We start from the raw sequence: 57,671 nt of genomic DNA, 5'->3' as shown, positions 1-57,671 counted from the left end.
TCGGAAGCGCAGTGAAGTATTGCCAAATTTCACGGTCAAGGCCAGCCTTGGCAATTTCATCGCGGAGAATCGCATCCGACTCGCGTACGATCGTCAGCTTCTCTTCGGTTACTTCGCCAAGCACGCGAATCGCAAGACCTGGACCTGGGAATGGCTGACGCCATACGATGGCATCTGGCAAGCCGCACTCGGAACCGACTTTACGAACCTCATCCTTGAATAGCGCTTTAAGCGGCTCTACAAGCTTGAACTTAATGTCGTCCGGCAGGCCGCCGACATTGTGGTGGGACTTGATTGTTTGGGCTGTAGCTGTACCGCTCTCAACGATATCCGTATACAGCGTGCCTTGCGCCAAAAATTCAAAGTCATCGAATTTATCCGACTCTTCTTGGAAAACGTAAATGAATTCGTTGCCGATAATTTTACGTTTTTGCTCCGGATCGTCAACGCCCGCAAGCTTGCTCATGAAACGCTCTTGTGCATCGATTTTGACCACTTTCATATCGAATTTGCCCACGAACGTTTCCATAACGCCTTCTGCTTCGCCCTTGCGGAGCAAGCCATGGTCAATAAACATACAAGTAAGCTGATCGCCGATCGCCTTGTGCAGCAAAATCGCAACAACAGAGGAATCTACACCGCCGGAAAGGGCGCATAGCACCTTCTTGTCGCCAACCTGGTCGCGAATATCGCGGATTGTATCCTCAATAAATGTCTCCATCGACCAATTGCCGTCACAATCGCAAATGTTATAGAGGAAGTTGCGAATCATTTCATTGCCGAATACAGAGTGACGAACTTCCGGATGGAATTGCACCGCATAGAAGTGCTTGTCCGGGTTGCTCATTGCCGCAATTGGAGCATGCTCCGTGCTTGCGTCAACATTGAAGCCTGCTGGCGGCTCTACTACGAGGTCGCTGTGGCTCATCCATACGGTCTGGCGAGCGTCGAGGCCTTGCGTCAAACGGCTGTCCGGCGTAAAATCAACCTCTGCTTTACCGTATTCCCGTTTGCCTGCGCGCTCTACTTTGCCTTGCAATTGATGCGACATCAGCTGCATGCCGTAACAAATGCCAAAGATCGGAACTCCCAGATCGTAGATTGCCGGGTCAACAAGCGGCGAGTTCGTTTCGTATACGCTAGCTGGACCTCCTGAGAATACAATCCCTTTCGGCTGAATTTCACGAATGCGCTCAACCGATGTATTAAATGGCAGCAACTCGCTGTATACGCCCAAATCACGAATGCGGCGTGCGATTAGCTGGTTGTATTGTCCTCCGAAGTCCAGAACAATGATGATTTCATTTGGCTTGTTCATTACCGAGCCTCCCTCAATTAATGTAGTAATTATATATAAGGCGCTTTGAGCGAGTCAAGGCTGAGTGACGATAATCCACTTTTTTTAAAGGAGATACGCCTCATATGGATAAAATAGGAATTTAAATGCCATTAAAAAGGACCTTCCATACCGGAAGGCCACCCTTTAAACATTTTGCGTTGCTTTAAGATTTAACGAGCGCCTTGAGCACATCGTCCAGCTTCATGCTATCAGCTGTTGGACCATTCAGCATCCAATGTCTCGCTGATACTTTGTGCACATTCCCTTTTTTAACCGCAGGAATTTCCTGCCACACTTTCATTTTCTCGATTTCATCCAATTCAGCCAGAGCCATCTGGGCTTCCTCCTCCGAATCAAACGATCCGCCAACCGTCACAAATAAATGGTCAGCCGTTAATTCGGGCAGCTTCTCCAGCGACTCGCCTACTCCCCAAATGCCCTCTTCTTCCTTCTGCTCCAATTCCGCGACAGATGCATCCATAGCCAAACCAACATCCTTGTAGACAAGGCTAGTATAGACGAACGCTGGGAAAAAGACTTGCACATCGCTTTGGGACGGGCGAATAAACGCGACGGAATGGTTGGCGCCTACAGCCTTCGCAACGGCTTCTTTCGTTTGCTCCAGCTTCTCATTGTACGCATCAATGACCGCCTGGGCTTGCTCCTCCCGATCAATGGCTTTGCCGATAGCTGCTATGGATGTTTTCCAGTCACCGCGGTCGTAAACGATCGTTGGAGCAATTTTGCTCAATTTTTCATAGCTTTCTTTATCGGTCGGCAGCAAATGCGCCATAATTAAATCTGGCTTCGCATCCAAAATAGCTTCGTAGTTCAAGCTGTCTGGCGTGTAGATGGCCGGAATATTTCTCTCTTGCAGCGTTTCATATAAATATTGGCCCTTCATCGCCTGGGCCTGCACAATAGGTGCATCCAAAGCCAACAAAATATCCTCTAGGCCGCTTACCGCAATTCGCTGCGGCTTAACCGGAATTTCCGTCTCGCCCAACATATGCTGCACAACCTTGGTTTGCGATGCCTGCTGCACCGCGCTGTTTTCCCCCGTTGCCGCCGCTTCTGCCGTTATGGAGCGATCATTTACCGCTGCGGAGCCTGCACAGCCGCTGAACAATAGAGCCATGCAGAGCAGCATAACAGCAGCCACCGACAACTTTAATTCCTTATACATCGTTAAATCTCCCTCTCCAACTAGTTGATAACTATTATCACTGTAATTGTAGCTTTGCGTTGGATGGGGGACAATGGCTTGCCCTGAACGATGGAATGGATTATTCTGAACTGATTTGCCGCTTGCGGCTCGGGAGCGGAAGCGAAGCGGCGGCAGTCCGGTATGCTTTTTGAACACTCGGCTAAAATAATACACATCCGGATACCCGATGCTCGCGGCAATTTCCTGCAGCGTTGCTTGCGTATCCGAAAGCAGGTGACGAGCATGATCCATGCGGACTTTAATCAAATAGTCGTTCGGCGTCGTTGCCAACTGTTTTTTGAATAAACGCGACAAATAGCTGGCGCTGCATCCTAGCAGTCCGGCCAAACCTTCAACCGATATCGGCTCCGGGTAGTTGTTTTCAATATAGCGCATGGCTTGCCGCACCAGATCCGGCGTAATTGGAGCAATTTCCTGATCTGAAAGCTGGCCCATCAGCTCATGCACAAACTGATAAAGCTGACCCTTAGCACCCAGCCTGTCCAGCATGCTTAGCTTGCCCCAGCTTTCTTCCATTTTCCGCACAATCGTATGTATCGCAAGCGGGTTTTGAGGAGCAAAGCCATATTGGATTTGAAACGGGTTGCTATGCTCCATGAGCTGCTGAAGCTTCCGATTGCCTTGTCCCGCCAAATTCCCTTTATAAAAGATCATATCGTATTCAAGTACATCCGCCGAAGGAAAAATGTTTAGGCACATCCCCTTGCCGCCATGCAGCAGATGAAAGCGTTGGGCGGCATAATTCGTTCCATCCAGCGTCACCTGCGCTTGTCCGCGCGTTACCCATATGAAACCGCTGGATGGCAGTAGATAGCCGCGCAGCTCTTCATTTTTCCCCAGAGCTATATGCCGGATATCAAGCACTTTAACCGTCGCTTCATGCCACAGCAGCAGTTGGTCATTCCAATTCATACGACTCATTCGATTCACATCCCGTTACAGATAAACGTTATCTGTCCTATCAAACACCATTTTATTATATTTGAAAATGGTTCTCATCACTAGCTTTTTTGTCTGTGCGTCGTTTGAGCTTAAGGAGCGCGCGGGATGCATGGGATTGGTGGGGACTGGCAGGATTGGATAGGAAAAAAAGAAGCAAGCAGCCGCATGGTTAGTGGACTGCTTGCTTCTTTGGGATGCGGAGCAAGCTGGTGAAGCTTAGCTTGCCCCTGGATGATTATGTGCGCCGCGCGGAGTGCCTGCGGACACATAATAGGGCGGCCGCTGCCGACAGCTCCTCCGGCAGCGGCGCTTGCCAGGCACGCCGCTGCTCATAGCGGGCGGCGTCATCCCATGTGACGAAGCGCTGCAAGGCTTCGGCCTGGGAGGCTGGCAGCAGAGCGGCTTGCGCTGCTGCGTATTGCCTTGCTGTTTGCTGCGGCTGCCTTTTGGCTACGCAGCGGTCCAGCTGTGGCCAGATTGCCGCCGATACTGCGGCAAACTGCTTTTGGACGCCGCCGCTGCCCCGGGCCGGCGTCCCGCCGCGGGAGGCGGCGCTGTAGCGGCGCAGCGCCAGCCACAGGCGCAGCCGCCTGTGCTGCGCCGCAGCGCAGAGCACGGCTGCCAGCGCCAGCGCAGCCGCGCCTGCGGCGCCTTTAGCGGCGGGCGTCGCCCCCGCCGCTGCCTCGGCGGCGCCAAGCGCCGCACGCGCAAGGGCATCCGCCCCTTGCGCGAGAGCTGTGGCGGCCTGCTCAGCCGCCGCCACAGCCAGCGCTTGCGCGCGCTGCCCCATCGGGCGCGCAGCGGCGCTGGCAAACGCACCGGCGGCCCCTTCGCCGCCTGCCGCCGCACTGCCGGCTGTGCCGGCCAAGCCCGCGAGCGCTGCTCCCGCGGCTGTCCCTTCGCCGCCATACCCCGGCGTCGGATCAAAGGGCACCCACCCAGCGCCTGGGAAGTACACCTCCACCCAGGCATGGGCGTCCTTGCCCTTTACTTCATAAGCGGTCAGCTTCACGCCTGCATGTGCCGCATCATTTCGTGCATCCGGCTGCTCCGCGGACACGGCTCCGGGCGCAAAGCCTTTCACCCATCTAGCCGGAATGCCTTGTGTACGAAGCATAATGACCATTGCACTGGAGAAATGCACGCAATACCCTTCATGCTGCTTAAACAAAAAATCGTCCACGAAATCTGCTCCTGCCTCAGGAACCGCACTATTTTCAGCAGAATAAGTGTAGCTGCTTCGCAAATAAGCTTCAACCGCCTTCACCTGCTCATAGCGGCTTGTTACTCCGCCTCCCGATACCTCTGCTGCCAGTGCAGCAACACGGCTCGGCAGCGATTCCGGCAGCTGCAAATATTCGGCCAGCGCTTCCTTCTCTCCCGCTTGAATACCGCCACTGCGCAAGGCAGCTTCATCCATCACGGGAAGCAGCGTCTGGACAGTGTACTGGTCTATAAGTACCTTATCCGAAGGAGCGTACAGCGTGCCCGTCGCTTCATTTTTCAAATAAGTGTTCAGCTTGCTTCTTGGCTGCGAAGAGGTTAAATCCAGCAAAGTACCGGAGGTTCCGCCCATAAAAAGAGGGAAGCCGCGCTCCGCCTGTTCAAGCAGCACCGTCTGAACGACGATTCGATCCGGGCTGACGGTTGTCTCCGCACCTGTCCCTTGACTTTTTATTTCCCTCTCTTTGCCAGTCTCTTGGCCAGTCTCTGTATCTGTATTTGTTTCTTTCTCTGTCTCTTTCACTATCTCTGTACCTGTCTCCGATTCTACCTCTGCAAGAGCTTCTACCGCCTCTACCTCCACACTTCCCTCTCCACTAGCGGACGCAATCCGTTCCCCGCCATTTGTAATGGGCAGCAGCGTCGTACGCTGCTCCGTTTCCTGCCAGCCTTTACCGGTATAAAAAGCTTTCGTCTCCCCGCGCCAATACGTGCGAACAGGAGACAGACCCGTAAAAACAAGCCGTTCATCCTGCTTTAGGGGAGCGCCTAATGTGCTGTCATCAAATCCATAGCCTGTGGAAGCGTAGCTTCCGCTCGCGCCAGCCGAGGCCAGCGCAGCCTTCGGATTGCCGTGCTCCAAACCAAGCACATACTGCTCCAGACTTGCAGTTAGCGGCTTTGTCCAAGCTGCGGGGCTATTTGCGGCGGATTTTCCTCCAGAGAATAGAAGTCCGGCGCCCAGGCACAGCCCCACAACGATGAAAGTAGAAGCCGACCAGCGATAAGAAGCCGTCTGCGCTTCCTCCTTGCTTTCTTCTCCCTGCAGCGTTCTCATGCGTGCAAACATGACAATCGCCCCAAGCAGCAGGCCTTCCGCCGTCACACGCAGCAGCGCATTCAGCACATCCATGCCAAGCCATGCATGCAGTAAAATCAAATACCCTGCCGTTATGCCGGCCAAAGCCAGCCCCAGCTGGCGCAGCCAAATTAAAGCCTGCAGCGCAGGCACAAGCAGCGCAAAGCCGGTAAACAGAAGCAGCGCCTGCAGCTCTGTTGACATCCCCCACGCTACTGCTCCTATGCTGAACAGCCCGCCAGCTTCCTCGGCAAAGCGGCTGGCAAAACCAGCTGCCCATTCCAGCGGTCCCACATCTGGGCCTCTGTAAAGACGCATCAAGCCTGTAATGCCGATGGCGGAATAAACGACAAGCATGATATACCAAGGTGCTCGCAGTAAGCCCGCTATAGCAATACAGCCTACAAATACAATTAGAGGCTGAGCCACATCAATATAATAACGGCTGCCAGCCTCCGACCATGGAAGCATCCACTCGGCAAGCAAGCCAAGCAGCAGCAAGCTCGTCCATAGGCGGTAGCCGAATGCCGGCTCCCCTTGCGCATTAAATATCGCCATAACGAATCCTTCCCTTCGTTAATTGCGGCTGTTCATTCATCCGCTCCGGATACGTCAGCCAATATGTGCGGACACCGAAGCTCTCCAGCCATTTCTGCTGCTCGCGCATCGCAAAAGAAGGCGTGCTTTGCTTGATCAGCATATACAGCAGCACTTGGCAGCCCTGCTCCGCCGCCCGCGAGGCCAGCTGCCCCCAGCTTGCGCTATTGCGCCAATCGGCGGTAAAACAGCGCAATATGCCTCCTCTAGGCATCTGGTCAAGCTCGCCAATTACCCTTGCAACAAATCGGCCATGCTGTACCAGCTTCAGCCGTGCGAGCTGTTCCAGCAGCTCTTGCATACTTGCGGCTGCGCTGTTGTCCTCGTATGCACCCGGTTCCATCCATACATTTCCCTCCGTGTTAGCCGAGCTTCCCGCTTCGCTAGACTGCTGCTCATTCGCTTCCGCTCCCAAAAGCTTTCCTGAGCCGCCAGCTTGCTGTGCTGACAACGAAGGCTGTATGGATTCCGTCTTCACACACGCATCGGTGGCACCATCGTCTAGAACCGCCTGGCCAGCAATGAGCTGCACCCGATTTCCCGCTAAATAATCCTGTTCCAGCACGCCGGCAGCCCACCCGGCGCAGGCATCAAAAAACCTTTCGTCACCATCATAAGCGCTCACCGTGTTATCAATGGCCAAAAGCACCAATGGGCGATGAAGCGCTGTGCCATGCTCCTTCGTGTGCAGCCCCCGCCCGCGCGCGGCGGCCTTCCAATTGACATGGCGCAGCGAATCCCCATCCCGGTACGGCCGCATCTCAGGACCAATTCCTCCCTGTCTGCCGGAATGCTGGCCTTCAGACGGCTCACGCCCTGATCCCGCCTCCTGAGCATCCATCTTGCCCGGATGCAGCCTAATGATAGTCGCTAAGCCGCTTCCCCGAAACGCCGCCGCACCCGGAGCTGCTACAGCCTCCGGCAATGCGGGAACCGCAAGCAGCCCGCTGCGGCAAGCAAAGGTTCGGCTAACAGCCGTTAATCCTAAATAATCGCTTACCGTAACGGTAACCGCCTCAAAGCTATGTTCCCCGCGCCGAATAAGCTGCGCCCGATAGCTAAGCGCGAGTCTCGTTGCGAAATGAAGCTGTGCCGCATAGCGATAAGAAACTCGCTCCTGCTTTGCCGTACTCCCATTGACCATCGTATCTTCAAGCGCCAGCCAAATGAACGGAATAGGGAAAGCGCGGCCCAGCATCAGCTGCACCTCAACCTCTCCCCCATCGCGAATTGTGCCTTCGTCAAGCTGGCGGCGCACCTCCATGCCTCGCATAGCAAGCCAAGGCAATCCGGCACTTAGCAGCATGATGCAGCCAAGCACTGCGAACATAAACCACTCCACCGCCATTCCCCGCTGAATGACAGCAGCAAGAGCAGCGCACCATCCCGATAGCAGGAGCAGCCAGACCCCCCACCTTATCCGGCTTAGCCTCTGCTGTCCCAACTCATGTTCCGTATCTGCCTCACGCTCAGTACCCGCCGCTTTCGCTTGCCCTTCTCCAGCATCCGCTTGCCCTAGTTTCACTGCCTCGTTATCCGCACTGGAAACCTCCATTAGCGCCGCCCTCCCGCCGCTTGCGGCAGCACGGCTGCAGGAAGCGGTGTAGTGCGCAGCAGCTGCTCTACGAGCTGTGCTGCTGTCATCCGAAGAGGTGCCCCCGGATATACCTCCAGCCGATGTGCAAGCACGGCTTCGCCTGTCGCCAGCAAATCATCCGGCAGCACATAACCTCTGCCTTCCAAATATGCAAAGGCCTGTGCCGCTCGCAGCCAATCCCTGCCGGCACGCGGGCTCATCGCCAGCGACAGCTCCGGCATTTTCCGCGAAGCGTCTGCCACTTGAACCATATATTCAATCAGGCCAGGATGCACATGAGCCAGCCGTACTTCCCGCTGCATCCGCAGCCATTCCTCCGGCATGACCACTGGCCTGATTTTATGAGGCTCCTGCCGCTGCCCATCGGCATACTGCTCCAGCAACTGCTTCTCAAACTGCGGCTCGGGATATCCAATGGACAGCCGCATCATAAAACGGTCCAGCTGCGCTTCCGGCAGCCTGCTCGTCCCTTCAAAACGCAGCGGATTTTGCGTAGCAATCAGCATAAACGGCGACGGGAGCGGCCTCGTCTCCCCATCCACCGTAATACGCCGCTCCTCCATCGCTTCAAGCAATGCGGACTGGGTGCGGGCGGAGGCGCGGTTGATTTCATCCGCCAGCACGACATTGCCCATAATCGGGCCTGTTACATACTTTAGCTCGCCTCGAGCCGCATCCCACACCGCTCCGCCCAGCACATCCGACGGCAGCATGTCCGACGTAAACTGAATGCGCTTGAACTCCCCGCCAATGACGCGGGCGCACGCTTCTGCAAGCACGGTTTTGCCGACTCCCGGCTTATCCTCCAGCAGCACATGCCCACCCGCCAGCAGCGCGGTGAACGTTTGCTTTACCAGCTCCCGCTTGCCTAGCAGAACGCCTTCCACACGCTGGAGCATGCGATGAATAAGCATCTGCGGCAGCTCCTGCCATACATCCGTCTCCTCTTGCCGAGCGGTAGATTGGTATTTTGAATGAATCATCATTAGACAACCTGCCTTCCTCTCAAGCGTAAACGGCTGATGCCCTCCTCTGGCGGCTAAGCTACCGTTTCGCGGGTGAAATATAAGCCATTTATAAGTGTGTAACTTATAAATGCTTTTATTTTTAAAACTAAAATCTTCTCTAGCATTTATTCTCGCCATGCTTCTCTCGGTTTAGACCTGTTTCAAGGCAGATAGATTGACTTTCCCGCTGACCATCCCTTGCACGGCAGCGATTCTAGCATTATCAGCTGCCATTTGGACGACACAAAACCTATTAAATTTTCCCATAAATGCAAAAGGAAATATCCCGTTTATAGAGAAATAGTAAAGCAGGCTCTAAACGGCTGAACAAGGTAACAAGACGGCAGTGAATGGGCGGCGGTTTAGGAAGTGTAAGCGTTTCACGTACGGATATTGATTGAAATATAGGAAAGTATGTGATTTGTTCATACTTTCTCTATATTTCTACGCGAAACGGAAGCTTTGCCGCCAAAGGGTGGCGACAGCCGTTTACGCTCGAATGGAAAATAGTCCAGCACAGGAGGGATTAGAATGAACGTTTTGAAGGAGGTAGTCCTTACAGAGCGGGAAGCTTTTCACGTCGTAGGACTACAATGGGAAGGCACCTTTGCCGAAGCAGCAGCAGGCGGAATTAAGGAAATTCAGAAGCAATTCCAGCAGCGTGTGACGGAAATCAACCATGTGCGGGAGCGCAATAAGCTGCTCGGGCTTTCTTTTCACACGACAAGCACAGGCTTTACTCATTATGCGGCGGTTCAGGCAGAAGCAGTAGGCTGTGTGCCCGAAGGCATGTACAGTCTCTCTATTCCCAGTCTGACCTATGCCACATACGATCATCAGGCGAACGAAAACATAGAGGCTTCCTACGAATACGTATATAACTGGATCAGACAAAACGGACATAGGCCACTTTCGGATGGCTTGACGCATTTGGAATTTTATCCAATGAGCCGTGACCCTTATGCACCGAACCCGGAATTCACCATCCTCATCCCGCTTGCAGAATAAGCTATCATTCATCCATATTCCTAGAAAAAAAGAGAAGGAACCGACCTGCGCAGCGCCACAGTGTCCGGTTCCTTCTCTTTGCATGCTGGAAGTGGCTCCAGCTCGCATGCTGATATCCTCCCTAAAGCAAGGAGGCTTGTTACTTCTGTTCAGCAAGCTGAACATATTGATAAAGACGGGAGCTATGAAGGAGCAATTGCTGCTCCTCGCCGCCTCCCAGCACCATTTTGCGCCCTTCGCTGGCCACTTGCTTCAGCAGCGTAGTCAGAAAGTCCATCTGCAATCGGGCAGCTTCCTCCGCCTCCCGCTCCAGCCATTCGATATCCTTCAAGGCAAGCTGCGCGGTCCCACGAAGCAGCAGCTCCTCAAACCAGCTGCGCAGCCGCTGCAATCCATCGTAAACCTGCTCCAAAGCCATTCCACTGCTCCTTTTTCCACCTGCTTATTGGCCCTACATATCCAGCTTTAAGCTAATCAACTTCGTATTGTGCAAAAAGCTGATCGGATAAGCCTGGCCGCCCTCTATTCGCACAAATGCATAAAACTGTTCAAGCGACGCAGCGCCGTATCCGGCTTCCAGACGTTTGACGGTCTTTTCCCAGTCCGCTTGATAAGGAAGGATCAGTTCCAACTGTTCGCCTGTTTCATCCTCTACTTCGAGTAAGAGGCTCTGCGAGCTTTTATCGAACCGATTCCCTATGATCCGCGCCAGCTTAATTAAAACAAGCCGTTCCTTTGCGTCTGAAAATAATGCTGGTTCCCCCGCTCCAACACGCCGTAAAGCGGGCAAATCCGAGGCGAGCCGCCCCACATTAAGCTCGTTAATGGATCGACGGGCAACGAGAGTAAGGTTAGCCCCTTCGCCTGAGGATAATCTGCGCTCCTCGTTCACTTTAATGTGCTCGAACACCAGCTCTTCTCCTGCAAACTGGCGCATCGTCAAGCTCGCAAGCCAAGGCGAATAGCTGGCATAATGCTTGGCAAATGAAAAATCATTGCCTTCATAATACACAGCGCGCGCGTCACTATAGGTGTACATCTGCCCATCATCGAGCCCGTACATATAATAAGTGATGCCCCTAAAGCCTGAACGTGTCTCCCACGGCTCGGCGCCAAGACCGTATAGGCGCAGCTTCGGCAGCTCATAATATTTGCTGCGAAAAGTCCCGATAAGCTGCTCCTTCTGAGCAGCAGGAAGCGTCTCCCGTTCGAGCAGCTCCAGAGCAAGATACAGCTTGGTGACGCGATCCAGCAGCTCTATCATCGAAAATCGGACATGCCGGTTGAAAAACAGCTCGAGCTCGCCCTGAATGCCGCGCAAGCCGCGCTCCACGTCCGGCAGTTGGCCACTGCGTGCTGTGACAGCGAGCGTTTCCAGTTGTGCCATATACGACTGGGGTAGACGGGCAAGTCCCGTCCGCAGCATCGCAGTAAGCAGCTCTTTGCATTCCCTTACGGTATCGGGCGAAAAAGCGACCTTATACACTTTGCCGCGCAGCGCTTCCAGATCATCCAGTCCCTTTGAAGCTCGGTAACGCATGAGGGCTTCCAGCTTTAACAGCTCTCCGGCCCTCTCCTTTATTTTGCAAAGCGCCTTAGCCGGGTTTGCTTCCTCAGTGAACGAAACCTCAGCACCTTGGAGCTTGAGACAGACCGTAAGAAGCGCATTTTGTGTCACTTCCAGCTCTTCCGGGTAGCGCAGCCGAAACAGCACTTCTTCCACAAGGGATACATTAAACGGCTTGATCAGCGGTGAAAGCTCGGCAGCCAGCAGCCAATTAAAGCGTTCCTCAGTGCCGTCTGGCTGTTGCTTGCTGCCTTCTAACTCTCCTTCCTCGTGTGCAGAAGAAGACGAAGAAGATGATGATGGCAGCTGCTGTGCGTAAAACAAAATGGCAATTAGCACATGCTTGCATAAGCTTTCTGATGGACACGTACATTTCCAATTTGTCAGCGTATTTTCCAATATGCAGATCGTTCCATCATTCAACTCACAGCTGACGGATGATGCTCCCCAAGCATATTTGACATCAGTGCCTTTGCCGATATCCTTTAACGCCCGATTATATAAGCCCTTATTCGAATGCCGAACCAAATAATCCTCGGTGCATAGCTTGGCAAACTGCCCAAAGCTCGTCTCAAATGCGGCAGCTGACATGCTAGCGCCCTGATGCCCGCAAAATATCATAGATCGTCTCACTGAATACACGACCTGGAATTTTGCCCAAAGCTAGAGCTGGAATATCACTGTAATAGCTGTATTGGCCTTTTTCATTCGCATGGAATTGCAGCAGCTCCAGCGTAATGTCCTCCAAGCCTTCGTAATAGGTGATGCTAGTCCCGCTAAAGCGCAGCTCGGCAAGCCAATCACCATAGTCCTTATACAGCTCGCTATACCAGCCGCCATCCTGGGCTGACCCTTTGTACCAGCCATATTTCTCAAGCGCCTTAGGGAACGCTGTAGGCGAAAGCTCTGATCTCGGCAAATCCTCATATACTGTGCTTTGCAGACTTTCTTCTTCCACGAGATGGATTTGTCGATTCAACTGCTCAAATGGCTGCTTGATTTCATAATCGTCCAGCTGTGATTTCCAGCCCTCAAGCGCTTCCTGATCCAGCTCAAGCGGATGAACCAAGCCGACCTTGGCTCCATCAGCAAGCTCGTATTCATCTTCATCTACCGTATTAAAGGTGCCATCCTCCATATAACGGAACGTGTCTGTAAGACTGCCTTGTTCATACACGCCCCAGATGAGGCCCACAGCAAACTTCTGCATGACGATATTGCCCACGAACAGCGCCGTCCATTCTTCGGCGGACCATAGCCGCTGTTTAGACAACGATTCTTCCAGTCGCTGCGCTTGGATACCGACCATCGTTTTCAAATCTTTTTTGAGCAAATTGAAATCAGCCTTCGCTTTCGCAGCCAGCTCCGCATCATCCTTTTGCCCCGGCGCAGGCAAGCTTTTGAGCGGTTTGCCTGTTTCTTCATTGATGACGATAACCTCCAGACTCCGGTTCACCTTCACCTGGAAGGTGCGCTCGCCATAGCTGAATTGCTGAGCACCCTTATCATCAAAGCCAAGCGACGTGACCAGGCGGTCTTCGAGCTGCTCTGGCGTAAGTCCTTGATTTTCCGCTGCCAGCTGCAGCGCCTCCTCAGCCGCGCCCTTTACCTGGCGGTTTTTGACGGTTCGCTTGATTTTGTCAATGGCCATTAATGCGGCAGGCTCGCTTAAATAAGATAAAGCCTTGACCGCTTCCGCCGCCATTGCGCCGCGGCTATTTTCCGTCCATTCCTTAATTTGCGGAGCTAAAATTTGTATCAGCCTGCGATCACCGAACAATGCGCCTACATACAGCACCCATTTTTCCTTCGCAGGCGCTTCGCTTTGAATCCACAGCTGAATGAGCTCCGCTGCGAAATTTGAAAGCGAATCGCTGTTTACATAAGAACGCAGCTCGTTCAAGCGCTCATTCGGAGCCGTCGTATGATCCATCGATTGAAGCATCAAATACGACTTGATTCGGTCATCTATTTGCTGCCCCTCCAAATCCAGCAAGGCTGGCAAATCATTTACGGACAGCCAGCTGAGGCGGGCCGTTTTTTTGGCATCCGCTTGATCTGCAAGCGCTGCGTGCGCATGAACTGGGCTTAAATCAGCCGTATCCAGCAAAATTTGAATAAGCGTGCGCCAGTCCTCCGATTTTTCCGTTTCCAGCAATTGCTGGTATGCCGCCTTGCTGCCTGTTACGCTGCGCAGGGAGTTTAGTACCAGCTCTTTAATCGCTGCTTTTTTCTCGGTGCGATAAAGGGTTAAATATAATGTTTCGTCAGGCACTCGGCTGAATTCAGCCAGCGCAGCTCCGCTTGCCTTTTTCGATGAATCCAGCAGCCCCGCACGGATTGCTTCCGTCAGCTGTTCAAGGGTCAAAGCATCGCGATCCTCAAAGGCAATTTCAAGCACCGTCAGCCGAGAATCCGTAGGTAAATTCTTATATTGCTTCAATGAATCCGTTAAATTATTTCTAATAATGGATCGATATTCGCTTTGCGGCATCGAACGGTAGTAATAATCTCTCATGCCATTAAGCATCAGCAAGCCCGAAAGCAGACGCTCACGGCTCACCTCAGGATCTTCACCATAAAGCTCCAGCAGCTTTTGTCCGCTAAACGAATAGGAATGGTACATTTCCGACACGAGAGTCAGTGCATCGCATTCCGGTCGTGTAATCAAAATGGCCAGCCGCCTTATATAAGGCGAATCGGGAGGCAAGAAGCTTACAGCTACAAGCAGGCTTTTGCGTTTGCTGTCCCGGTTCCTTGGGTCAAACAACGAGCGATTCGTTTCATCCTTCCAGTAATCCTCGAAGGAAGTTTCCCCTTCCAAATAACGGGCGAGAAACAGACCATGACGTCCTCCCTCCGATTGTCCCCTTAATACAGCGAATACCGCTTGCGTAAGCGTGCCGGCTTCATCTGACAATGCAATCCCGGCATCTGTGAGCACCTTATGCAAATAAGCTTTGTAATACGCCGAACGTAAAATTTCATAAGCACGCAAAGCTTGATCCGGCACACTAAGCACATAGCTTTGCAGCGCGCTCCACGGCACCATATAGCTATTCAGCTCTCCGCTTAGCCGTTCAATTAACTCATAAGGCTCCTGGAAAGGAACGATGCCCTCCAGCAGCTCGTCCGGCTTTTTGGCGCGTCTGTCGAGGGCAAGCAAATGCTGGCGGACCTCAAGCGGATATACTTCATGCAGCGTTCTGACTGCATCAAGCAGCGCTAAGCCTACATCCCCCGGCTCGTCCAGAAACAGCTGCTTGCCGCCTTTAACGTTAATGACATATAACAAAGCGCTATGAATCTGGGTCAATGTCCGATTAAATTCGATGCGGGAAACTTCTCCGGTCTCCTGTGCTTGGAGATCAGGATAATGTGCCGCAATCGTTTTTTCGCGTTGGCTCGTTATAAAATCCGCGTTCAGCTCCCTAACAGAATAATTTTCCTTTGCTTTGAACGGGTACGCGATGATCGGCTTCACCGCAGCATTCAGCAGCTCGCGAAGCTGCTCCGTATTTTCGGCCAATACCGCTTGCAATATTTCCGGAAACTCGCTCGCGAGTCTTTGGCTGTTAAATTGATGGGTCGAGGTATGATCAAGCAGGGAATACAACTTTAGAAGCAGCAGCGTATTAATAATAACGCCTGTATCTCCAGCATCCTTTTTGCCAAAATTGCATTTGCTAACCCTGCTTTTCAGCTCATCCATAATCGCCTTATCTCCGGCAAATTTATGTATTTTCTCCATTCGTGGCAGCAGTGATTGCAAGCGCTGGCTTCCCGCTTTGCTTTTTCCTGCCAGCCCTAAAGCATAATGCCCGTCGCCCAAGCAGATCGCGAGGCTGTATCCCTGCCAATAATAGCTTCGGCTAGCATTGAGTCCCATTCGCAGCATGAGTGCACCCGCACGAAAAAACACATCGCTGTCATCCTTCTTCGCAAGCTTCTCAAATAGATCCATCGAACGGTAGGCATATTGCATGGAATCAGGCAGCAAATCCGGGAATTGCTCTGTTCTGCCCATTACATAATCGATAATGATTGCGCTGCGGTCCGTATTCTTCGAATACTCCTGAGAGAGTGCTTCTCCAAACTTTTCAACCAAGGCTTCAACTTCACGGTTTTCCGTTATCATTTTCCGAGTCCTCCCAAAAATTAAGTTATAATATCGCCGATCCAGTCGGCTAGCTCATTTGGTGTAATCGCCGCAACATGAGCCCCCATATTGGTGAGCGTCTGCGCCGCATGTTTGTTATAAACAGAGTCCCCGTTAAAATCGAGTGCGGTCAGCACCAGCAGCTTGCAGCCTGCGTCCAAAATATCTTTGCAAGCCTTATACATATGTTGAATCGGGTAGCCTTCCTCCAGATCGCTGACCAAAATGTAAATCGTTTTGCCAGGGTTTTCAATCAGCGTCTCGCCATAGCGCAGAGCTTTGGCAATATGCGTACCGCCGCCTAGCTGAACGTTCATGAGCAGATCCACGGGGTCCTCCAGCCTGCTCGTCAAATCAACAACCTGGGTATCAAAAATAAACAAGTGCGTGCGCAGCGCATTCAGCTTGTAAAAAATGCTCGCCATCACCGCGCTGTAAATGACCGAGTCCAGCATGCTCCCGCTCTCATCCACGCCAATAATAATGTTCCATTTGTTATGCGGCTGCACATTGCCGTCAAAGTAAAGACGGTCGATCACAAATCTGCCTTTTGTGCGATCATAGTTTTTTAAATTTCGAGAAATGGTTTTCTTAAAATTTAAATTGCGCAGCGACTTCACAGAGCTGCTGGTGTAGCGGCTGCGTTTGCCGAGTATGCTCGCTTTCGCCTGTGATTCGAGCTTCTGCCGCAAATCCTCCACTACTGCACGAACAATTTCCTTCGCGCTTCTTAACACATCGCCCTTCATCCGACCTTTGAATTGCAGGATGTTCTTGAGCAGATTCATGTTAGGCTCAAGCGATTGAAGCAGCTTCTTATCCGTCAGAAGCTCGGTCAGCCCATAACGGTCCAGCGCCTGCTTCTCCAATATTTCCACCGTCTGCTTCGGAAACAGCTCCCGCACTTTATGCAGCCACTTGGGAACGGTAAGCTCTGAGGCTCCCCGCCCTGCTGATCTTCTGTAGCCCTGCTCCTCGCCATATTCGCGATCGTACAAAAAGCCAAGCAGCTCATCCATTTCTGTATATGAAAAATGTTCAGGCGAATAGCCTTCGGCTTCGCTTAAGCCTTCCTCGGCAGCCTCCCCAAGGATGAGCCGCCAGCGATTCAAGGCCTCGGCCGATGTACGGCTGCCTGTAGCAGGGGGAGCAATCGGGGCTTGTCCCATCTCACCATGCTCATGCTCACTTCGCTCATTCTGCCTGTTCAAATCAGCTTCCATGCGGCAAACTCCTTCCGAATGGCTTCATCCAGCGCCTTGGCTTGTATAAGCGTCTGCTCGTCGATGGGCGGACGCTCCAGCTCTTCCGGCTCTGCTTGATGCCGTTTAGCGACCCGCTCTGCAATTAGCGACGTCTCCATTGGCGTAAAATAGGTGAACGCAAGCCGCAGCTCCGGCACCATCGCAATAAAATCATCAGGAGGAAGCTCCTCGATTAAATAATTCAATTCGCCCAGCAGCAGATCATCGTACAAAAAAGCATCGCGCGCGATTTCAAACATCCCTTGCAAATATTTCGCCGTCTGCTTGGCCTGCTCCGGCGTTCCGCGAACGTAGCTTCTGGCGCGCTCCACCATCTCTTCACGTGTTCGGTCTCCAAGCCCCGCTAATATAGCCATCGCCACTCCCTCCAATTGCGGGGAGAGCTTAGGGTCCGACAGCAGCTCGCTCAAATGCCCCCTGAACGTATCATTCTGAAAATGCGATTCAGACGACTCCGCCAGCATCGCCAGCAGCTTAAGCCCTTGTATAATCGCTGGATGCTCATCCGAATGGATGGCTGCAAGCCCCAGCAGCTTATCTACCGCATTGTTATAAGCTTCCGCTACGAGCAGCGGCAATTGTTCGTCTGCCGCAAGTCCCAGCAGTCTGCCATGCTGGCGCAAACGATTTAATACCGTAAGCGTTTGGCACAGCGACAGAAAATTTCCATCCTTGCGCAAAGCGGCCTGCACCTGCTCATATAACCGCCTCGCTGTATCCTGCAAGCCCATAAGAAGAGCCTGCAGCAGCGCATTCGCGATTTCGCCGCTATGATGATCGGGAAGCTCCTGTATCCGTTCCCCGATTTTGCGTGCTGCCGCCTCCTTGAGCGTTCCTCCATACAGCGAGTTTTCGATTAATCTCGCCTCAATGCGGGACGAATACGCGTAGACCCAAGTTTCACGAACGAGATTCATATGCCGATAGGCGACCCAATCTGGTCCAGACTCCCGGACTGCAAAATCTGGAACGAGGAAGCTCGCGCATTGCAGCAGTTGGCTAAGCAGACGATGCTCCGCCTTGGCGTACAGATCAAGCACCTTCTTGTGCTTGCCGGTCGTCTTAATCTGAAGCCCTGACGCAGAGCAGCGATTCTTAAAATCTTCCACAATCGGCACCGTAAACGGATTGGGAGCGACAATGCCGATTTTATCCCCTGTCAGAAGCAAGCGCAGCTCCTCAAGCGGCTTGTCCGTTGCAAGCGTCCGCTCCCCCTTCACGAAGGAGGAGAGCACGGCGTCCAGAAGCTCGTACACCCCGCCTTCCCTTTTGCCCCGAAGCACCGCAAGCCCTTGAATCATGCTGTATGCCTCAATCGCATCGCTCGTCGAAACCTCCTCTTGGCCTTTGCGCAGCTTGCGCATCAGCTCGGATAACAAGGCGAGCGCTGTCTGGTTATAGGGCTCTGTTTTATGCTGCAGAAGCTTATTCCAAATAAGCTCATAATAGTTCACATAAGGCATCCCGCTCGCATATCCATTCAAGCGATCCGCTTCTTCGAACGTGTAGACCATTGGATACAGCTGTTGCTGAATGGCTCCTCCGCTTTTCCCCTGCTGCTCCTCGTTCGCCAGCCCTTCTGATTGGGCGGCTTCAAGCAGGCCGTACGTATGAAAACCGCCAGTAATCACTAGAACATGCTTATGCTTGGACACAGCTTGCTTGATGCACTCTCTCATATACTTCTCTCTCGCCATATCTCCGGAGGCATGAAGCTGTTCCTCCGAATAGCACATACGAGATAACGCGCAGTAAGTAAATACATTCCGTACAAAAGCTTCCGTCGTTGCTGCTTGCCCTTCGATTTCGAACAGCTTTTCCCACAGCTCATCAAAGCTGCGGCAGTTCATTTTACGGCATAAACGATTAATAAAATCGGAGCTGGCAAGCAAGGTTTCATCCTGGATGGACGTCTCCTGTTTTTCAGCTTTGGTTCTCGATTCGTGACTATAATCCAGATCAATAAACGCCGCCGGTATGCCAAGATGCGCCGCTTCCTTCATGGCCACATACTCCGGAGAATAACTTAACAGAGGATAATAGCAAGCCGATCTTCCGCCTTGTTCATCCTCGTAAGTGCAATACAAACTGACAGGCGTCTCCGTCGCCTCATCCGCAAGCACCGGAATGAGCGGAGTGCCGCTCGTTGGCCCTTCGATCAAAACAATGTCCGGCTTATATTGCTTCATCACCTTCAGCAGATGAAAGGAGCACGCAGGGCTATGATGGCGGATGGGAAAATAAACGGTGCCGCTGCTCAGGTTAAACACCTGCTGATCAAATAAGGACGGCAGCTCCTTGTCAGCCTCGCCCGTTAACCAATCCATTTTCTTTCCTCGTAATAGTCCTTCCATATTACATCTTCCTTGGAGCGTTCTTTGACGACCTTGGAGAAGTAGGTTTTCAGGATGGACAAATCCTTCTCATTTTCCTTGGCAATCGTTCCGAGCATATTTTGCACGAGCCGATCAAGCGAAATCGATTTATTTTCATAATAATAGGAGGTCATGGCGCTTTGAACATAGACGGATACTGCTTCCGCTGTGCTCATTGAGGCTGCGGGGATGTCGATTTTGTAGCCTTCGCGCGTAATGCCGGAGCGCAGCTCCATAAATGTCGTCGCCAGCAGCTCGACCACATTCAGGTCAATTTCCGCGTCAACGCCACTATGCATGAGCAGGCTTCGGGCTTGATTTTCAATGATTTTCGCTTCCATCTTCATGCTGCTGACAGGCTTGATCGTCTCGAAGTTGAATCGGCGCTTCAAGGCACCGCTCATTTCGTTGACGCCTTTGTCGCGAATATTCGCCGTTGCAATGACGTTGAAACCAGGCTTCGCAAACAATACGCCGCCATCCAGCTCAGGGATATTCATCACCTTGTCGCTCAAAATGCTAATCAAGCTGTCCTGCGCTTCCGCTGGGCAGCGGGTAATCTCTTCAAAGCGGGTCATAATGCCCTGCTTCATTCCGTTATATAAAGGCGCTGGCACAAGCGCGGCCTCGGATGGGCCTTTGTCCAGCAGCATGGCGTAATTCCAAGAGTATTTGATCATATCCTCCGTCGTTCCGGCTGTGCCCTGAATCGTATTCAGGCTCGTCCCCGATATAGCGGCTGACAGCAGCTCGCTGAGCATCGTCTTCGCTGTACCTGGATCTCCAACGAGCATTAGCCCCCGATTGCCCGCCAAAGTGACAACAGCTCGTTCGATCAGCACATCGTTTCCATAAAATTTGCGGGTAATCACGACTTCTTTGCCTTCTAAGATAGCTGGTTTGTCCCTGCCAATTATAAAGTCGCGCACATAGGCCGGAGACAGCAGCCACTCGGGCGGACGCTTTCCCGTATCCTCTTCACGCAACGCCCGCAGTTCTGCTTCAAATAACATTTCAGCCGGCGGCTTAATCATATCCATCATTGTGGTCTCCCTTTCGCAAAAACAGATCATATGTTCTTATTTTCTTGTATAATACCATAACACACGCAGTTCTTTCAAAATATTGGACAAAAATGGTTGTTTCGAACCATTCAATTAGCACCATTGGGCTAGGTTTTTCGCTATAAAATAGGTCTCATCTTTGATAATATTTTGGGATTATATGTATTTGTAGTTGGGAGGGGCTGTAGCTTATGATCATTTCATTTATTTGTCTATGGGGAATTAACGTGGTTGAAAGCTTGTTTGATTCGGCAAAATGGAATGACCGCCCTCGCCCTGCCGGAAACGCTCAAGCGAGCGGCGGCCATCCCAAACTTCAAAATTACTGTTCTGCCGCCAGCTTATGCACCTGCTGCAGCAGCTTCGTCATATCCATGCCCGCATGGTTGCCGAGCAAAATAACCGTCATTCCGCTATCCAAATTACGCAGCATGCCCGTCGCATATCCGCTGCCGCTGCCATTATGGAAGACACCCTTCTCGCCGTTCAAGTTGATTGCGATCCAGCCGTAGCCGTAATTTTTATCCGAATGCGGCGTATACATCGCTTCAAGCGACTGCTTGCTTACGACCTTGCCCGCCCGAAGCCCCGCATCCCATTTGAGCAAATCATCGACGGTCGAATACAGCGTTCCCGTTCCCGACTGCGATACATAATACGGCGCTGCGGCCCACTCGTTATTTTTTTGCAAAATATAGCCCTGAATGGTCGGGCTTTCAGGCGTAGCCGTCCCTGAATTTTTCATGCCCAGCGGAGTTAGAAAATGCTCGTTCACATAGTCGGCATAGCTTTCGCCAGCCAGTTGCTCCAGTACATAAGCTAGCAGCACATAACCGTTATTGCTATACAAATAAGTAGTGCCCGGTTCGTATTTCAGCTGCTTCGTCCGAAGCTCCGCAATCGTCTGCTCGATGGTAACGTCGCCGCTTCGTGTAAATTCAGATGGAAGCCCTGACGTATGTGACAGCAGCATATGAATAGTTATATCATCGCCGCGGGGAATACCCGTTACGAATTTGGACACCGGATCGGTTAGGCTCAGCTTCCCTTGCTCAACCAATTGCATAATGGATGCCGCTGTGAATGATTTTGTAATGGAAGCGATACGGGACTTGGCATCCGGACGATTCAATTTATTCGTTCCGGAAAAGCCATAGCCTTTACGAAGCAGCACCTCCCCGTCCTTCGCTACAAGCGCCATGCCAGAGAAGCCTTCGCCCTTCAAATAGGCGTCAATCGCGGCATCCTCTTTGCCATACTTCGTTACTGCATCCGTCTGAATCCGGATCGTCAGAAACTCCTTCGTCTGTGACAGCTGCAGCGATGCTTTGAGCGCATCCGTTACTGAACGCAGCGGAAGCATGAGTGTGCCTTTTATGTTTAGAGAAGGCGCGGACATGTTCATGGCCAGCCCGTCCACCGTTATTACGGACGTTCCCGCCCGATGGACGATGACGTCTCCGTTTACTTTAATCGTTGCGGTTTGCGTCTTCCCATCCCATTCGATATTGCCAGCAGCTGCTTTGCCTGCTTCACGAAGCGGCACGAATGTAGTGCCGTCCTTAATAAGCGGCTGTACATTCCATACCACCGCCTTGCCATTCACCTCGACTGCGATCGCCTTGCTGCTAGCCGGTTGCACTGCCTCTACCTGGCTGCTTGGTTGTGCGGCCGCCGCTGCACTGCCAGCACCAGCAAACGCTGTTACGGCAGCCATTCCGATCAGTGCACTACGCGCCACTGTGTGCCCGTTAAACCATCCTGCTATCTTCTTTCCTCTTATGCCTGTCATTTCATGCCAACTCCTTCTTCTCATTCACTTACGCTTACAGCTAAACCTATTCGTTAGCCAAGCCTGCAATCCGTTCAACAATCCTTCCTCTATTATAGACGCAGCAAATGGGAAAATGTAGCGGCGCCATAAATGAACAAAGGCGCGCAGGCAGGTTTAAGCTCCTGCTGCGCGCCACTTACTCTAGCGCTATATGATATATATAATAATAGGCCGATTTTATTAAAGCTCCTTCAGAGCCTCCACAACCTGCTCCACATGCCCCTTAACCTTTACCTTGCGCCATTCGCGGGCAAGCTTGCCTTCGGCGTCGATTAGAAAGGTCGAGCGTACGACGCCCATATACTCCCTGCCGTACAGCTTCTTAAGCTGCCATACGCCGAACAGCTCGCATACTTCATGCTCCTCATCCGCGAGCAGCAGAAACGGCAGCTCCTTCTTCGCAATAAACTTCTCATGCGACTTCACGCTGTCAGGGCTAATCCCGATGACAACGGCGTCGCGGTCAACCATCCCTGGATAGGCATCGCGAAAATCGCAAGCCTGATCCGTACAGGTCGGCGTATTATCCTTCGGGTAAAAATAAAGCACAACCTTTTTGCCCAAGTAATCGCTCAGGCTCACCTGCGTCCCATCCGATGCCGGAAGCTTAAAATCCGGCACAGCTTGTCCCACCTCTATTGCAGACATATATTCATCCTCCTAATCCCATTCGACTATGTATGTATAATTTTAACCATAGCTTTGTGTATTGGACGCCCTAGGTATTAATGAAACGGCGAGGAATCGATCCCCGCCGCCTGAATCCAACTATTCATTACGAACCAGCACCGCGATAACGCTTCACGCCATGGTTCCACAGCAGCAGGCCGAGCGTGAAGAACACGAGGCCTACGACCGGTGTCAGCAGCGCGAGCTGCGACAGGTCATCCGCTTTCTTTTCGAGGAAATACGAAGCGGGAATGACGCCGACAAATGCGAACGGCAGCAGCCAGGTCAGTACGAAACGAATCATTTTATTGTAAATGTTAACCGGGTAGCGCCCATAGTTTTGAATATTGTACATGAGCGGCACGATGCCGGTCGGAGCATCCGAGTAGAAGGAAATTGCCGACAAGGCCGTATAAATGCCCGCATACACGAGCACAGCCCCAATAACGAATACCGCCAGCAGCACAATATCCATGACATGGAATGGCAGACCCAGCTCGCCCCAGCAAACAAACATAATAATTGCACCGACAACAGAACCGATCAGGGAAGGCGGATCGACATTTTCGAGCAGCACCTGAAACAAATTATGTGCCGGACGCGTCAAAATCCGGTCCATTTCCCCTTTGACAATATACCGCTCGCTGAAATTCCAGATGCTGAAAAAGGTGCTGAAAATGCCATATGGAATCATGAAGAAGCCGTAGACGAACACGACCTCAGCCTCTGACCAGCCGCCAAGCGATGGCGTATGGCGAAAAACAATTAAAATGAAGATCAGATTCATGAACTGGAACATCATATCGGACAAAATCTCAATCCAGAAATCCATCCGGTAGGTCAGCCGCGTCTTCGCGTAGTTTTTAATATATTCCCAAAATAATTGTGCGTACAGCATGCCTGACTTAACCTCCTTGCACGAACAGACGCTTGCGCGCTGCCCGCCATGTGAACCAGATTGGCACAAGCAGCACGACGAACCATACTACTTGCAGGCCAAACACGCCAGCTATTTCGCTGCCCGGCGTCCTGCCTGTGAATACAGAGCTCGGCAAATACGTGATGGCCTGAAACGGCAGCCATTTCATAATCGCTGCGAGCCAGCCAGGGAAAAATGCAATCGGCACGACGACGCCGGAAAATAAATCGACCATTACGCGCTTCATCCGCATCATGCCCTCGTTATTTTCAACGAAGAAGGCAAACAGCCCCGTTAAAATGTTAATTTGTGAATTAATGAGAAAGCTGAACAGCAGCATAACTAAATAAATCATCCATGTCATCGGATCGGTCGGCAGTGTCACCGGAAATATCAGGCAGACGATGATCATGCCCGGAATCATGAACAGCAGCAGGCGGAATAAGCCTTCGCCGAAGCCCTGCATCATTTTCACGAGCAAATAGGAATACGGCCTTGTCATTTGGGTAGCGACGCTGCCATCCCTAATGTCATTGGCTATTTCACGATCGAGATTGTTAAAATAAAACGCCCTCGCCATCCACGATACCGCGACATACGTCGTCATCTGGGCGACGGTAAAGCCCGCCAGCTCCTGCTGCTCCCCGAAAATCGCTTTCCACAAAAAATAATACGCCCCGATGTTAATCGCATAAATAACGATACCACTGTAATAATTAACGCGGTATGCCAGCATCGTAATAAAACGGATGCGAATAAAATCCAGATAAGCGCCCATCATGAGACCGTCGTCTCCTTAAGCGCTGCCTGCTGCTCTGATTCTGTGCTAGCCGAGCCGGAGCGGTAAATTTCACGAACGATTTCATCCGTGTTCGTCTCCACAATTTTAATGTCCTGAATCGCAGCACCGCCTACGACTTTGGACAAGGCATCAGATACATTGATCGCATGCGGCAGCCACATTGTTGCCGTCAAATCATTGTCCATTTTCCACGTCACATCAAGATCGCCAGTAAGCGCTTGAAGCGTCGCCAGCTTCGTCTGCGAACTGAACTCAAAGTGAATTTCGCGTCCCTTGCTCCAGCGGTTTTTCAAGTCCTCCAGACCGCCATCATAGATAATGCGCCCATCATCGAGCATAATGACACGCGAGCACAGCGCTTCGATATCTTGCAAATCATGGGTCGTGAGCAAAATCGTCGTGCCTTCCTCACGGTTCAAATCCTTCAGAAATTCGCGAATTTCTGTTTTCACAATAATATCCAGCCCGATCGTCGGCTCATCCAAAAATAAAATCGACGGATTATGCAGCAGCGAAGCGACGAGCTCGCAGCGCATCCGCTGGCCGAGGCTCAGCTTGCGGACAGGACGGTTGAGCAAATCGCCAAGATCAAGCCGCTCAATCAAATTGTTCAGCCGCTTGCGGAAATCGGCCTCCGATACACGGTACACTTTACGCAGCAGCTGGAACGACTCAATAACCCCGATATCCCACCATAGCTGCGAACGCTGTCCGAACACAACTCCGATTTCAGCGACAAACTTTTCGCGGTCCTTGTAGGGAACATAACCATTGACACGCAAATCGCCGGAGGTTGGCACTAAAATGCCGGTCAGCATTTTAATGGTTGTCGATTTGCCTGCGCCATTTTCACCGATATAGCCGCAGATTTCGCCTTGCGGGATTTGAAAGGAAATATCCTTTACGGCTGTAACCTCCGTATACTCGCGTTTGAACAGGTCTTTCAGCGCCCCGGACAGCCCTTCCCGGTTTTTCTGTACATTAAACTGCTTGCGCAGATCCTTAACATCTATTGCCAGCATTTGTTAGTCTAGCTCCTCTCCGTTAATACGGTCGACATTCCCCGGGAAATTATGCTAATCCCCCGTTTGCAAAAAGAGCGATGATTCACGGTCATCACACTTCATTATCCTATATTCTGATAAAACTTGCTTCCGTATGTCCTTCCGAATTATAATTTTACAATATGTAATCATACAGCAGATGGCAGGGCACGTAAATGCTATTAGAGAAACGTTTTACAATGGCAGTCAAGGGGAATGAATGGAAGACGGGGTACTGTGAAATTTTGAAAGGGGCATTACTAGCATAATGGAAAAACGGCCGAAGAAAGCTAAGCTATCAAAAACGTGGAAATGGATTCTGACAATTGTCCTTATTCTGCTGGGAATCGGTATTGCTTATGCAGGTTACTGGATTTATGGCGTTTATAATGCTACGTCGGATTTCAATAAACCTAAAGAGGAATCAAGATTTTCCAATTTTGAGGACACTGGACTCGAAGCACCTAAATGGGAAGGAACGGAGCGCGTCAACATTTTGCTGCTGGGCGGTGATGCTCGCGGTATGGATGAAGGACAAATTCCGCGTTCAGACTCTATGCTTGTTCTTTCCATAGATCCGACTACTAAGAAGGCACATCTCTTGTCGATACTCCGCGATACTTATGTCCCAATTGAAGGACATGGACGGGGAAGAATTAATACAGCTATTACACTAGGCAAGCCCGAGCTGGCAATGAAGACGGTCAGCGATTTGCTGGGACTGAACATTCAGTATTATGTTTATACCGACTTCGAAGGCTTTAAGCAATTAATTGATACATTGGGCGGCATCACGATCGATGTCGAGAAGGATATGCGTTATACCGACAATGCCGACGGCAACCGTTACGATATCGATTTGAAAAAGGGCGTCCAGCTGCTGGATGGCGATAAAGCGCTGCAATATGTACGCTTCCGCCACGATGCGATGAGCGACTTTACACGTACGGAGCGCCAGCGCAAGTTTCTGCAGGCTCTTGCCAAGGAGATGCAATCGGGCTGGAATATTCTCAAAATGAAGGAAATATTGGAGAATGTCTCTCCTTATATTGAGACGAATTTGACCGTCACCGATATGCTCAAGCTCGGACAGCTTGGCGTTGACTCCCATGTCGCTGGCACCGCTCAGGTTCCGCCGATGGATATGATTACGGATGAAGATGTTGGCGGCGCTTCTGTACTTGGCGTACGCAATGAGGACGAGCTTAAGTCCTATGTGGACACGCTGCTGGAAAGCGACGATACGCTTGCTTCGCCTGAGGGTTCACCTGGCGCAGATACCAGCAGCAGTCCTGGAGCTTCGGCTACACCGTCACCATAAGCCAAACCAAGCGCTGCACAGCAACCGATAATTGAATAGAGTCAGTAGCATGTATTATTGCTGGAACTGGAAGTTCGCTGCTTGAATAAGCAGCAGATTGATGTTTGTCGTCCTCATTCCGAGTGGAATGAGGACGTTTTGATGTTAGATATTTAGGCAGGCAATCTCGCTTTCCAAGCAGGATGCTGCACCATTTTTCAAGGGGGAATTATTGTTATGACGATTCAAAGACCACGCTCCGAGGCGCTATATGCCGAAGCGCTTGAGCATATTGTAGGCGGCGTCAACAGCCCTTCACGTTCGTTCAAAGGTGTTGGCGGCGGCGCACCCGTCTTTATGAAGCGTGCCGAGGGCGCTTATTTCTGGGATGTCGACGACAATCGCTATATCGATTATTTGGCGGCTTACGGCCCCATTATTACGGGACATGCCCATCCGCATATTACCGAAGCGATCGTCCGCGCCGCGCAAAATGGCGTTTTGTACGGCACACCGACCGAGCTTGAGGTTCAATTGGCACGCATGCTCAAGGATGCGATTCCCTCTATGGATAAAGTGCGATTCGTCAATTCCGGCACCGAGGCGGTTATGACAACCATTCGCGTGGCACGGGCTTACACGAAACGCAGCAAAATTATTAAATTCGCCGGCTGCTACCACGGCCATTCCGATCTGGTGCTCGTCGCAGCAGGCTCCGGTCCTTCCACGCTTGGCATACCGGATAGCGCTGGCGTTCCGATTAGCATTGCCCAAGAAGTCATTACGGTGCCTTTCAACGATATTCCAGCCTTGAAGCAGGCGCTTGAACGGTTCGGCCACGAGACGGCTGCCGTTATGGTAGAGCCTATTGTCGGCAACTTCGGCATGGTGATGCCGCATGAAGGCTATTTAGAGCAACTGTGCGCTTTGACGCGTGAGGCTGGAGCACTTGTCATTTATGATGAGGTCATTAGCGCATTCCGTTTCCATTACGGCTCCTCGCAAACGTTTGCTGCCTTCCCTGATCAAGCTGCCATTGAGCCGGACCTTACGGCGCTTGGCAAAATTATCGGGGGCGGACTCCCCATTGGCGCGTACGGCGGACGCCGCAGCATCATGGAGCAAGTCGCGCCGCTCGGCCCTGCTTATCAGGCTGGAACGATGGCCGGCAATCCTGCCTCTATTTCCGCAGGCATCGCCTGTCTCGAAGTTTTGAAGACGCCTGGTATTTATGAGCGTATGGATCGGCTTGCTGGTCAGCTTGCAGGAGGACTTAAGACCGTAGCAGACAAACATGGCTTCGCGCTTACGATTAACCAAATTCGCGGATCGTTTTCGGCTCATTTTTGCAATCATCCGGTTACGAATTATGATGAAGCGCAGGATACGGACGGCGAGCTGTTTGGCCGCTTCTTTAAGCTGATGCTCGATCAGGGCATTAATTTGGCCCCATCCAAGTATGAAGCGTGGTTTCTGACCATCGCCCATACTGATGAAGATATCAATGCGACCATTGAAGCGGCGGAGCACGCTTTCAGTAAGCTTTAGGAGAGGTCAGCCCGATGCCTTCTGTAATAGAAAGGGACATGTTGATGAATCCATATTTGGAATTTGACCGCGCCGCTTGGTCGGCACTCCGTGATCATACCCCTCTGCCGCTCACGGAGGAGGAACTGAATGAGCTGAAGGGCCTCAATGACCAAGTATCACTTGAAGAGGTTGAGGCGATTTATTTGCCGCTTACCCATCTGCTGAACCTGCATATCGAAGCCGCTGAGCGGCTAAAGCAGGCTTCGGCTGCATTTTTGCATATGGAGGCGCCTAAAGTGCCGTTTGTGCTCGGCATTGCAGGCAGCGTAGCCGTAGGCAAAAGCACGACGGCGCGGCTGCTGCAGCGGCTGCTTTCCCGTCATGGGAATGGCCGCAAGGTCGATCTCGTTACGACAGACGGCTTCCTCTACCCCAAACGGGTACTGGAGGAACGCGGGCTAATGAAGCGCAAAGGGTTTCCTGAAAGCTATGCCGTCAAGACGCTGATGGACTTTATGGGGCAAATTAAATCGGGAAATCCCCGCGTGAAAGCGCCGATCTATTCTCATCTGACCTATGACATTATTCCCGGGCAATATCAGTTTGTCGAACAGCCGGATGTGCTGATTGTCGAAGGAATTAACGTTTTGCAGGTTAGCAAAGAAGCGCACTCTTTTGTAAGCGATTTTTTCGACTTCTCGATTTTTGTCGATGCGCCAGAAACGTTCATAGAGCGCTGGTATGTCGAACGATTTTTGATGCTGCGGCATACCGCTTTTAAGAACAAGGACTCCTACTTCCATCGCTATGCAAGCCTCACTGATGAAGAGGCTGTTGAGACGGCAGCAACGATTTGGAAAGAAATCAATGCCGTCAATTTGTACGACAATATTTTGCCGACGAAACGGCGGGCGATGCTGATTTTAGAAAAGGATGCCCAGCACCGCATTCAGCAAATCCAGCTGCGGAATTAACTCAGCGCAGCTGCCAGCGCCCTTTTGGATGAATGGCTGACATAGCAAAGCTGCCCTCCCTGATAAGAGGGCAGCTTTATTTTCTATTTTTGAATATAAAGGAGGCATCGTTATGGGCTGGGAATATGGCATAAAGACCACAAACCCTTCGATCCTGCCTGAGCTTGTGGTACGTCTGGCTGATGCTATTCATGTAACGGAACCATACAGGCTTGAGCGTTATGAGAACAGCTTCGCCCTGCTTCAGGATGATTCTTCATGGCCAAGAATACTGCAGGTATCGATAGAAACAGCAGCTGGAACCGAAGATATGACCGATGGTGAGGCTTATGTTTACTGTCTATTTCATATCCGCGGCGAGCTTGCGGCTGGCTGGTTGAAACACATGGAGCGGGAAACAGAAGCTCAGCGATATGCTGGCAGGCTAGAGTGGTTCGAGCTCTAAAGGTTAATATATTGCATTACTCGTTTTTGCCCAATAATCAATATCATAGTGTATTTCATCTGCGGAAGAGCGTAGCGGCATCCCACTTATTGACGATATCGAACTGCATTTCTTAGAGCTGCCGAAGCTGGATGATCGTGCAGTGCCCGCTCTACATGGCGGACTAGTCAATTGGCTGCTTTTTCTAAAGGGTACGCATAAATTCAATTGGGAGGTGCTTACTATGAACGAGCCTGTATTAAAGAAGGCTATGACTACATTAGAATTTCTTAGTCAGGATGCTGAGGCTCGCAGATTATATGAAGACAGGCAAAAATCCCTTCATGATGAGGCATCTATGATTGAGGGAGCGCTTGCCGAAGGTGAGGCACGTGGAGAGGCGCGTGGAGTCCTTCAAGGCGAGCAAAAAAAAGCACTCGAAGTTGCCCTGAAGCTTTTAGCACTTGGCATTGAAATTTCGATTATTGCTGAGGCCTCTGGTTTGTCTGAAGCTGAGATTAATGCGCTTAAGAAACAACAGTAATTCAGTATCAAACACGATGTGGTATTGCCTGCGGCCACATATCTCCGCATAAAACTTTGGTACAACATAAAAAATGCATTAGCGCAGCAGCAAAGAAGCAGCCCTCAGAAGGCTGCTTCTTTGCTGCTGCGCACTTATTTTAACAGATGACTGACCACATCCTCAGCCTGCTCTGCTCCTTGCTACTCCGTCGCCTCAGCATCCGCCAACGCCTTCAAAAACGGCTCATGCATAAGCCCATTTGAAGCCGCCACATTTCGGACGCCGAGGTGATAGCTTTTGCCCTGTGTATCTGTAACGATGCCGCCTGACTCCTGTACAAGCAGGGAGCCTGCCGCCAAATCCCAGCTGTTCAGCCCGATTTCCCAGAAGCCAGTCAAGCGGCCTGCTGCCACATAAGCCATATGGAGCGCAGCCGAGCCCGATGAGCGAAGATTGCGCACCTGCGGCGCAAGCGCCTGAATGCCCTTCAAATTCAGCGGCAGCGCATACAGATGATCTGCCGGGAAGCCCGTCGCGATCAAGCTGCTGCTGATCGTATCTTCCTTCGACACCTGCATCCGCTTGCCGGATACATAGGCTCCTTTGCCTTTCTCGGCAAGGAACAACTCGTCCTTCATCGGGTCATACACGACCCCAACGATGACCTCTCCTTTATAAGCGAGCGCAATTGATACGACGAAAAACGGAAAGCCATGGACGAAGTTCGTTGTCCCATCAATCGGATCGACAATCCATAAATATTCCGCCTCGCTCTGATCGGCGAGCGCCTGTGCTGAAGCCTCAGGCCCGGGCTCAACCCCTTCCTCACCCAAAAACGAGTGATGAGGAAAATGAGTCAGAACAAGCTTCTTAATAAGCTGCTCCGAGCCTTTATCTACTTCCGTTACTAAATCATGAGAAGAATATTTCATATCCAGTCTATTATAGTTTCCTAGTTTCGTCTTGATCCATTCGCCCGCTTTGGCCGCGCAATTTATCGCAACCGCAGTGAAGCTTTTGCCGCTTACAACTGAAGGTTCACGCTGATCACTCACGGTGCATCACCCAACTCTCTTTAATAAGTTTAACTATTAACATTATCTATTATTACGCTTATAAATCAATATGCGTTCCTGTCTTTTTGCTAGATTCTAAAAATGGCTACAGCTGCCTAATGCCTTCATAGACCAATTGGCAGGCCAGAACAAGGAGGGTAATCCTTAGCAGCCATAACAGTCCATTGCCGCTCATCTTGCCCGCAACATAGGCCCCAAGCTTTCCGCCAACCCAAGCGCCCGGAATAAGCGCCAGCAAAATCCACCAGTTAATCTCCCCCAGCCATACATGCGTGGCACTGCCTAATATCGAGGATAAAAAAATGACAAACATCGACGTAGCGGTTGCCGCATGCGGCGGAAAACGGAACAACAGCACCATTAACGGTACGAACAATGAGCCGCCGCCAATGCCAAACAAGCCGGAAATGATCCCTACACCAAAGCCAATTACAAGCATCGGCCAAATGGCATAGCCATACGTATGCTGCTCGCCAGCTGAATCCACCATCGTCCGCTGCACCGGCCACTCCCGCGCAACCGGTTTCAAATAATTTCGCACAATCAATAAAGCAGATATAAGCAGCATAAAAATGCCGAAGGACAAATTAAAGGCGGCGCCCTTCAAAAGCCCTGTCATAGCCGCACCCAGCATCGCAGCCGGACCGCTAGTCGTAAACAGCAGCCAGGCGCTGCGGTAATCGACGATTTTGTGCTTCGCGTAGGATAGCGTTGAGGCAAGCGCCGTTACAATAAGCATCGTAAGCGATGTGCCTACCGCTGTTCCATGGTCGATTGGCGCGCCCATGAGCGAAGGCCCCAAATACATAAGGGCTGGCACTATAATAATGCCGCCGCCCAGACCGACAATACTCCCGAACATCGCTGCTGCCATCCCTAATAATACGAGTGCAATCCATTCAAGCAAGGGTGTCACCGCCTTCTGTTCAATCATGATGCGTTACATGTTCCCCTACACCATCACTTTTCATTCCTAGTAGAAGAGCACCGTCAACGATAGCTGACGGTGCTGCATGCTTTTGCAAATTCTATAGCTCGGTTACCTCAATACTGCCGCCGTCCACAATCCGAACGCCTTCGCCTCTAGCCGCCAATATGCGGAAGTCATCCATAAGCGCCAGCAGCGCCTTATCCTTAAACTTCGCTTCGAGCATGCAGTCAAGCTGCGGCGTCACCGCCGCCACCTTCCGCAAAAACAGCAGCAGCTCGCCCGCATTCAAATAGTCGGCATGACTGCGCGGATTCGAACCTTCCTTTGGACTGGAAAAATGGATTTTGGGCGGCAGGCTCATTTTTTCCGCATCGTCCGCAGCCTCTGCCGCTTCGCTATTGAGCCGCTGCTCTTCAAGCAGCCACGTTTCAGCGATTTGCGGCCAAAGGCTGCTGCACAGCTTGTCCAAGGAGACGCCGCCATCATTCACTTGATGGTGATGTACATCGAGCACCATCGGCACTTCCACGGCCTGAGCCGCCTCCAGCGTCTCCACTGCATTGAACGTCTTATCGTCGTTCTCCAGCGTTACGCGGTGCCGATAGCGCTCTGGGAGCGCCTGAAACTGCCGGATAAAGCGTGCACCTGCGACCATCTTGTCGCCATATGCACCGCCAATATGTATGTTGCACTTGACTGACTCCGGCAGTCCCATCGCCTCTAGCATGCGGACATGATATTCCATGTCCCGTTTGGAGCTTTCCAGCACCTCGGGCCTTGGCGTGCTGAATACGCAAAAATGGTCGGGGTGAAACGAAACCCTCAGCCGATTATTTTGCACAAACAGACCAATTTCACGAAAAGCTTCACGCAGCGCCGGATACGCATCCCAATCTGCTACATCCTGATGGGTCGCCAGCGGAATCAGCTTTGAGGAAAAGCGATACATCTGAATATCGCTCGCCTTGGCATGCTTCAAAATCCGCAGCGTACTGTGCAAATTGTCCTCGGCGATCCGCTCCAGCTTGCGCAGAGCCGCTTCGCGGTCACCAAGCTTCGTAAAATTTGCAAACGTCATCGTCCGCGATGGCGAAGCATTTTCCAGCAGCATGCTCATGGCTACGAACCCGAATCTAACCAGCATCCGCTATTCACGCTCGCCAAAAAACATTTCGTAAGCTAGTGCAGTCTGCACTTTAGCTTCTTCCTCAGTCAGCTTTCTCACAAGCTCCATCTCCACTTCAGTCACTTCTTCGCCTTGAAAATTAATTTCAGCGATCGAAGCGAGGATGCGGACTATGGCAATGGCCTCATTGTTCGTCGTATACGCAATGACCTTCTGGCCGGTAGGGTATACGCGAAATCCGCTCTTTACCATCTTGCCCTTGCCGTATTCAAGCAATTCATGAAGCTCCTGCTCTGACTTGAATTTGCATACAGAATTAAACTCGGTTGAAAATCCCATGAACTCCCTCCTTTCTCTAGAGTGAATTTCCATTGCTTTTATTACGCTTCGCTAGCGCCGAAATTGATTTTTTGCTTCTCGCCATGCCGTCTCAAGGCAAGCTCAATCAGCTTATCCAGCAGCTCGCGGTAAGGCATTCCTGTTTCTTTCCACATAAGCGGATACATGCTGAAAGGCGTAAAGCCCGGCAGCGTATTAACCTCGTTAATAAACAGCTGGCCGTCCGACCTGCGCATGAAGAAATCTACGCGGGAAAGGCCCGATCCATCAATGGACAAAAAGGCGCGAATCGCCATTTCCCTGACCGACTCTGAAATTTCCTCCGAAAGCTCGGCTGGAATTTGCATGACCGATTTGCCATCCACATATTTTGCCTTATAGTCGTAAAATTCATTAGAAGCAATAACCTCGCCCGGCACAGAAGCTTTAGGCTCGTCATTGCCAAGCACCGCGACTTCGATTTCTCGCGCATCGACAAATTCCTCAACGATGACTTTGCGGTCATACTTGAAAGCGTAGTCGATTGCCGACATCAGCTCTTCGCGGTTGCGCGCCTTGGAAATGCCGACACTGGAGCCCAGATTGGCTGGCTTAACGAAGCATGGGTAGCCGAGAGCCACTTCACATTCCATTACAAAAAAGGCAGCGTCCTTCTCCCACTGCGTACGGTTGAAGTAGCGGAACACGCATTGCGGCAGCCCTTCTTGCGCAAATACCTTCTTCATCGTCACCTTGTCCATGCCTACTGCCGATGCCAGCACGCCTGCGCCGACGTACGGAATGTTAGCCATTTCGAACAAGCCTTGAATCGTGCCATCCTCGCCAAATGTGCCATGCAGCAGCGGAAATACGACATCAATTGCCGTTGCTCCAGCTGCTGCTGCACCTGATGTATCTAAACCGGCAAACAGCGGAGCAAGCGGAAAGCCCTCTCCGGAAGCGGCTGCTGCAAGACGCAGCTCGCTGACGGTTTGCGGCTTGCTGCCTAGCTTGCCGCCCACTCTCCACTCGCCCTGCTTAGTAATATAGAAGGGGGTAATTGCGTATTTATCGTAATCAAATTCTCCCATTACTGCGAACGCTGTCTGCAGCGAAACTTCATGCTCGCCTGATTTTCCTCCATAAACAAGTGCTACGTTTACTTTCGTCCCCATCGCATATCCTCCGGTAAAATAATAAATAATAACTTATAATTGATCTTCAATATGAAAAAAACGGTACCTGGTCTGTTCCGTCCAGGCATAAGAATCGCGATAGTCCCAGTAGCGATGGCGGCTGGGTACAGTATTCGCATTAACAAGCGGCATACCCGCTGCATCGAAAGCCGTTACAATCGTGCTGTGCTGAAAACGGTTGTCTCCGTTCCAGTCATAAGTGATCACATCGCCAAGCTGGAGCTCTTCAGCCGAGTCAACGACTCTGGCTCGAAGTCCTGACTGCCGGGGAGTGGATAAGTAGTTCGTCAGCGCATTCGACACCGACCAGCTGTAGCTCCACCATTCCCTGCCTCCGTTACGGCCTTTGTACCACCAGCCGCTGCCCCTGTTACCAGTATAATTCATCGGAGCATTGCCTGCAAAGACCGACTGGGAGATGTAATTTGTACAATTGACCTCAAACTCCTCATATGCAGGGTTTGGTACATTCCACCAACGGTCGGCATAAGCGGCGGCCAAATCGCGCCGATACAGCGCGCGGGCGCTTTGGGGCTGGAATGCTGCAAACAGGTCATAATTCAAGTAGGGCACCGAGCGAAGACGGAAATGCTCTTCTTCCTGCTGCTGCTCTTCCTCTCCAACCGAATTTTGATCCTGAAAAGCATGCTCGAAGCGTGGACGCCGTTCCGCAATGATCGGCTCAATGCGAACGATGTGCCAGCGTTCGCCAGCAGCAGCCAGCCATAGCCGCTCCACTTCTTTCCGCTCTTCTATATAACGCAATCCTCTATGCTCAATCTGCCGCTTAATATGCAGCCGAATGAGCACGGACGCTTCTGTACCAGACTCCTGCACCCTGACCAGCTCCGCCTTCGTCTCGCTGCGCGAAGGCAGGACGCCGCGCAGCAAATCCCGCTCGCGCAGCCGGTTCAGCCTGCCGCGGAGCCTGCCGCAATGATCCTTATCCGCGACGAAGCCATCTACCGCTGCTGCATGCTGCTCGGTTTCCGCCTGATTGTACAGGCTTACATACTGATGCACGGCAGGCTTCCAGCCTTGCTCTTCCTCTCCAAGCAGCGGCGGCGAATCGCCTGAGCGCATGAGCGAGGTCATGGAAGAAGCAGCCATTCGCGAATGCTCAGCAGCGGCTGTCTCTGGCTTCTGCTGATTCTGGTGCTTCTCCTGCTGAGCTCCGCCTTTCGTCGTTCCCTCTTGAGCATGCTGCTGCGCGTGCCGCTGGGCGGAGCGCGGCTGAAAGGCGGACAGGTTCAGCAGCGGCTGCCGCTCCTGCTTGCCTGCACGGCGGCCTGCCGTTTGTTTGTCTGATCGCAAGGACATCGGCTTTCCCTCCTAAAAAGCAAGCTTTAAATCCGCACGTGCTGCGGCGGACGCCAGGCAAGGGTGCGGAGCGCCTAATCATTTTATTTATATGTTCACATTCCTCCAAACATGAGGCTCTAGCCAAAAGCTCGCATAATAATCCATTATTAGGTTAAAACAAGCCTTGCGGATGGAGGTTACATTCGTCCATCAGCCTAAATGCCTAAAATGGGCGCCAATATTCGAGAAAGCGGGTACAATTGGACTTTACGAGAGCCCCTATTTAGCGATATACTAGAAGCATAGCAAATTTGAAATCGTGTTTCACAGAGCGAAACACCCACTGAAGAATATTTCCTTTTCTTTTTCAAAAGTAAAGCCACCTAAGGAGGAACTTGAACCATGTCTCAACAAAATCATTACTCCGTTCGCACCTCGCTTGACGTAAACGGCAAATCCTTTGCGTATTACCGTTTGTCCGGCCTGGAAGAGCAAGGCCTTGGAAAGATTTCCAAGCTTCCTTTCTCCATCAAAGTCCTGCTCGAGGCTGCTGTACGTCAATTCGACGGCCGCGCCATTACGCCTGAGCATGTGAAGCAGCTGACAACATGGGCAGATGGACGCGAGGACAAAGAAATTCCGTTTATTCCTGCACGTATCGTATTGCAGGATTTCACGGGCGTTCCCGTCGTAGTCGATCTGGCAGCTATGCGTGATACGGTTAAACGCGCTGGCGGCGACCCTAAAAAAATCAATCCGCTCGTACCGGTTGACCTCGTAATCGACCACTCGATCATGGTTGATGCATTCGGCAACGCGGACGCGCTTGAATACAACACCAAGGTAGAATTTGAGCGCAATGAAGAGCGTTACCGCTTCCTGCGCTGGGCCCAAACGGCGTTCGATAACTTCCGCGCTGTACCACCGGGAACAGGTATCGTTCACCAAGTTAACCTGGAGTACCTTGCATCTGTAGCTGCTACAAAAGTCATCGATGGCGAAACGGTTGTTTTCCCGGATTCCCTCGTTGGTACGGATTCCCATACAACAATGATCAACGGTCTTGGCGTAGTCGGCTGGGGCGTTGGCGGTATCGAGGCTGAGGCAGGCATGCTGGGCCAACCGCTTTATTTTGTAACACCTGAAGTTATCGGCTTCAAATTGACTGGCAGCTTGGCAGAAGGCGCTACGGCGACTGACCTTGCGCTGACTGTTACGCAAATTCTTCGTAAAAAAGGCGTTGTCGGCAAATTCGTCGAGTATTTCGGTCCCGGCCTGTCCAACATCAGCCTTGCTGACCGTGCAACGGTTGCCAACATGGCTCCTGAGTACGGCGCAACCGTTGGCTTCTTCCCAGTCGACAGCGAGACGCTTAACTTCATGCGTGCAACTGGCCGTACAGAAGAGCAAATCGCTCTGGTTGAAGCTTATTACAAAGCACAAGATATGTTCCGCACAGATGAGACGCCAGATCCTGTCTTCTCCGATGTGATTGAGCTTGATATGTCGACTGTTGTTCCTTCCCTTGCTGGTCCTAAGCGTCCTCAAGACCGCGTTGAGCTGACAGCAATGAAAGATGAGTTCAACAACATCATCCGCACGCCAATCGATAAAGGCGGATACGGCATGTCAGATGAGAAGATCGAGCAGCTCGTTGACGTGAAGCACCCGAACGGCCAAGCTAGCAAAATGGGCACTGGCGCTGTTGTTATCGCGGCTATCACAAGCTGTACGAACACCTCCAACCCTAGCGTTATGCTCGGTGCAGGCCTTGTAGCGAAGAAAGCAGTAGCTCTCGGACTAACCAAGCCAGCATATGTGAAAAGCTCCCTGACGCCGGGCTCGCTCGTCGTAACGGAGTACTTGAAGAAAGCGAACCTGATGGAGCCGCTTGAAGCGCTTGGTTTCCACGTTGCAGGTTACGGCTGCGCAACTTGCATCGGCAACTCCGGTCCGCTTCCTGATGAAGTAGGCCAAGCCATTGCTGACAACGACATGACGGTAGCGGCTGTATTGTCCGGTAACCGTAACTTTGAAGGCCGTGTTCATGCTCAGGTGAAAGCGAACTATTTGGCTTCTCCTCCGCTTGTTGTTGCATATGCGCTTGCAGGAACGGTTAACATCGACCTTTCCAAGGATGCAATTGGCTATGACAAAGACAACAACCCGGTCTATCTGAAAGATATTTGGCCAACTTCGAAAGAAATTCAGGAAGCAACTGCGGCTGCGCTTAATCCGCAAATGTTCCGTGATAAATATGAAAATGTATTTACGCAAAATGATCGTTGGAATGCAATCGACGTACCAGAAGGCGAAAGCTACGAGTGGGATCCAAAATCCACTTACATTCAAAATCCGCCATTCTTTGAAAACCTTGGTACGGAGCTTAACGACATTGCCGACATCCATTCTGCAAATGTGCTTGCGCTTATGGGCGACTCGGTTACAACTGACCATATCTCCCCTGCCGGCAACATTAAAGCAGATAGCCCAGGCGGCGAATATTTGATCGAAAATGGCGTAAAAAGAGAAGATTTCAACTCGTACGGCTCGCGTCGTGGTAACCACGAAGTAATGATGCGCGGTACATTCGCCAACATCCGTATCCGTAACCAAGTGGCTCCGGGCACTGAGGGCGGCGTAACGACTTACCTGCCAACTGACGAAGTCATGTCGATCTACGATGCTTCCATGAAGTATCAAAAATCCGGCAAAAACCTTGTCGTTATCGCTGGTAAAGAATACGGCACAGGAAGCTCCCGTGACTGGGCGGCAAAAGGTACATTCCTGCTCGGCGTAAAAGCCGTTATTGCTGAAAGCTTCGAGCGTATTCACCGTTCCAACCTGGTAGGCATGGGCGTACTGCCACTGCAATTCCAAGAAGGCCACGGCTGGAAAACGCTTGGTATTACAGGTCGCGAAACGTTCGATATTACTGGACTGTCCAATGATGTGACAGCGGGCGAGACGGTTACTGTAACAGCAACCCGTGAAGACGGCACAGCATTTGAATTCCAAGCTATCGTTCGTCTGGACTCCATGGTTGATGTAGACTACTACCGTAATGGCGGTATTTTGCAAACCGTGCTTCGTCAAATGATTGCTAACATGTAGGAAGCCTAAGCTTTCCCTTGATTCGCAGAAATTCAGAAAAGCAGCGATTTCCCCTTAACGGGAGAATCGCTGCTTTTTGTTTTAGGGGCACGGGAAAATATCCGACCTCAAGCCTCAAGCTTCACTTTCGCACATACAGCGAAGCAGAAATCGCCGGAAACGCGTCGAACATAATGAAGCAGTCTGGCCTGCTCGTTCCCCATTCACTGACCGCTGCTGAGTCTCTTTTCTACTCCTGATCCAGAGGCTGCTTAATGCCATCCTCGTAGAAATCGAAGATGAGCTGCTGCTGCGTGCCTCTTACGGCGTAGAACACATCGGCCAGCGTTTTCCCCCTATGCTTCTGCCCCAACGCTTTTTCCAGCCACTCTCGGGTCAGCCCGTGCAGCTTAAGATTAGCCTCCACCACCATGCCATCCATAATCAGCTCCACCGGAAAAGCCTGCGCTTGCAGCGAAAGCCCCATATCCTGCTTGGTGATAAGCCGGTATGCATCCTTTTTCAGTATAGAGATTCTGCCATTGTCTTCGAGCAAGGCATACTCCACCTCTTCAATATTAAAAACGCCCCTTTCCCTTAGCGCTTGGTTCAGCGAATCCAAGGTATAGCGAATTTTACGCATGTTGGTTTCCATGACTTTGCCGTTTTCTATCAACACGGTAGGGGAACCCGAGATCCAGCTGCGCATCTTTCGGCTTTTGAGAGCGATCAGAGAAAGCAGGAAAGACATAGCTGTAATCACAACCAGCGACAGCACGATGTATGTGGGTTTCAGGGTGGCATTAAACGCCAAATTCGCCGCCAGAGAGCCCAGCGTAATGCTGGTTACAAAATCGTTAAACGTCATATTCGAAAGAGTCTGCTTTCCGAGAATCCGGGGAATGAGCAGCAGCAGTCCTACTGCGACAATCGTCCGGATCAAAATTTCCACATACGTCATCTTCAAACCTCCTCCCCCCATTATTTCCAAAAGGAATTAAAAAAAGCAGCGCCCGCTTCACTTTTCCTCAAGTGAAGCGGGCGCTGCTTTTCTATTCATCCGTTCAGCATGCAAGCATGCAGCTGCCTTGCTGAACGCTATTTCATCATCGTGCTCATCCGCTTGGACGCTTCCAGCAAAATAGGAGCGGCATCACGCATTTTATCCATCGTCATGCGGCTTGCCGGACCGGATACGGATAAGGCTGCGACAAGCTTGCCTTCCCGTCCAAATATCGGCGCGGAAAACGCGGCTGCGCCAGGCTCCCGCTCCTCAAAGCTCGTCGCATAGCCCTGCTCCGTAATGTCCGCAAGCTGCATCTTATATTGATCGAGATCAATCGTAAACAGCCACGACGGATCGCCAAAAATCTCTTCCCGCACGAGCGGATCGGCGTAAGCGATCAGCACCTTGCTGGATGCCCCTGCGTAAAGCGGCAGCCTCGCTCCGATTGGCGCCACCCGGCGCACAGGCTGATTGCTCTGCACGGCCTGAATGCGAATCCGCTCCGAACCGTCGCGTACGTAAATGCTTACGGTCTCGCCCAACTTATCTCGCAGACGCTCCATCTCCGGCTGCCATATGACCGCTGGATCATCGGTGCGGGATAAATGTGCAGACAGCTCCCATACTCGCATGCCAAGCCGGTAACGCTCCGTTACCAGGTCGCGCTCTATAAAGCCTTTATCTTCAAGGGTGGCCAGCATCCGATGGACTGTGCTCTTATGAAGCCCTGTCCGCTCGGCGATTTCCGTCATAACCAGATCCTTTCCCGCTGTAAAACAGATCAAAATATCCAGCGCTCGTTCGACTGCGCGTACGGTTGATTTCCCTTCCTCCGCCATGATGTGCCACACCTCCCTCGTTTCATTAAGTGAAACTCATTCTCACACAGTATAACTCATCGAAGGCTTAATCGTAAAGAAAAGATCCTTTGATTACAAAAGCATTACAACACCTTAACAATACGTCGACATCAATTGACAGGCACTCCCGCTCCGCATACGATTAAAGTACTAGAAATGAGAAGCGTTTACATAGTTCGAGAGGAGGAGAAGGGTATGAGCACAACAATGATGACATCTGTTTCAATGGAGGGAACCTTCCCCCAGGGACTGCACCCTTTCCCTTCTCTGGATAAGCTCCAACTGCCACGCCCGAGCGCAAAAACCAGGAGGTTGCACGCATTGGTTGCCCTTATTGCCTCACTGCTAGCTTTATGCATGATCGTCGTCGTTATCTTCCACGCCTATGTGGCTTGGATGCTCGCCTATCCCTACGTCGCTCCGCTCACTTCCAATCCAAAGGCTGCAATCGGGCTTGATTACGAGGACGTGCTCATTCCAAGCATCAGCGGCAAAACCAACGTCAGCGGCTGGTACGTGCCGGCCTACAGCGATGATTCGAACAGCGAGCCAGCTGCACGCACGATCGTGTTCAGCCATGGCTACGGCGCTAACCGTGAAGAAACTTGGGTACCGATGTATGATTTAACGAAGCTGCTTAATGGCCTTCATTATAATGTTATGCTTTTTGATTACGGCTACGCCTCTGCTACTGACAAAACGGCAGCAACCGGCGGTTTGGAAGAATCCCAGCAATTGCTCGCCGCCGTTCAATATGTGAAGGAGCAAGGCTCCAAGGAAGTGATCATCTGGGGCTTCTCGATGGGGGCAGGAACCGCCATGCAAGCTGCACTGCAATCCAAAGATATTAATGGTATGATTCTTGACAGCCTGTTCGTGCCAAGCGCTGACTCGCTGTTCAACAATGTCAGTCAAGTTGTGAACCTGCCGCGTTTTCCGTCTGAAGCATTGATCGGAGCACTGCTTCCGCTATGGACAGGAGTAGGCATCGATTCCGTGCCGGCCGAGCAAATGATGAATACGAGCTACGATATTCCGATTTATATTATACATGGCACGCAGGATGTGAAGTCGCCATACACGACGGCTGAGCATATCGCAGACAAACAGACGAATCCATTGTCCCGCTCGTGGATCGTGCAGCAAGGACAGCATGAAATGCTGTTCCGCGAGCATCCGAGCGAATACATTCAGCGCGCCGCGCTTTTCCTCAGCCAAGTCAACCAGCAGGTGCTCGCTGATCAAGCTGATCCGGCAGCAGCCAGCGCCTAAACCCAGCGGCATGCCGCAAAGCAAATGCCCCGCACACTGGAGCTTTTCCAGCAGCGGGGCATTTGCTATGCATATAACTTTTACGATGAACCGTTACCGCAGCTCAAATTCCCGCCTCACCTTTGTAGCGCTTGCGAAACTCAATCGGCGAATAGCCTTCCTGCTTTTTGAACAGCCGTGAAAAATAAGAAAAATTGCTATAGCCCGTAATTTCCGCCACATCGCTCACCTTCAGATCCGATTGGCTGAGCAGCTTCTTCGCGTATTCCATACGCTGGCTTACGATATAATCCGTTAGCGACGAGCCTGTCTCCTTTTTGAACAATCGGGATAAATACGCAGGGTTAAAATGCAGCAGCGAGGCGATTTCCTCCCGGCTGACCTCCTCGGACATTCGCGACTTTACGTATTGCTCGATTTGCTCTACTATAGTCGGCTCGCTCTCCTTCTGATTCGCCGCATGCTCAATGGCCATCTCAATGACCTGCCTCGTCCACAGGCGCAAATGGGCAAGCGACTTCGTGCACGGCGCACTTCCTTCCCGTTTGACGTTGATCGCGTCAATAACGTACCCAATTGAGATGCCGCTTTGATTGAAGGATTGATAGAGAGACGACAGCAAATGATAATAGAGCGCTTTCAAATCTTCTTTTGAAAGTGGATTTTCCTTGTCGTAGGAAGCGAACCATTCATCGACAGCCTGATACAGCTCCGCATGGCGGCCCTTCTGCAGCAGCAAGGCAATTTCCGCAGGCCAATCCTTGCGGCCAAACAGCTGCTCCGGCATCTGGTGCGCTTGCTCGCCCTCAACCCATACGTCCTTCATGTCACCCGCGCACTCCCGCTCCAGTTTAAGCAAGGAGGCGCTGCGGCTACCGAGAGTACATAGTGCACCTGGCAAGCTGATATAGCATTTTACCCGGCTGTAAAAATAAACCCCGCAATCTTCGACCAGCCCCATGCATCGCCTGCGCAACTCGGCAATGCTTCTCCCCTGCTCCTGTGCATGGTAGACGACGATGAACAGCTCGCCATTGCGGCTCTTGAGAACAGCGCCTGGCCAATTTTCCAGCACGGTTTCCTCTGCACGGTTCATGACCGCGTACTCCAATATTTCTTCATCCTTTATGCCAAAACGCGCTTTCCAGCCGGAGATGCTGACGAGCACCAGCATAAACTCGCCGCTATCTGCTGCATCCGGCTCCATTAAGGACAATTGGCTAAGCAGCGCTTCATTATTCGGCGTTTTCCCCGCAGGATAAAGCACATCGTTCCAGAAGCGCTCGACCAGCTCCTGCTTGTGATGGCGCAGCACCTTCTCAAACTTGCCCATTCGCCGTTTCAGCAAATTATGCTCCCGATCCTGCTCCAGCTTGCGCAGCGAGCGTGCTACCGTTTCCAGCAGCAGCTCATGTCTGACAGGCTTGAGCATATAATCGAAGCAGCCTGCACGCAGCGCCGCCTGGACATATTCGAAGCGATCATGCCCCGTAACAAAAATGACGCTGGCCGAAAATTGCTCCTGGTTCAGCCATTCGAGCAGCTCCAATCCATTTTCACCCGGCATTTCGATATCGCAGATAACAACATCAATCCGCTGGTCGCAAAAGATGATTCGCGCCTCTTCTACATCCATCGCTCCATACACTTCGCTTATTCCGAGCGATCTCCAATTTACCGTCTCCATGATACTTTTCAAAGCATAAGCTTCATCATCTACCACGAGAAGGCGATACATGATAAACACCCTCCTTTGCGCTTTGAAATGTTTATTGCAGCGGCCTGCTTCGCACAAGCCGACTATCGCTTGAATGCATCGCTTCCTTCCAAAAGTTTTCCAATTTAATCTTATCAAATTATGGATATTAACACAATATTTTCTCAATTGCCTGAGAGGGTTTTTCCATAAAGAAAAGAGGGCCGCGCAAGGCATATTCACCCAGCACGACTCCTCTTCCCTTCCGGCAAATTATTTACTTGGCCGCTGCTGCATTTTCTAAGGCTCAATGCCCCATACAAGCGTGCCGTTTTGGTAAAGCGTTACTTTATTCCAATCGACGAGCGAAGTTTTAGTCGCATCGAAGGAATAGTCATTGGCCTCATTCAAATTCGACCAATCATTTTTGGAGACACGCGTCTGGATTTGGCCGCTTGTGCCACCCGCTGCAATGGAGCCTGCTGCAGCTGTGAAGCTGATTTCCATATACGTATCAGCTGTTGCAGTCGGCGAATTCATAGTCACGAAGGAGGCATGCACATTGCTGCTGCCCACTTGCGCATAGTCGCTCCAGAAGCTATGCTGCTGCGTGCCGTCCGCCGTGAAGTAGTAGCGGATTTTCAGCGTGCTCAAGTCTACTGCAGTCGTGCCATCGTTCAAAATATTAAAGTGCGCCATCATCGCATTGTTCGTAGCATTCGTATCAGCCGCTCTATACTGGACCTTGAGATTGCCGCCGACTGGAGGTGCGACAGGCGTCACGGCTACCGTGTTGGACAGCGTCGTTCCAGCAGCATTTTCAGCAACAATTCGGTACGTATAATTGGTGCCATTCACGGCACTCGCATCCGTGTATGCCGTCGTTGTCAGGCCAGTAGCTACAGATGCAAATGCGCTGCCTCCCGAGGAACGCTCGACATTATAGAAGTCTGCTCCAGAAGCTGCTGTCCAAGACAGTGCCGCTGATGCATTGCCTGCAGTACCTGTCACGGTGAATGCACCAGGTACGACGGCGCCCGGTGCAGTAGGCGTAACCGCCACCTGTGCCGAGTTCACGGATTCGCCTACTGCATTTACGGCAGTAACCACATAATAATAGGTTGTGCCATTCGTAACACTTGTATCGCTGTAGCTTGTGCCGCTAACCGCAGTCGCTACTGTCGTGTATGGCCCGCCCGTTGTTGCAGCGCGCTTCACATTGTAGCTCGTTGCGCCAGGCGTCGTGCTCCAGCTCAGGCTCGCCTGTGCATTGCCAGCTGTTCCTGTCAGTGTCGCCGGAGCGCCAGGAACGGTTGGAGCTGCTGGCGTACCCAGCAAACGGTCATACTCGGCATAAGCCGTTGCAATATCTACCTGCGACCAGAAACGGTGGTACTTGAACGTCGGTACGCCGTTATCCCATGTTTGCGTCGTATTGTTCCACGACGTGTTGTATAGATTGGACAAGTACGACCATTGCGGATCCTGCTGAATCAGTGGACGCAAATCAGCGTAGCCGATATAGACGCCATTGCCGCCTTTTGCCGGATCGGAGGCTACTGCACCGCTGCCCGGAAGCGCGTTGCCTTGGCCAAACGTCCCCGTCCATCCGCTCGGGAAGTAAATTTCCTTCGTGAAGTAGCGGTTGTAATCTGCACGCTGCTCTTCTGTGACGATACCAACGCCATCATTGAAAGTCCAAGCCGTATCAAGGAGCTTCCCAGCCATTTCCTTCGCTTCGGCTGCCAGCGGCGTCAGGCTTCCCGTCTCTGCCTGCGTACCCGCTGCGAAGAACGCGAGTGCTTTAACGTAAGTGCCGAGCGCGCCAACGTCCTGGCTCGGATTAATCGTAGTCGCATGGTAGGTCGGATTGCCTGTGTAGGAGCTAAAGCCATTCCATGTATCCGGCTGGCCATTCCACTCTTGGCCTCCCGGAATCCAGAACTCGCCTGGCGCAGCTACAGTCGCTACGTTCACATTGGTTCCGCCCAGTATACGCTGGCCTTGCGCATTCAAATAGTAGCCGTCAGCGTCAGTAACCGGACGCTCATCAACGAATACATAATCCAATGTCCAGTCCACCCACTTCTGGATAACGGTTTTCGCCATTTGGAAGTTTTCCGAGCTAAGGTCGCCATTTTCAGCCAAAATATAATACAGCTCAGCTACGCGCTCAAGCGGCCATACTTGGAAGCCAAACCAAGTGTTCGAATCCGGATCATGATAAACCGGAGCTTCATCATAAGCCATGCCGTAGAATTTGCTCACGCCTGCCGGGTAAGCGGAATATTGGCCATTCCAGCTGTTCGTTGCACCACCGCCCATTGCGCCTTCAGACGATTGCAGCCACGTATAAAATTCCAGCTGGCGTTTAAGCGATGCGTTCCAGTCCGTCTGTGCCGTCGCAGACGAAGGGATAAGTCCGCCATCCTGAGTTGAAAGCGCATATGCGGCAACCGGGTTTTGGTAAGCCTGGTGCGCATGGCTTGCGCCGATACGCCAAGCCCAGTTTCCAGCGCCTTGCTCCAAGCCGCCGCCCCACGACGTATACCATGCCATCAAATACGAGCTGGCATCCTTGCCCGTTCCCGGAGTTGGCGTTCCGCCGCTAGCGCTTCCAATTTTTTGGAAGTATTTATCATACATGCCGTAACGGAGATAATCGCCCATCTTTTTCGCTTTATTCAAGTAAGCGGTATTGTTGTAGCCAAGCTCCTTCGCCCAATACATCACTTGTACGGCGCGGCCGTCCGCATCCGTCGCATTCGTGTAGCGCCACTGCTTAGCAGGCGCCTGATTTTCCTTCGTGAAGAGGGACATGAAGCCTTCGCCTGTTTTGCCGAAGGTCTGATTGTCCTGAGATGGATGCGGGATTGCCTCCCACACCGACTCCTGCTCGCCGCGCTGGAACGTATTAACGTAAGTAGATGTATGCGTTGGGTTTAGAAGATTCCCATAATTGTACCAATTGTCAACGTCGATCAACCAATGCATCAAATACGTTTGGTTGTTGCCGTACGTCGCTTTCAGCTCGGCATCCAGCGGATCTTTGCCCGCGGCATATTTGCCGGAAAGCTGCACCGGATATTGATCCGGGAACGGCTTTTCATCTGCATACGTCGCTGGGCTGTTCGGATTGTAAAAGCTCATCGTCGGCTGCTCTTCCTTGCCGTCTCCTTCATTGACTGGAATGATATACTTCTCCATATTGTCCCAGGCTGCTTCCAAATGGCTCCAGTCCTGCGTATAGTGGCCATACAGCGTCTCCAGCCATAGCCAGTAGCTGTAAGCCTCGGAAGTACTCATATGACCGTAATCCGGCGCTTCACTAATCAGCGTCTCAATGGAGTGATAAGGAATGCCTTCCGGTGAAAAATAACCGTTCGCCGGATTTTTGATCTGGTCGTACATTTGCAGGAAGCGCGACTGCTCAATGCTGACTGCCGCAGCAGCAGCCGCGGATACTTTGGGCGTAGAGCCCCAAAGTCCGGTGGACAGCGTGACGAGCAGCGTTGTTGATAGGACGAGTCCCGTTACTTTTTTCGAAGCTTTCAACGTAAATATCGGTTTCATATCTTCTTACCTCCCTAATTTGGAATAGCAGCTAACTTCTATTACTAAGGTTCGATTCCCCATACAAGCGTTCCGTTCTGGTAAAGCGTCACCTTGCTCCAATCGACGAATGATGTTTTTGTTGCATCGAAGGAATAGTCATTCGCTTCGTTTAAATTCGACCAGTCTGTTTTTGAAATGCGGCCTTGAATTTGACCGCTGCTGCCGCCTGCGCTGATCGAGCCTGCAGCTGTCGTAAAGGTGAGCTCCAAATACGTATCTGCCGTCGTAGTCGGCGTGCTCATCGTCACGAATGCGGCCTGCACATTGCTGCTGCCGATCTGTGCATAATCGCTCCAGAACTGATGAGACTGCGTGCCATCAGCTGTGAAGTAATAGCGAAGCTTAAGCGTATTCATAGCTACAGCGCTTGAACCGTTGTTGAAAATTTCAAACTGCGGCATCATCGCATTGTTCGTGGCATTCGTATCAGCTGCTCGGTACTGTACCTTCAGGCCATCAGCCGGAGTCTGCGTCGGCTGTGGCGTCGGACTTGGCGTCGTCGTTGGTGTTGGCGTCGACGACGGTGTCGGTGTTGGTGTTGGTGTCGGCGTTGGCGTCGGTGTCGGTGTCGGTGTTGGTGTCGCAGATGGTGTAGGAGTTGGTGTTACGCCTCCTCCATCAGGTGTTTGCCCAAATACGAGCGTTCCTGCATCGTATACCGGGATTTTCGCCGTCTTCACCGTTTGACTGGATGTAAGCCCTGCGTAAGAATAGTCATTGGCCGGATTCCATGCCCCTTGAGGACCGGAAATACGGAACTGGATTTCCTTGCGGAAATGCGGTTGGCCGCCAGGGTAGATTTTCGTGCCTGTAAAGTCCGCCAGCACATAATAAATGTGATTTGCCTCGTCAAATGGCTTCAGGCTAACGGCTGCGCCTTGATTATAGTTGGCAGTGACACTTACATTAGCTGCGGTGTAGCCAGCCGCATATACCTCACTTAAATCAATGAAGTAGCGGAAGGACAATTTGTCTCCCATACGGGCGGGCCATGCCGATTGATTATTCAGGAAAGCTTTGATTTCAGTAAAATTCGAGCTGGACTGATTCACTTGCGCTTCTACAAACATTTCATCGGCCTTCGTTTCGGCCGGAGGGAAGTTTGCAAGCGGCTGCTGGCCTGCGCCGTATAGCAGGTTCATTTTTGCAAGGGAAGCCGTAAAGCCTGCGTTGTAGTCCGTCGCTACCTCATTGCTGACGTAGTCGGTTATGGAATCGGTGTATTGATCCGATGCATTCGGTCCGCCAACCAATGCGCCATAAAGCGTATGACGGTGCGAGGTCGGGTTGCTTAGGCTGTCCGTCCACGAGCTGTGTGAAGTACGATGATGCGGGTGCTCCGGTGCATTTACGCCATAACCGACCACGTAGCTGCTGTTACGCGGATTATCGCCAAGCATATATTTAATCTGGCTAACGGCAAAATCGTTATAGCGCGCTTTTTTGACTGGGTCCGCTACAAAATCCGAATATACAAATGCCAGGAAAGAAGCATTCGCCGCATAGCGCAGGGAGCCCCATGAATCCAGCCATGCCAGGCCGCCCGGCGAATACGTAATTCGCGATCCGTTTGTTCCAACGGTCCAATAGTTCAAATTGCGCTCAGTCGATGCGATAAAGTCACTCGCCTCTGGTCTGCCAAGCTCAGACGTAATCCGGGCGAGCAGCAATTGCGCGCCATAACGCTTGTCATCCCAGCCGATTGTCCATTTGTAAGCCCAAGTGTTGCTTGAGCTGTCTGTATCCCAGTCATAAGCGGATTGAATGGCTTTATTCAAATAAGCGTTATCCTCTGTTGCCAGATACAGCCAAGTTGCTGCCCAAGTCAGCTCATCTTTATATCCGCTCCACGAATTGTAGAAAGAAGCAACATCGGTAATACAATCTGAGTATTTGCCCCGGTATGTGTCTGCAAAACTGTAAAGCTCCTTCGCGTGCTGGAGCAGAAGCGCAGAATAAGCCGGATCTGATTGCTTAAACACGATAGAGGAGGAAGCGAGTGCCGCCGCCGTCTCTCCTGCCAAGTCCGAGCCACGGCAGGTTTCCGTGATTTTAAAAGAAGGACGCGCCATTTGCATCACTTCTGCTGGTCCCCACCAAGCATGATCGGCATTGCCGGCTCCAACCTGCCCCCAAAGCTCATTAGGCGCTGTATGCGCTCTCACAAAATAATCGGTAGCCCACTTCAAATTGTCCAAAATCTCGTTCAACTGGCCAGCCTGCTCATAGCCTTCCTTATATTCATAAACCGACCATGCCAGCATAGTAGCTGAAAAAGCCATCGGAAGCCCAAATTTCACATGATCCCCAGCATCATACCAGCCGCCTGTCAAATCGACGCCATGATCGGCTCCGTCGAGCAAACCGGAATCGCCACGCCATTCGACACGGTTCGTGTCCGGAAGCGGTCCTGAACGCTGAGTCTCATAAAAATAAATCGCTTTCTGCAATGCCTCTGCATAATTATAATTACCTGCCGCCTGGACGCTCGAGATTGGCTGCAATGGCACGCTTCCTAGCAGCAGTGCGATTGCAAGCGCCTGAACGAGCACCCATTTGATCCGCATTTTGCGGTTTTTACTCAAAACCAACAACTCCTCTCATCTTTTTCACTGCCACTTGCTTCGTATTGGCATTGTCTCTGTTCTCTCCTCCTCCCGCTTCTATTCCGTCGCCCTCCCCACTGTATAAACTAATACGAGGGTCTAATACCATTTTATAGGATCAAATTCAGGTGGCACTAGTCCTTTAAATGACTTCTTTACTGTCACTTTAATGACTTTTTTGACGTTTTTTTCGTACAACCCCTACTTAAGCCATTCCTTTTTTAGGGATAATAGTACAAATTGTTCCATCATCTAGGAGCAGTTCCAGCCCACCGCTTGGGATGCCTAAAAAAACAAAAAAGACCCGAATGCCTTTCGCCTAGCCAGCGAAAACATTCAAGTCTTATGGAGTGTGTCCTTCCAGATCTATATGAGAACTTGAGGATTATTGCAAGCACGTTCTATTTTTTCTTTTTCAATAGCGGCCCAAACAAGGAGATCAAAATAATGATCAAGCTGACCGAGGCTATCCCATAAGCATAACCCCCATGAAACACGAGCTGCGGCTGAGCGGGCAGAAGACGATGAGCAAACACAACGAATCCAAAATACGCTCCCAGAGTAACCAGACTTATTGCACAAGTAATCCAAACGGATTGGCGCTTCGGCATGAAAGCTCCCTTTCTTAACGCGATCAACAGCCCACAAGCCAATGCAGAGGATAAAATGATATAAGCGATGGTTTCATATAACGGAATAATCAATTCCCCAGTGAAGCCCATTATAAAACGCCATAAAAGCAATAAAGGAAGCAAGAGGGCATACGTTTCAAGCTGCTCCCGCTTTGTTGGCTTAGGCAATTCCCGAATGATTTCATCACAATAGGACTTAGGATTTTGCCCAAAAACCTGCTCGAACGATTTCCCATCTTGTTGGGCCGTTAATAAATGGTCCTCCAGCTCCATAAGTATTTCACTGGCTTTCTTGTCAGAAACAGAGCTGCTGCGAACGTAAAACTTCATTTCGTTTAATAACGTTTCATTTCGTGGATTCAGCATCCTACACACCTTCATTTCCTAAAATTTGGTTTACTGCGACACTTAGCTCTTTCCATTTGCCGCGAAACAGCTCAAGCTGCTGCTCCCCTTCCGGGGTCAGACGATAATATTTGCGGTTTGGCCCAGATGCAGAGGGCCGCTGCGTACTCGTTATAATCTGCTCTTTCTCCAATCGAAGCAAGAGTGGATATATGCTGCCTTCCTTAGCGAACACGAAGCCATTTACGGCGAGCTTCTCCATAATTTCATACCCATATGTCTCCTCCTCAGCTATAACTGCCAGCAGACATCCTTCCAGTACCCCTCTAACCAATTGACTAGACACGATCAAACCTCCATTTCGCAGCCATCCCACTATATTGCAAAGCAAGGTAGCGGATTAAAAAAAGAACTAACTTGTATTGCAAGTTAGTGACTTAATCTTATAATGGTTCCCCCTTTTTTGCAAGCCCAACATTTTTCGATCAAAAAAAACCGCTCCACAAGCTGGCGCATGATGCACACTGGCCTGTGGAGCGGTCTTTGGTTATCCAATCGCTACTACGAAAAAAATTAGGACTTGAGCAAAGCTAAAAATTCGGAGCGCAGAGCCGGATTGGAACGGAACTCTCCGCGCACCGCCGACGTCACCGTCATGCTGCCAGGCTTCTTCACCCCGCGGGAGCACATGCACAAATGCTCGCCTTCCACGACGACCATAACGCCATGCGGCTGCAATTCCTTGTCTAAAATATCCGCGATTTGGCTCGTTATCCGCTCCTGTACTTGCAAGCGTCTTGTAACGGCTTCTACTAGGCGAGCCAGCTTGCTGAGGCCAGCAATCTTGCCGCTTGGAATGTAACCAATATGTGCTTTGCCGAAAAATGGCGCCATATGATGCTCGCACTGGCTGTAATAGATAATATCTTTTACAATAACCAGCTCTTCATGCTGTTCATCGAACGTAACGCCTAGCACCTCGCTCGGATCAACCTCATAACCTGCGAAAATCTCTTCATACATGCGGGTGACGCGTGCAGGCGTCTCCAGCAGCCCTTCCCTTTCCACATTCTCGCCAACAAGCTTCAAAATTTCCTTCACATGAAATTCAATCTGCTCCCGGTTCTGAATGACTTTAGAGTTGACGTAATCTTTCTTTCCCGCCATGCGGACCACCCTCTTTTTCGCTAATCAACAGCTGATGCCGTTATCTGCGCGGCATCTTCTGATTTTTGTTCATATTCTGGTTCTGGTTTTTCATCATGTTCTGGGCACGCGTCATCTGCTGCTTATTCAGATTATAGCCCATTTGCTTCGCCATCTTTTGAATCATTTCTGGATCGCTTTGCATTTTCTCTAGCTGTTTGCGCAAGTAGAATACGCCGATGAAAAACCCACCGACTGCCCCCACGATTAATGTCACAATCGGAATAATGTAACTCCACATAAAAAGCAACTCACCTGACCCTTTCCCGACTTAAACTTGTCTATAATGACCCCTATAATAGCATGTAAACTTGACATTCGCAAACGTTGGAAGCGCAAACGGCGTACCCTATTCCAGCAGCCGCCAAACGCAGGCGGCGGCTGGATCAACGAGGGACCGTATCGGCTCCTTCTGCTAGCGAATGCAGCGCCTGCTCCATATAGCGCCGCGCGTCATCATCCGCCTCCTGCAGCAATGCCTGCCGGATCGCTTCCTCTGCCTCTGCGCCGCCAATGCGGCCCAGCGACCATGCTGCCGTTCCCCGCATAACCGGGCGGACATCCTGGCGCAGCACTTGAATGAGGTCCGGAACTGCACTGGGATCTTTAAAATTGCCCAGCGCAATAACGGCATTGCGCTGAATGGGCTTTTTGCCCCTCCAAGCAGAAGAGCTGCTCGCATATAGACGTTGAAATTCTTTATTGCCAATCGTCAGCAGTGGGGTAAGCAGCGGCTTAACCAGCTCATGATCCGGCTGAAGCTCTGGCTGATGCGTCCAGTTTTTGCCCCGGTTTACCGGACATACTGTCTGGCATGTGTCGCAGCCGTACAGGCGGTTGCCGATTTTTCGCATGTAGCCGTCTTCTACAAAACCTTTCGTCTGAGTAATAAACGAAATGCAGCGGCTCGAATTAAGCTGGCCTGGGCCCACGAGCGCATCCGTCGGGCAAGCATCAATGCATTTGGTGCATTCGCCGCAGCCATCGGTCACTTCCTCATCTGGCTCCAGCGGCAAATTCGTAATCATTTCGCCAAGGTAGATCCACGAGCCAAGATCCTCGGACAATATTGCACAGTTTTTGGCGCTCCAGCCTAGTCCAGCGCGCTCGGCAACGGCCCGATCGGATAAAGCTCCAGTATCGACCATGCTTTCAGCCCGAAAGCCCGGTACGCGCTCTACGAGCCAAGCTTCAAGCCGCCCAAGCCTGTTCCTCAGCACCTTATGATAATCCTCGCCCCAAGCCGAGCGGGACAAAATGCCCCTTCTCGCTCCCGGCTCCGATTTAGGTGGTTGATGGAGCTTGGAGGGATAAGCGATCGCGATGGCGATAATCGATTGCGGCTGGTCAAACAACAGCGCCGGATTGGTACGCTTGTCAAGGTCCGGCTCTTCGAAACCAGACTCGTAGCCAAGCTCACGGTGCGAAATAAGCCGCTGCTTCAAGGTGGTGAACGGATCAGCAGAAGCGACGCCAATTTTGTCGATGCCGAGGCTGCGCGCGGCGGCTTTCATTTCTTTTTTCAATGCAGCGTAATACGCTCGTTCCTCCATCCCTTCACCTCCCATAAGCTTAAGCCTGATGTTTGATTCGCCGTTCTCCAATCACTATGGCTGGGTCTATAAACGCTTTAATTAAATCTATAACGACTTTATTTGTTTGTATGGCCATACGATAAACTGCGCCTTGCCCTCAATCGCTGAAAGCGGAACCGTTCCAAACATCCGGCTGTCCTTGCTCGCCCGCGCATGACGGTTGTCGCCCATCACATAATAACTGCCTGCCTCAACGGTGAGCGGCATCATGTCCAAATCCTCAATGTCCGTATCAATATACGGTTCGTCCACAAGCTCGCCATTGCGATACAAATGCTTGTCCGAAATTTCAATTTGGTCCCCTGGCAAGCCCACGACGCGTTTTACCAGCAGCTCCTGCTCTTTGCCAAACGCAGAGGGGTCCTCCAAAATAACGACATCGCCGATTTTGGGCGTACCGATCAAATAAACGAATTTATTTACAAACAGCCATTCCTTCTCCTGCAAGGTAGGCTCCATGGAATGTCCCTCTACGGTCGAAAGATTAAACACAAACAGATGCAGCACTGTAACGAGAATGAACGATATGCCAACGGTTTTTACCCATTCCCAAAGCTCCTTCGACCAGCCCGGGCGCTTAAGCGCTCCAAGCTGCTCCTGTCCTTCAGCTTCGCCGCTGCTGCCGCCGTCAAATGAAAATCTATCCATTCCTTAACCGCCTCCGCCCTATAAGCTTGTGCGCCATGTTTCATAATAAGCGATAATCACTTCGTCATCAAAAGGAACAGCTTGCTCGTCCATCCGCAAAAGCAGCTCATCCAGCCCTTGCAGCACATGCTCCTGCACATCTCGCGGGTAGTCGTACTTCGCTTTATGAAGCTCGAACTCATCCTCATCTACAACCTCTCGGCTGCCGTCTGGCAGTCGGATGACATCCAAATCGTAGTCGATATAGGTGAGCAGCTCACTATCCCAAGCAAATGGTGAAGCGAGATTGCAGTAATAGCGAATACCGCCTTCCTCAAGCAGCGCAACCACATTATACCACTGTCCGGGCAGAAAAAAAGAAACCGCAGGCACCTGGCTCATCCAAACCTTGCCGCTGGCCTCCACAATGGGTGTCTCAAAGTTGATCGTCACCTTAAAGCCAAGTGCGGCATGCTGCGGAATGAGCAGAGGTGCCGGAATAAGCCAATTATGCTGCCAAATGCGGTGGATGCTGCCATCGTGCTTGGAGCTCCTGATGACGCAATGCTGATAGGGATCCATGTTGTTCTCCTTCTTGCAGGCGCTAAGCGCAGCGCTTAAATAGCCCTCTTTATAAAATAGAAAAGCATATCCCATCGCCAAAAGCAATGGCGATGCAGATATGCCCTGCAAACGGTTATTGGACAGCCAGAGGCTTGTCCTAACCTGCTATAATACTTAGCTGTTGGAAAGAGCGGAAAAAATCTTTGGACACATAGCCCAGCGATTCATAAAGCGGCAAAACGGCTTCATTATGCTCATCAGCTGTAATTAAAATTTTCTTTACTTGGCGTTGTTGGAATCTTAGGCGCAAAGACTCGATAAGCGCTTTGCCAATTCCTTGACGCTGATGGTCCGCATGAACCGCAACACGATAATAGTAGCCCGTGTTATTATCAATCGTACCGATAATGACACCTACAACTTCCGACTCATAGAGAGCGACGAGAACAAGCTCGCTATCCCATGACAATTGACGCGCAAAAGCTTCCATTGTTTGCTCGTAACATTCTTCAGTTAATACATCCGCAAGAAGAGCCGTTAGCAACCTGTAATCTGATAATTGGAAGGAACGAACATTCATTATCGATACACACCTCTATACCATGTCATTGTGCTGCAATTTAATCATTATACTACATCTTCTATCGTTTTCCTTCACAAAATTTTAAAATTTGTTTAAAAAAATCTAAGAATTTAGCGAATTATGACTGAAAACGCTTTAAATTAAGCGCTTACATAAAGTTTTAGCCGATTTTCGTGCATTTGATTGGTTTTTCTCCCGCTTATGCATAATTACTTTAACAATATGACATGCTACTTAAGTCTACCTTATCTATTAAAATTCGACTTTTGAAACATCAATGTTGATTTATGTGATTGGATAGGGGATAATAAGAAGAGTAATTTACATATTCTAATTTTAGGAGGCTGTTTATATTATGGCACATCAATTACCAGCACTTCCGTATGCTAATAACGCTCTTGAGCCCCACATCGACGCTCTGACGATGGAAATCCATCACGACCGTCACCACAACGCTTATGTAACAAACCTGAACGCTGCTTTGGAGTCCGCTCCTGAGCTGCAAGGCAAATCCATTGAGGATTTGATTGCTGATCTGGCTAGCGTACCTGAAGCGATCCGTACAGCGGTTCGCAACAATGGCGGTGGACATGCTAACCACAGCCTGTTCTGGGAAACAATCGGTCCTGACGCTGGCGGCGCTCCAACTGGCGCACTGGCAGCTGCGATTGATAGCGAGCTGGGCGGCTTCGATACATTCAAAGCTGACTTTGCAAAAGCTGCTGCTACCCGCTTCGGAAGCGGCTGGGCATGGCTTTCCGTGAAAGACGGCAAGCTTAAAGTTGCAAGCCTGCCGAACCAAGACAGCCCGATCATGGAAGGCGAAACACCGCTTCTTGGTCTGGACGTTTGGGAGCATGCTTACTACCTGAACTACCAAAACAAACGCCCTGACTACATTGCAGCGTTCTGGAACGTTGTAAACTGGGCTGAAGTTGGCAAACGTTACGAAGCAGCTGTTAAATAATACAGCTTGCCGTTTAAAGCGGAGTCTCCACTTGGAGGCTCCGCTTTTTTTATATAAGCCGATTATAATTCCCCCCTTATAATGGGCTTATATTTCACCCGCGAAACGGCAGCTTTGCCGCCAGAGGACGGTGACAGCCGTTTACGCTTGGTTGTTTTCCAGCTTTCCAGTAAAACTATGCACAAGGATAGGCATTCGCCGCATAACATGAAGTAGGATAGTTAAATGCCTAACTCGACGTGCAAAGGAGTCTGACCTATCGCATGAACGATACTTACGGTTTCACCAATGAGCAAGTGCAGATTTATGTCCCGCCATCTCCGTCTTCCCGCGCAGGGCAAGACTGCGGCTGTGGCGGCCCGCGCATGCTGATGCCCGGAATGCCTGGCGGCGGCCCGGGACTATTCCCGCCTGGACCGGGGCCAGGGCCATTCCCTCCGGGACCAGGGCCATTCCCTCCGGGACCAGGGCCGTTCCCTCCGGGGCCAGGGCCATTCCCTCCGGGACCAGGGCCATTCCCTCCGGGACCAGGGCCATTCCCTCCGGGACCAGGGCCATTCCCTCCGGGACCAGGGCCATTCCCT

General features: G+C 51.4%; 44 protein-coding genes and 1 pseudogene (1 of these 45 running past the window's edge). 9 read left to right on the top strand and 36 right to left on the bottom strand.

The window, feature by feature from the left end; translation table 11 throughout:
• The 5 genes from guaA to AC50Y5_RS04945 all read right to left on the bottom strand — a co-directional run.
• A protein-coding gene (guaA, locus tag AC50Y5_RS04965; RefSeq protein WP_056030800.1) for a glutamine-hydrolyzing GMP synthase crosses the window boundary here: on the bottom strand, window positions 1–1,318 show its 5' portion. 221 nt of this gene lie to the left of the window's left edge; the window shows 1,318 of its 1,539 coding nt (coding positions 1–1,318); it begins with the start codon at window positions 1,316–1,318; its stop codon lies beyond the left edge, outside the window.
• 184 nt (window positions 1,319–1,502) lie between these two features.
• Window positions 1,503–3,488, bottom strand: coding sequence for a helix-turn-helix domain-containing protein (locus AC50Y5_RS04960; RefSeq protein ID WP_494858882.1), 1,986 nt, complete (start codon window positions 3,486–3,488; stop codon window positions 1,503–1,505).
• A 256-nt stretch (window positions 3,489–3,744) separates the two neighbouring features.
• Window positions 3,745–6,369: a transglutaminase-like domain-containing protein gene (locus AC50Y5_RS04955; protein ID WP_494858878.1), complete on the bottom strand. Its 2,625-nt coding sequence runs from the start codon at window positions 6,367–6,369 to the stop codon at window positions 3,745–3,747.
• Window positions 6,356–7,963, bottom strand: coding sequence for a DUF58 domain-containing protein (locus AC50Y5_RS04950; protein WP_494858874.1), 1,608 nt, complete (start codon window positions 7,961–7,963; stop codon window positions 6,356–6,358). The genes AC50Y5_RS04955 and AC50Y5_RS04950 overlap by 14 nt, the downstream gene beginning before the upstream one ends.
• Window positions 7,963–8,991, bottom strand: a complete 1,029-nt coding sequence (locus AC50Y5_RS04945) for an AAA family ATPase (RefSeq protein ID WP_494858872.1) — start codon at window positions 8,989–8,991, stop codon at window positions 7,963–7,965. The genes AC50Y5_RS04950 and AC50Y5_RS04945 overlap by 1 nt, the downstream gene beginning before the upstream one ends.
• A gap of 552 nt (window positions 8,992–9,543) precedes the next feature.
• Here AC50Y5_RS04945 and AC50Y5_RS04940 point away from each other — a divergent pair.
• Complete coding sequence (locus AC50Y5_RS04940; protein ID WP_056030812.1) at window positions 9,544–10,020, top strand: GyrI-like domain-containing protein; 477 nt, start codon at window positions 9,544–9,546, stop codon at window positions 10,018–10,020.
• 139 nt (window positions 10,021–10,159) lie between these two features.
• Here AC50Y5_RS04940 and AC50Y5_RS04935 read toward each other — a convergent pair whose 3' ends face one another.
• From AC50Y5_RS04935 to AC50Y5_RS04885, 11 genes are all read right to left on the bottom strand, one after another.
• Entirely contained in the window at window positions 10,160–10,438 is a 279-nt protein-coding gene (locus AC50Y5_RS04935; RefSeq protein WP_494858864.1) for a hypothetical protein, read from the bottom strand.
• 33 nt (window positions 10,439–10,471) lie between these two features.
• The gene (locus tag AC50Y5_RS04930; RefSeq protein WP_494858863.1) at window positions 10,472–12,178 is read right to left on the bottom strand and encodes a hypothetical protein; all 1,707 of its coding nucleotides are present in this window, start codon (window positions 12,176–12,178) and stop codon (window positions 10,472–10,474) included.
• A 1-nt stretch (window position 12,179) separates the two neighbouring features.
• Window positions 12,180–15,725: a DUF4132 domain-containing protein gene (locus AC50Y5_RS04925; RefSeq protein ID WP_494858862.1), complete on the bottom strand. Its 3,546-nt coding sequence runs from the start codon at window positions 15,723–15,725 to the stop codon at window positions 12,180–12,182.
• Between the two features lie 20 nt (window positions 15,726–15,745).
• Complete coding sequence (locus AC50Y5_RS04920; protein WP_494859695.1) at window positions 15,746–16,915, bottom strand: VWA domain-containing protein; 1,170 nt, start codon at window positions 16,913–16,915, stop codon at window positions 15,746–15,748.
• Between the two features lie 38 nt (window positions 16,916–16,953).
• Window positions 16,954–19,338, bottom strand: a complete 2,385-nt coding sequence (locus AC50Y5_RS04915) for a DUF5682 family protein (RefSeq protein WP_494858861.1) — start codon at window positions 19,336–19,338, stop codon at window positions 16,954–16,956.
• On the bottom strand, window positions 19,326–20,426 hold the full coding sequence (locus AC50Y5_RS04910) for an ATP-binding protein (RefSeq protein ID WP_494859693.1): 1,101 nt from the start codon (window positions 20,424–20,426) through the stop codon (window positions 19,326–19,328). The genes AC50Y5_RS04915 and AC50Y5_RS04910 overlap by 13 nt, the downstream gene beginning before the upstream one ends.
• A gap of 346 nt (window positions 20,427–20,772) precedes the next feature.
• Window positions 20,773–22,242 carry a serine hydrolase domain-containing protein gene (locus tag AC50Y5_RS04905; protein WP_494858859.1) on the bottom strand — a complete coding sequence of 490 codons (1,470 nt, stop codon included), beginning with the start codon at window positions 22,240–22,242 and terminating at the stop codon, window positions 20,773–20,775.
• 222 nt (window positions 22,243–22,464) lie between these two features.
• Window positions 22,465–22,932 carry a thioredoxin-dependent thiol peroxidase gene (gene bcp, locus AC50Y5_RS04900; protein ID WP_494858857.1) on the bottom strand — a complete coding sequence of 156 codons (468 nt, stop codon included), beginning with the start codon at window positions 22,930–22,932 and terminating at the stop codon, window positions 22,465–22,467.
• Between the two features lie 127 nt (window positions 22,933–23,059).
• Window positions 23,060–23,851 (bottom strand): ABC transporter permease, encoded by a 792-nt coding sequence (locus AC50Y5_RS04895; RefSeq protein WP_046232135.1) that lies wholly within the window; start codon window positions 23,849–23,851, stop codon window positions 23,060–23,062.
• 7 nt (window positions 23,852–23,858) lie between these two features.
• A complete protein-coding gene (locus tag AC50Y5_RS04890) occupies window positions 23,859–24,653 on the bottom strand; it encodes an ABC transporter permease (RefSeq protein ID WP_056030839.1) in 795 nt (264 codons plus the stop codon).
• Window positions 24,650–25,696: an ABC transporter ATP-binding protein gene (locus tag AC50Y5_RS04885; protein ID WP_056030842.1), complete on the bottom strand. Its 1,047-nt coding sequence runs from the start codon at window positions 25,694–25,696 to the stop codon at window positions 24,650–24,652. Before AC50Y5_RS04885 ends, AC50Y5_RS04890 begins: the two co-directional genes overlap by 4 nt.
• A gap of 289 nt (window positions 25,697–25,985) precedes the next feature.
• Here AC50Y5_RS04885 and AC50Y5_RS04880 point away from each other — a divergent pair, with 289 nt between their 5' ends.
• From AC50Y5_RS04880 to AC50Y5_RS04860, 5 genes and pseudogenes are all read left to right on the top strand, one after another.
• Complete coding sequence (locus AC50Y5_RS04880) at window positions 25,986–27,038, top strand: LCP family protein (RefSeq protein WP_494858854.1); 1,053 nt, start codon at window positions 25,986–25,988, stop codon at window positions 27,036–27,038.
• A 216-nt stretch (window positions 27,039–27,254) separates the two neighbouring features.
• Complete coding sequence (locus AC50Y5_RS04875; RefSeq protein ID WP_494858852.1) at window positions 27,255–28,565, top strand: glutamate-1-semialdehyde 2,1-aminomutase; 1,311 nt, start codon at window positions 27,255–27,257, stop codon at window positions 28,563–28,565.
• A 14-nt stretch (window positions 28,566–28,579) separates the two neighbouring features.
• The gene (gene coaA / locus AC50Y5_RS04870; protein WP_494858850.1) at window positions 28,580–29,521 is read left to right on the top strand and encodes a type I pantothenate kinase; all 942 of its coding nucleotides are present in this window, start codon (window positions 28,580–28,582) and stop codon (window positions 29,519–29,521) included.
• 112 nt (window positions 29,522–29,633) lie between these two features.
• Entirely contained in the window at window positions 29,634–29,966 is a 333-nt protein-coding gene (locus tag AC50Y5_RS04865) for a hypothetical protein (protein ID WP_494858848.1), read from the top strand.
• A pseudogene (locus tag AC50Y5_RS04860) lies at window positions 29,957–30,489 on the top strand (Rpn family recombination-promoting nuclease/putative transposase); the annotation flags it as partial. The gene AC50Y5_RS04865 and the pseudogene AC50Y5_RS04860, both read left to right, overlap by 10 nt.
• Before the next feature lie 182 nt (window positions 30,490–30,671).
• Here AC50Y5_RS04860 and AC50Y5_RS04855 read toward each other — a convergent pair.
• The 6 genes from AC50Y5_RS04855 to AC50Y5_RS04830 form a co-directional block, all read right to left on the bottom strand.
• A complete protein-coding gene (locus AC50Y5_RS04855) occupies window positions 30,672–31,526 on the bottom strand; it encodes an inositol monophosphatase family protein (RefSeq protein ID WP_494858846.1) in 855 nt (284 codons plus the stop codon).
• Between the two features lie 106 nt (window positions 31,527–31,632).
• Window positions 31,633–32,481 (bottom strand): sulfite exporter TauE/SafE family protein, encoded by an 849-nt coding sequence (locus AC50Y5_RS04850; protein WP_494858844.1) that lies wholly within the window; start codon window positions 32,479–32,481, stop codon window positions 31,633–31,635.
• Between the two features lie 94 nt (window positions 32,482–32,575).
• The gene (gene uvsE, locus AC50Y5_RS04845) at window positions 32,576–33,622 is read right to left on the bottom strand and encodes a UV DNA damage repair endonuclease UvsE (RefSeq protein WP_494858842.1); all 1,047 of its coding nucleotides are present in this window, start codon (window positions 33,620–33,622) and stop codon (window positions 32,576–32,578) included.
• 3 nt (window positions 33,623–33,625) lie between these two features.
• A complete protein-coding gene (locus tag AC50Y5_RS04840) occupies window positions 33,626–33,943 on the bottom strand; it encodes a hypothetical protein (protein WP_046232147.1) in 318 nt (105 codons plus the stop codon).
• A 41-nt stretch (window positions 33,944–33,984) separates the two neighbouring features.
• Window positions 33,985–35,097, bottom strand: a complete 1,113-nt coding sequence (locus tag AC50Y5_RS04835) for a D-alanine--D-alanine ligase (RefSeq protein ID WP_494858840.1) — start codon at window positions 35,095–35,097, stop codon at window positions 33,985–33,987.
• 33 nt (window positions 35,098–35,130) lie between these two features.
• Entirely contained in the window at window positions 35,131–36,438 is a 1,308-nt protein-coding gene (locus tag AC50Y5_RS04830) for an amidase domain-containing protein (protein ID WP_327204897.1), read from the bottom strand.
• A 384-nt stretch (window positions 36,439–36,822) separates the two neighbouring features.
• Between AC50Y5_RS04830 and acnA the strand changes: the two genes are divergently transcribed.
• Window positions 36,823–39,534 (top strand): aconitate hydratase AcnA, encoded by a 2,712-nt coding sequence (gene acnA / locus AC50Y5_RS04825; protein WP_056030865.1) that lies wholly within the window; start codon window positions 36,823–36,825, stop codon window positions 39,532–39,534.
• Window positions 39,535–39,763: 229 nt separating this feature from the next.
• Here acnA and AC50Y5_RS04820 read toward each other — a convergent pair whose 3' ends face one another.
• A complete protein-coding gene (locus AC50Y5_RS04820) occupies window positions 39,764–40,474 on the bottom strand; it encodes a DUF421 domain-containing protein (RefSeq protein ID WP_056030868.1) in 711 nt (236 codons plus the stop codon).
• A 137-nt stretch (window positions 40,475–40,611) separates the two neighbouring features.
• Window positions 40,612–41,358 carry an IclR family transcriptional regulator gene (locus tag AC50Y5_RS04815; protein WP_056030872.1) on the bottom strand — a complete coding sequence of 249 codons (747 nt, stop codon included), beginning with the start codon at window positions 41,356–41,358 and terminating at the stop codon, window positions 40,612–40,614.
• Between the two features lie 342 nt (window positions 41,359–41,700).
• Between AC50Y5_RS04815 and AC50Y5_RS04810 the strand changes: the two genes are divergently transcribed.
• On the top strand, window positions 41,701–42,651 hold the full coding sequence (locus tag AC50Y5_RS04810; protein WP_494858837.1) for an alpha/beta hydrolase: 951 nt from the start codon (window positions 41,701–41,703) through the stop codon (window positions 42,649–42,651).
• A 103-nt stretch (window positions 42,652–42,754) separates the two neighbouring features.
• On the opposite strand, the gene AC50Y5_RS04805 is transcribed toward AC50Y5_RS04810, so the two are convergent.
• The 11 genes from AC50Y5_RS04805 to AC50Y5_RS04755 form a co-directional block, all read right to left on the bottom strand.
• A complete protein-coding gene (locus tag AC50Y5_RS04805; protein ID WP_056030878.1) occupies window positions 42,755–44,389 on the bottom strand; it encodes a response regulator in 1,635 nt (544 codons plus the stop codon).
• A 258-nt stretch (window positions 44,390–44,647) separates the two neighbouring features.
• Window positions 44,648–47,920, bottom strand: a complete 3,273-nt coding sequence (locus AC50Y5_RS04800; RefSeq protein WP_056030882.1) for a glycoside hydrolase family 48 protein — start codon at window positions 47,918–47,920, stop codon at window positions 44,648–44,650.
• Window positions 47,921–47,964: 44 nt separating this feature from the next.
• The gene (locus tag AC50Y5_RS04795; RefSeq protein ID WP_056032878.1) at window positions 47,965–50,529 is read right to left on the bottom strand and encodes a glycoside hydrolase family 9 protein; all 2,565 of its coding nucleotides are present in this window, start codon (window positions 50,527–50,529) and stop codon (window positions 47,965–47,967) included.
• A 440-nt stretch (window positions 50,530–50,969) separates the two neighbouring features.
• Window positions 50,970–51,566 (bottom strand): DUF1129 family protein, encoded by a 597-nt coding sequence (locus AC50Y5_RS04790; protein WP_056030884.1) that lies wholly within the window; start codon window positions 51,564–51,566, stop codon window positions 50,970–50,972.
• A 1-nt stretch (window position 51,567) separates the two neighbouring features.
• Window positions 51,568–51,894 (bottom strand): PadR family transcriptional regulator, encoded by a 327-nt coding sequence (locus AC50Y5_RS04785; protein ID WP_056032881.1) that lies wholly within the window; start codon window positions 51,892–51,894, stop codon window positions 51,568–51,570.
• A gap of 224 nt (window positions 51,895–52,118) precedes the next feature.
• Window positions 52,119–52,712: a GTP cyclohydrolase I FolE gene (folE, locus tag AC50Y5_RS04780; RefSeq protein ID WP_056030885.1), complete on the bottom strand. Its 594-nt coding sequence runs from the start codon at window positions 52,710–52,712 to the stop codon at window positions 52,119–52,121.
• Between the two features lie 40 nt (window positions 52,713–52,752).
• A complete protein-coding gene (locus AC50Y5_RS04775) occupies window positions 52,753–52,992 on the bottom strand; it encodes a YneF family protein (RefSeq protein ID WP_046232156.1) in 240 nt (79 codons plus the stop codon).
• Between the two features lie 145 nt (window positions 52,993–53,137).
• Window positions 53,138–54,304, bottom strand: a complete 1,167-nt coding sequence (queG, locus tag AC50Y5_RS04770) for a tRNA epoxyqueuosine(34) reductase QueG (protein WP_056030887.1) — start codon at window positions 54,302–54,304, stop codon at window positions 53,138–53,140.
• A gap of 87 nt (window positions 54,305–54,391) precedes the next feature.
• Complete coding sequence (gene lepB / locus AC50Y5_RS04765) at window positions 54,392–54,994, bottom strand: signal peptidase I (RefSeq protein WP_056030889.1); 603 nt, start codon at window positions 54,992–54,994, stop codon at window positions 54,392–54,394.
• An 18-nt stretch (window positions 54,995–55,012) separates the two neighbouring features.
• A complete protein-coding gene (locus AC50Y5_RS04760; RefSeq protein ID WP_056032884.1) occupies window positions 55,013–55,555 on the bottom strand; it encodes a DUF402 domain-containing protein in 543 nt (180 codons plus the stop codon).
• Window positions 55,556–55,694: 139 nt separating this feature from the next.
• The gene (locus AC50Y5_RS04755) at window positions 55,695–56,117 is read right to left on the bottom strand and encodes a GNAT family N-acetyltransferase (protein WP_046232160.1); all 423 of its coding nucleotides are present in this window, start codon (window positions 56,115–56,117) and stop codon (window positions 55,695–55,697) included.
• A gap of 358 nt (window positions 56,118–56,475) precedes the next feature.
• On the opposite strand from AC50Y5_RS04755, the gene AC50Y5_RS04750 reads away from it, so the two are divergent.
• The gene (locus AC50Y5_RS04750) at window positions 56,476–57,087 is read left to right on the top strand and encodes a superoxide dismutase (protein ID WP_056030892.1); all 612 of its coding nucleotides are present in this window, start codon (window positions 56,476–56,478) and stop codon (window positions 57,085–57,087) included.
• A 304-nt stretch (window positions 57,088–57,391) separates the two neighbouring features.
• On the opposite strand, the gene AC50Y5_RS04745 is transcribed toward AC50Y5_RS04750, so the two are convergent.
• Window positions 57,392–57,671 (bottom strand): hypothetical protein (locus AC50Y5_RS04745; protein WP_494858828.1); only part of this gene is annotated, 280 nt, incomplete at its 5' end.

This window comes from Paenibacillus sp. JT22N7, from assembly GCF_059383875.1.
Note: the sequence above shows the minus strand (reverse complement) of the source record. Positions and strands in the feature narration are given on the sequence as shown.

Excerpts from the sequence above, each read along its gene's own strand:
- AC50Y5_RS04960 (WP_494858882.1), bottom strand. The coding sequence starts at position 3,488 with ATGAGTCGTATGAATTGGAATGACCAACTGCTGCTGTGGCATGAAGCG.
- AC50Y5_RS04955 (WP_494858878.1), bottom strand. The coding sequence starts at position 6,369 with ATGGCGATATTTAATGCGCAAGGGGAGCCGGCATTCGGCTACCGCCTA.
- AC50Y5_RS04950 (WP_494858874.1), bottom strand. The coding sequence starts at position 7,963 with ATGGAGGTTTCCAGTGCGGATAACGAGGCAGTGAAACTAGGGCAAGCG.
- AC50Y5_RS04945 (WP_494858872.1), bottom strand. The coding sequence starts at position 8,991 with ATGATGATTCATTCAAAATACCAATCTACCGCTCGGCAAGAGGAGACG.
- AC50Y5_RS04940 (WP_056030812.1), top strand. The coding sequence starts at position 9,544 with ATGAACGTTTTGAAGGAGGTAGTCCTTACAGAGCGGGAAGCTTTTCAC.
- AC50Y5_RS04935 (WP_494858864.1), bottom strand. The coding sequence starts at position 10,438 with ATGGCTTTGGAGCAGGTTTACGATGGATTGCAGCGGCTGCGCAGCTGG.
- AC50Y5_RS04930 (WP_494858863.1), bottom strand. The coding sequence starts at position 12,178 with ATGTCAGCTGCCGCATTTGAGACGAGCTTTGGGCAGTTTGCCAAGCTA.
- AC50Y5_RS04925 (WP_494858862.1), bottom strand. The coding sequence starts at position 15,725 with ATGATAACGGAAAACCGTGAAGTTGAAGCCTTGGTTGAAAAGTTTGGA.
- AC50Y5_RS04920 (WP_494859695.1), bottom strand. The coding sequence starts at position 16,915 with ATGGGACAAGCCCCGATTGCTCCCCCTGCTACAGGCAGCCGTACATCG.
- AC50Y5_RS04915 (WP_494858861.1), bottom strand. The coding sequence starts at position 19,338 with ATGGATTGGTTAACGGGCGAGGCTGACAAGGAGCTGCCGTCCTTATTT.
- AC50Y5_RS04910 (WP_494859693.1), bottom strand. The coding sequence starts at position 20,426 with ATGGATATGATTAAGCCGCCGGCTGAAATGTTATTTGAAGCAGAACTG.
- AC50Y5_RS04905 (WP_494858859.1), bottom strand. The coding sequence starts at position 22,242 with ATGACAGGCATAAGAGGAAAGAAGATAGCAGGATGGTTTAACGGGCAC.
- bcp (WP_494858857.1), bottom strand. The coding sequence starts at position 22,932 with ATGTCTGCAATAGAGGTGGGACAAGCTGTGCCGGATTTTAAGCTTCCG.
- AC50Y5_RS04895 (WP_046232135.1), bottom strand. The coding sequence starts at position 23,851 with ATGCTGTACGCACAATTATTTTGGGAATATATTAAAAACTACGCGAAG.
- AC50Y5_RS04890 (WP_056030839.1), bottom strand. The coding sequence starts at position 24,653 with ATGATGGGCGCTTATCTGGATTTTATTCGCATCCGTTTTATTACGATG.
- AC50Y5_RS04885 (WP_056030842.1), bottom strand. The coding sequence starts at position 25,696 with ATGCTGGCAATAGATGTTAAGGATCTGCGCAAGCAGTTTAATGTACAG.
- AC50Y5_RS04880 (WP_494858854.1), top strand. The coding sequence starts at position 25,986 with ATGGAAAAACGGCCGAAGAAAGCTAAGCTATCAAAAACGTGGAAATGG.
- AC50Y5_RS04875 (WP_494858852.1), top strand. The coding sequence starts at position 27,255 with ATGACGATTCAAAGACCACGCTCCGAGGCGCTATATGCCGAAGCGCTT.
- coaA (WP_494858850.1), top strand. The coding sequence starts at position 28,580 with ATGCCTTCTGTAATAGAAAGGGACATGTTGATGAATCCATATTTGGAA.
- AC50Y5_RS04865 (WP_494858848.1), top strand. The coding sequence starts at position 29,634 with ATGGGCTGGGAATATGGCATAAAGACCACAAACCCTTCGATCCTGCCT.
- AC50Y5_RS04850 (WP_494858844.1), bottom strand. The coding sequence starts at position 32,481 with ATGATTGAACAGAAGGCGGTGACACCCTTGCTTGAATGGATTGCACTC.
- uvsE (WP_494858842.1), bottom strand. The coding sequence starts at position 33,622 with ATGCTGGTTAGATTCGGGTTCGTAGCCATGAGCATGCTGCTGGAAAAT.
- AC50Y5_RS04840 (WP_046232147.1), bottom strand. The coding sequence starts at position 33,943 with ATGGGATTTTCAACCGAGTTTAATTCTGTATGCAAATTCAAGTCAGAG.
- AC50Y5_RS04835 (WP_494858840.1), bottom strand. The coding sequence starts at position 35,097 with ATGGGGACGAAAGTAAACGTAGCACTTGTTTATGGAGGAAAATCAGGC.
- AC50Y5_RS04830 (WP_327204897.1), bottom strand. The coding sequence starts at position 36,438 with ATGTCCTTGCGATCAGACAAACAAACGGCAGGCCGCCGTGCAGGCAAG.
- acnA (WP_056030865.1), top strand. The coding sequence starts at position 36,823 with ATGTCTCAACAAAATCATTACTCCGTTCGCACCTCGCTTGACGTAAAC.
- AC50Y5_RS04820 (WP_056030868.1), bottom strand. The coding sequence starts at position 40,474 with ATGACGTATGTGGAAATTTTGATCCGGACGATTGTCGCAGTAGGACTG.
- AC50Y5_RS04815 (WP_056030872.1), bottom strand. The coding sequence starts at position 41,358 with ATGGCGGAGGAAGGGAAATCAACCGTACGCGCAGTCGAACGAGCGCTG.
- AC50Y5_RS04805 (WP_056030878.1), bottom strand. The coding sequence starts at position 44,389 with ATGTATCGCCTTCTCGTGGTAGATGATGAAGCTTATGCTTTGAAAAGT.
- AC50Y5_RS04800 (WP_056030882.1), bottom strand. The coding sequence starts at position 47,920 with ATGAAACCGATATTTACGTTGAAAGCTTCGAAAAAAGTAACGGGACTC.
- AC50Y5_RS04795 (WP_056032878.1), bottom strand. The coding sequence starts at position 50,529 with ATGCGGATCAAATGGGTGCTCGTTCAGGCGCTTGCAATCGCACTGCTG.
- AC50Y5_RS04790 (WP_056030884.1), bottom strand. The coding sequence starts at position 51,566 with ATGCTGAATCCACGAAATGAAACGTTATTAAACGAAATGAAGTTTTAC.
- folE (WP_056030885.1), bottom strand. The coding sequence starts at position 52,712 with ATGGCGGGAAAGAAAGATTACGTCAACTCTAAAGTCATTCAGAACCGG.
- AC50Y5_RS04775 (WP_046232156.1), bottom strand. The coding sequence starts at position 52,992 with ATGTGGAGTTACATTATTCCGATTGTGACATTAATCGTGGGGGCAGTC.
- queG (WP_056030887.1), bottom strand. The coding sequence starts at position 54,304 with ATGGAGGAACGAGCGTATTACGCTGCATTGAAAAAAGAAATGAAAGCC.
- lepB (WP_056030889.1), bottom strand. The coding sequence starts at position 54,994 with ATGGATAGATTTTCATTTGACGGCGGCAGCAGCGGCGAAGCTGAAGGA.
- AC50Y5_RS04760 (WP_056032884.1), bottom strand. The coding sequence starts at position 55,555 with ATGGATCCCTATCAGCATTGCGTCATCAGGAGCTCCAAGCACGATGGC.
- AC50Y5_RS04755 (WP_046232160.1), bottom strand. The coding sequence starts at position 56,117 with ATGAATGTTCGTTCCTTCCAATTATCAGATTACAGGTTGCTAACGGCT.
- AC50Y5_RS04750 (WP_056030892.1), top strand. The coding sequence starts at position 56,476 with ATGGCACATCAATTACCAGCACTTCCGTATGCTAATAACGCTCTTGAG.